We start from the raw sequence: 47,365 nt of genomic DNA, 5'->3' as shown, positions 1-47,365 counted from the left end.
GCATACTGATCTGAGACGGCCTTTCTTGTTTTCACCGGGTGCACTCCGCTGGCTACCTATACCGCGCTGCGGTTCTTGATGTCGCGAAGCGAATCGCTGAATGCCTCCCCGTACATCTCCCACACCGTCATGAAGAGCGCTGCAATGATGGGTCCGATTATGAAGCCGAACAGACCAAAGAGTCCGATGCCGCCGAGCGTTCCGAAAAAGATGAAGAGTTCATGCAGACGGGTATCGCGGCCAACGAGAATCGGGCGGAGGATGTTGTCGATCTGGCCGACGACAATGGCGCAGAAGAGTGCCACCCCGATGGCCTGCGGGACCCGCCCCGAGGCGGCAAGAGAGATGACGGCCGGCACCCATATAATGGGCGGACCGAGCACCGGCACGACAGAGAGAACGGTCATGAGGGTCCCCCAGAAGAGCGCACTTTCTATGCCGCCTATATGCAGAGCAAGGCCGGCAAGCCCGCCCTGCACGACACCGACGATCATCGTCCCCTTGATGGTTGCACGGGTCACCGACAGAAACTTGTCGAGCAGGCGCTGCTGATCTGCATCGGACATGGGCAGGTAATACAGAACCCTTTCCAGAAGCGGTTTGCCGTCACGCAGGAAAAAGAACATCGTATAGAGAAAGATCGTGAAGAGGAATAGATCGTTGACGGCCGAATACGTGAACGTAAAGAGCGTCTTGAAAAGCATTGATCCAGTATTCGAGACGATCTCGCCAACCCGCTGCAGAATATCCTCCCTGTACGCCACGAGTTCCGGGTAGTAGGGCAGGGTGCTGAGCTGATCGGCGAGGAATGCGGGTTCAAGGATCTGATTCAGCCATGGAACTGCCTGGCTGCTGATATGTACTGCCTGCAGTGCGACCACGCCGAGCAAAAGGGCAAGGGGAAGAAAACCGATGAGAACAAGAGCGAGCATGCTCAACCCCGCACTCAGCCCTTTGCGCCCGCCTGTCCACTGCAGGAAGCGGTTGTGCACGGGCATCGAGAGTGCTGAAAAAATGGCAGCGAGGAATATGGCCATCAGAAAATAGCGGATCATGGCGAAAAAGAGCGCCGAAATAAAGAGAACGATAAGGAGCAGGATGATCCGGTTGGCTTTGATGCTGTTCATGGTCGATCGTTCTGTTGGGGACGGTTGCCGCCCCATGTTAGAGCCATTCGTTCGGTGGTCCGCCAAGCAGTCGCGCGCGGACAAGCGCCACGGCGAAAATCCCTGCACTTTCCGCCCGGAGTATTGTGCGGCCGAAAGACATCTCCCCGAACCCTGCCTCTTTTGCGGCTTCAACTTCGCCAGGCGTGAAGCCACCCTCTCCACCTATCAGGAAAAGTACCTTTTTCCCCGGAAAGTCCAGCTCTGGAACAACCCCTGAGCCCTCATAGGGAATCAGTCGGAGGTCGTATCCTTTGAGCCCGAGAGCCTCCCTGAACGAGAGGGGCTCATGGAGCTTGGGAAGATGGAACCGCCCCGACTGGCGAGCGGCGGAGAGCAGGATGTTCCGCCACCGGTCCATCCTTCCGGCAAACCGCTCCCGCGAAGGCTGACTGACTGTGCGCTGGGTCATCATCGGAATGACGCCGGAAACGCCGAGCTCGGTGGCCTTTTCCAGGAAAAAGTCAAACCGGGCAGGTGCCTTGAGAAGGGAAATGGCCACCGTCACCCCTGTAGCAGGACGCTCGACAACCGAACGAGCAAGTATCTCTCCTTCAAGCGAACGCTTCCCGATGGAGGTGATGGCGATGTCAACAGAGAGTCCGCTGCCGTCGGTCACCTTGATGCGCTCACCCTCTTTTTTTCGAAGCACACGGCTGAGGTGGTGGAACTCGTCACCCTCGATCATAAGCGAGCGGGCCGATGCAGCGACGCTGCCTTCTGGAACGTAAAATAACTCCATAACGATCTCTTTCACTCTTTTGCCGCAAGGGCGACAGCTGCAAGGGATACCGATCCGGCGCCCCCCTCGATGAGGGCTTCGGCTGCTGCGGCCATGGTAGCGCCGGTTGTCACCACGTCATCGACGAGCAGCACACGTGCGCCGCCGGGAACCCCCGAGGCCCGGAACGCACCGGCTAGGTTTTTTCGCCGGTCAACGGCGGCCAGACCGGTCTGGGATGCCGTTTGGCGTGTACGGACAAGTAACGTTCCCATGACGGGCGTTGCCATAACGGCGCCGATGCCTTCAGCGATTTTTTCAGCCTGATTGTATGTCCGTTCCGTTTTCTTCATCCGGTGCAGGGGAACCGGCACGATGCAGTCAACCATCACCTCTCCGCCGCTGCCGATGAGCATCCACTCCCCGAGTTCACGGCCGAACACGCCACCGAGAGCATGCACGCCCCCGTACTTCATCGCATGCAGTGCTTCCTGAAGCGGGCTCCCCTTGTGAAACAGATAGCGGCACCATCCCTGGCGGAACACAAACCCGGAGCCGAACCGCCCCGAAATAGAGGCTCTGAGCATCGATTCGCTCTCCAGAGGGGAAGCAAAGGGGGAGAACTCCCTTCGGCAGGTGTTGCAGCATAGCGCCTCACCCTCAACAAGCAAAGACGAACATACCACGCAGACATCGGGAAAAAGCATATGGAACAGTTCGCCGCCGAAGCCGCCGCCCATCATTCAGCGCTGAAGCAGAGAGCAGCCGCTCCATGCATGCCGGCCCGGTTGCCGAGATCTGCTCTGACGACTGAAAGCCCATCGTGCATGGAAGGCAGGGTAGATTGCTGCAGTACGGCAAGAGCGGGTTTCAGCAGGAGATCGCCAGCGGCTGAAATACCACCGCCGACAACAAATTTCCTGATATCCATGAGCGCCGTAACGCTTGCGAGCCCTGTACCGAGAATGGAACCGACCCGGGTCCATACTTCCTGCGCTGCAAGGTCCCCTTCAAGCGCCGCAGCTTCAAGATGCCGCGGAGAAAGCGAGGCCCAGTCATTGCCGCAAAGAGCTCCGACTGAAGAGGGGGAATGGTGCTCGGCGATCATCCGCCGAGCCATCTCCACCAGACGATCCTTGCCGATGAGTCCTTCAAGGGTACCGCGAATGCCGGCATGGAGGGAGGAACCGTTGTAATCGACAATCATGAAGCCGACCTCCCCCGCCGTTCCGTTCGGACCCCGGTAGAGCTCATGGTTGAGAACGATGCCGCCACCGACACCAGTTCCGAGCGTCACCATAAGAAAGTCCGGAAACGCACGTCCTGCACCGTAGACAGCCTCGCCGTAAGCGGCAGCGTTTGCATCATTGTCGAGGAACACCTCGCAGTCGATGCCGGAACCGCCATTGAGTCGCTTCTGCAACTCGCGCCTCAGCTCGACAACCTCCCATCCGGGCAGGTTGGGCGGATGGCTGAGGGTGCCCCGGAGGCGGTCCACCGCACCCGGAGCACCGAGTCCGATGCCTCTGAATTCGCCAGGATCGAGCGTAACCGAGGCGCTCCTGTAGAGGTCTGACGCCGTTGCGGCAACCAGGTCAAGCACCCCGTTGGGTCCCCGCAGGGCTTCTGTGGGTACTGTGGTTTCAGTAATGATGCCGGCAGTCCGGCCCACAACGGCGGCCTTGACGGCTGTGCCCCCTAAATCTATGCCGATGGCCCATTGGGACATATGCCGCGGTTCCTGCTGTTAACTGTTGAAAGGCCTGATGAACTTCCTGCCATGGCTGCCGGAACTGAAGAAATCCAGGATTTCCATGACTTCAGGCTCTTCTGGAAACTCCTGACGCACCTTTTCAAGGCCGTTCGAGAGAAGAAGCCCGGACTGAAAAAGCACCCGGTAGACATCCCTGATTCGGGTTATTTTTTCCGGCGTGAACCCCCTGCGTTTCAGCCCGATAGCATTCAGCCCTTCATAGCGGAAGGCGGCGTGGCCGCCTGCCATGACGAAGGGCGGCACGTCAAGGGCAGCGCGCGAAATCCCGCCGACCATCGCGTAACGCCCGATGCGAACAAACTGGTGGATGCCGGCAAGACCGCCGACGACGGCGTAGTCGCCCACTTCGCAATGCCCGCCGAACTGCACCGAATTGGCGATCACCACATGGTTGCCGATCACACAATCGTGGCCGAAGTGCACATAAGACATGATCAGGTTGTCGGAACCGACCACGGTTTTGCCGCTGGCCATGGTGCCGCGGTTGATGGTAACACACTCCCTGATGACCGTTCGATCACCGATGAAGAGTTCTGTTTTTTCGCCACTAAACTTAAGATCCTGTGGCTCGGTTGCAAGCACCGCTCCGGCATGAATTCTGCAGCCGGCGCCGATGCGTGCTCCGGAAGCAATCTGGACATGGGGGGCAATGGTTGTGCCGGCGCCGATTGTGACATCGTCTTCAATGACCGTGTAAGGTCCAACTTTGACGCCTTCACCGAGAACTGCAGTCGGACTGATGACCGCTGTGGGATGGATGCTGCTCTGCATTGGGGATTATTCCTTCATTTGTTCAAACTCTTTAGAGAGCCCGGGCCGGTTCAAGACATGCGAAAGGGTGTCGATAACCCGGTTCGCCTCGTCGATCCTGCCAAGAACCCGATAGGCCTGGGCAAGCGTAAAAAACAAGCGAGGGTCGGAACCGGGCGATGACAGGCTGCCCAGTTTTTCAAGATACGAAATATACGCCGAAGCCCGATCTTTTTCACCAAGCCGGACATACAGGGATACGACGGAACCAGCCAGTTCAGGATTGAGCGGATAACGTTCAGGAGGCAGCATGGAGGCCACCCGGTCGAGAACCCGCAGCGCAAGCGCCGGCCGCTCGACAAAAGTCTCTCGGCCCGATGAATCCCTGACCGGGAGCGCAGCACCCTCTGAACCCGCCAATTCTATAGCCAGACGGATGAAGAGCGGTGAGTAGTTGGCCGAAAGCCGTCTTGCGGTTTCCTCGATATTGACAGAAGGGTCGCCGAGATTTCGGTACCGGTAGGTCTGCATCAAGTTCCGGTAAAGCAATGCAGGATCGGCGAAACTCATCGGGTCGGCGCTTTCGAGAGGCACGACCCGGTAAACGAGCCCGTCGAGGCGAAGGAACCGCTCTAGCCCTATCATGCCGTCGGGATCGACTGTCAGTGCGAAACAGACAGGACGACGCCCGAAGTTCTGGGTTACAATATCGTACACGGCAAGATCCTGGGGACGGAGATACCCCTGTCCTGCGTAGACCAGCCCAGGCTTCAGTTCCCACTGCATGGTGTCGAGGGGCTCGGAGGGCAGCGCGTATCGGTGCCGGGCTGCATCAGTCTTAAGAGCCTGGGCCGCATTTTTTGAAGGAATCGATACCGCGATCGGCTCTATAGGGACGTAGGTGATATTGCGGAGTTCCTCGTCCGTAAGTCCGAAAGAGACCGGTTCGGCTCCCCTCGGGGAGGTGTTTTTCAACTGCAGGAGATACCATCCCGTATTGGCAAGACTCAGGTTAACCACCCGGACGTCAGTGCGGATCCCTTCAACCTCCTGGAGGTACCAGAGGGGAAAGGTATCGTTATCACCGTTGGTGAAGAGGATGGCGTTCGGAGGGCAGCTTTCGAGAATATTCCACCCCCAGTCCCATGGCACATAATTGCCCGAACGGTCATGGCTATGGTAATTGGCCATGAGCATGCGCGCATCAACCAGTATGAGCGCCAGGCCGACCGTCACAAGGGCAGCCAGAATACGCGTAGATGCACCGGGCTTCTTCAGAAGAGAAACGATGCCGTACCAGAGGCTTTCAATGCCGATGCCGATCCAGAGTGCAAAGGCAAAAAAGCTCCCGACATAGCTGTAGTCCCGCTCACGCGGCTGCGGTTCCGTCTGGTTGAGATAAACCACCAGTGCAGCCCCCGTCAGGATGAAAAGCGCCGTTACAACAAGACCCATCTTCCACTGCCGCCGAAAATGGGCGAACGCGCCACCGAGGCCGAGCAGAAACGGCAGACCCCAGAGGACCGACCAGTCGACCCCGGCGCCTTCCATCTGATCCTGACGGCCGATGAACTGCCAACCAAGGTAACGGAGGTACATCCGGTCAAGCTGGTAGGAAAGAAAATAGTCAAGCTCGCTGCCGTACTGTCGGTAGTGATATTGGTGGATAGGTTCTGGCGACCACCGCCTCGGCCAGAGCGGCATCTGGCCGTACTGTTCGCGATTCAGGTATAAAAAAAACGCATCGGGAGTCGAAGGGTTGTTTTCGTTGATCGGCGGGCCGGCCTGCGCCCTGACGTAGATCAGGCCGTAAGAGGTGTAGCCGATGATGATGAGGAGCACCGACATCACAAGCGTGTTGGCCATCGCCATCCGGGCCCTCTGGGTCTGCCATGCGGCCCAGCCGAGAGCGGAGAGCAGAACGAGCAGGCCACCCCACGATGCAACCTGGAGCAGCACGGGGATACCCTTGATGATGAGGGTGTAGATAAGGAAAAAAAGCCCGGAGGACGCAAGGGCCAGTATGGCAAACGACTTAAGCGTGACCTCGAAACGGCGGAAGTAATAGGCCAGCGCGATGGCAAACAGGGCGAGCAGGCTCAACAAATGCACGCCGATGGAGAGGCCGATCATGTACATCGCCAGGAGAAGCCATCGTTCGTGTCCCTCCCGTGGGTATTCTTCATGCCAACGGAGGATCAGCCACACCACGACGGCCGTGAAGAGCGAAGAAGCGGCGTAGACTTCTGTTTCGACAGCGTTGAACCAGAAACTGTCAGAAAAGGCAAGCGCCAGTGCGCCAATGACTGCCCCGCCGTATGCGGCTGTTTTTTCCGCTCCGTCCCAGCCTGTTGGCGCAGTGCCACGGTAGAGGATGATGAGACGGACTATGATGAGATAGGTGAGCGAAATAGTTGCGGCCGAAGAGAGCACGCTGATAAGGTTGACACGGGCCCCGACGTCACCGAAAAAAGGAAGCATCGAAAACAGGCGGCCGGTGAGCAGAAAGAGTGGCGCGCCGGGAGGGTGCGGCACACCAAGGGTCCGGGCGGTGGCGATGAACTCCCCGCAGTCCCAGAATGAGAGGGTCGGAGCCATGGTCAGGAGGTAGACGGTGCCCGTCAGTACAAAAAGAAATGCGGCAATGGAGCGGTTGACTGCCCGGTGTGTCATGGATGCCTTGCTGGTTAACGGTCACGGAATGAACTCTTCGGCCATGAGATCGGCGAAAAGGAACCCCTCATCTGTCAGGTACAGCTTTCCCCCCTCTTCACGCATCCACCCTTTTGCCTTGAACTGCGCCACAGCCTCGGAAAGCCGATGCCCTAATTTATGCGCTTTTCGCAAAAACCCAACATCGAGTCCACGGTTTATGCGGAGCGTAAGAAAGACCTCTTCTATAAAGCGCTCGCGCTCCCCGAGCACCTCGCAGAACCCTTCGGCCGACTCCGGACGAAGCAGGTAGTCAGAAAGGCTCGGAGTGTTTGCCATGCGGACCTCGCCCGACGGGCTTCGCATGAAGCTGTGGGCAGAGGGACCGAACCCGATATATGGCTCTCGCTCCCAGCTCGCGAGGTTGTAGCGTGACTGGTGGGCTGGAAGTGCGAAGTTGGATATCTCGTACTGGGCAAACCCCGCAGCGGGCAGCACCTCCTGAGCGTAGCGGTAGCAGTCGGCCTGCAGCGCGTCCCCCGGCACCGATACCCTGCCGGACTGAACGTCCCGGTGCAGGATGGTTTTCGGCTCAACCGAGAGCATGTAGACGGAAATGTGATGAGGAGCCAGCGAGATGGCAGTATCAAGATCGCTTTGCCATGCAGGAAGATCTTCGCCCGGTACGCCGCAGATCAAGTCCACGCTAAGGGACTCGAACAGCCCAGCGGCCGCCCTGACGGCATCAGCACCATCTAAGGGCGAATGCTCACGGCCGAGGGCCCGGAGCTTTGGTGCGAAGAAAGACTGAACACCGAGGCTTAGCCGTGTAATGCCGGCCTGACGGAGTTCCCGAAGAGCAGCCGCGTCCTCAGGATTGGCCTCAAGGGCGATTTCGATGCCATCCTCAAACGAAGCAAGGCTGGAAACCTGCTCGAGCCACCGGCCGAGAAAACGCGCCGGCGCAAGCGAAGGGGTACCTCCCCCGAAATGGATAGCACCGATGCTCTGGCCCTTGAAATGGTCGGCCTTCGCCGCAGTCTCTTTTTCGAGCGCCAGAAAAAATGCCTCGAGGAGGCCGGTTCCCGAAACGAGGTAGAAGTCGCAGTACGGGCACCGTTTCCTGCAGAAAGGGATGTGCACATACAGGCTCAGCATGGCGGTCGGAGGAAATCCGCCGGCAGTGCGGCGGAGCGGTTCAGCGGAGGATGTGTGCGGTAACGGCCTCGTAAAGGTCGTCGGCCACGAACTCAGGTACGACGCCCAGACGGCGACATATCTCCTCCTCGTTATGGCCGGTACGAACCAGTATGGGGTGGAGCGATGCACGCAGTCCGCACTCGACGTCAATCAGCTTGTCGCCGATGAAAAACGAGGCATCGCGGTCGACAGTTAAGCCTTCGGCCTTGAAATCAGCGATCGCACGCTCGACCATGCCGGTCTCAGGCTTGCGGCAGCCGGCGAACCGGTCATATTCCGGATGGGGATGCTGCGGATGCGACGGGCAGTAGTAGCAGCGGTCGAAGGATCCGCCGGCTTCGGCCAGCAGTTCGTTGAGATACGTATTGACGTCCTCCACCTGCTCGACGGTAGCGATACCCCGGGCAATACCCGCCTGATTGGAGATGATGACGATGCGGAACCCGGCAGCTCTTGCTAAAGCCACTGCTTCGGCAGCCCGTGCTATCAGTTTAAGCTGAGGCCGTGTTGCCACGTAGGAGCCGGTATCTTCATTGATGGTGCCGTCCCGGTCGAGGAACAAAACTTTGACTGTTTCTGGCATGGTTCAGCTCCCCAACAGTTCGCGGTAAAGCCCTGCGTACTCTTCGGCAGCGCTCTTCCATGCAAAATCACGCGTCATCGCCCGCAGGACCAGTTCCGGCCACCGTTCGCTGTCATGGTAGCAGCCGATTGCCTCCTGCAGCTTTGAAACAAGCGCATCAGGGGTGTACTCACGGAAAATGAACCCGGTGCCCTCATCACCCTTAACCTCATCGATGGTCTCGACGATGCCGCCGCCGGCATAGGCGACAGGGATGGTGCCATAGCTCATGGCGAACATCTGGAGCATCCCGCACGACTCGATTTTTCCGCCCATCACAAGCATGTCGAGACCTGCAATGGCAAGATGGAGAAAACTTTCGGGACAGTCGGTACTGAGGCTCACCTGATCGGGGTGGGTATCGGCAAAGTCCCTGAATGATTTTTCATATTTCTTGTCCCCGGAGCCGCAGATGAGGAGGTTGATATCGAGTGCAACGAGCTTTTTCAGGCTCTTTTCAATGAGCGCCGCACCCTGAAAGTCGTCAAAGTTCATGATGACGCCAATCACGGGCCTGCCTTCTTCAAGCGGCATATGAACCTCTTCAGAGAGGGCTGCACGGTTCTCAAGCTTGCCCTCCATGCGATCGGTAGCGAAGCGCTTCTTGATCAGTTTATCCGTCGAGGGGTTCCACTGGCGGGTGTCGATACCGTTCACGATCCCGTGGAGACTTTCTTTCCGACCTTCAAGAACTTGTTTGAGCCCGCAGCCGGGAACCTCGTCGCGCACGATTTCATCAGCATGGAGTTTCGAGGTCGTCGTCAGCATATCGGCATTCTCGACGCCGGTATAGAGCATATTGACGTGCTCTCCGCTCTTGTGGAGCGCACCGGAGACTTCCTCCGGAAGGAGTTTCTCGAACACCTTGAAAGGAAGGATGCCCTGGCGGTATGCATTGTGTATGGTCAGCACGGTCTTGATGCCCCGGAAAAACTCATGGTCGCGATAAACCGTCTTGAGCAGCAGGGGAATGAGGGATGCGTACCAGTCGTGACAATGGATGATGTCAGGCCTCCACCCGAGACGCACGAGGGTCTCCAGGACACCGACGTTGAAAAAGATTACCTTCTCGGTATTGCCTTTCAGGTCGTTTCCCAGGTAGACATCGGTAAAGAGCCCGTTGCGCTTGAAGTACTTCTCGTTATAAAGGAAATAGGTCTGTATCTTGCTCGAAGGCAGGGCGGTTACCTTGACATTGAGCAGGTCGGTCTTCTCCCTGAGCGGAACCTCGATGTCGGACAGCCGCAGGACATCATGAAGGCGGAACTTCCGGTCGTTGATGGTCCCGTACTTCGGCATCATGATGCGGGCCTCAAAACCTTCCTCCTCAAGAGCCTGAGGAAACGATGCCATAAAATCAGCCAGGGCGCTGGTTCTTACAAATGGGGATACTTCGCCGGAGACATAAAGAACCTTATAGTTTCGTCTGGACATCTAAGGGACAATCGATCTATATTTTTTCACCAAAAACTTTCATAGAACTGCATTAGTTTTTAATTTACGAATTTTCATCGTCACATACAATTTAGCCGGTCTGAGGCGTCAACCGAACACCATGCACATGAAGGGCACCACGCACATCCTTAAAGCCCTCCTGATCCTTCTGGCTGTCGGCACTGCGGGTTGCGCATCAGACAAACCCCCAACCGGAGGCCTCCCCGACCCCACGCCGCGGCAAGTATTCTTCTCCGACCCCGACTCCGGTGCCGTAAACATCTCCCCCAAGAAAATCCGGTTCCTCTTCAGCCACCTGACCACCGCACGGGAGCTGCTCTACTCGTTGCATTTCTCCCCGATGGTAGACAACTACCATGTCACGGTAAACGGCATGGAAGGCGTGATAGACATCTTCAGCCCGCTCCGCCGGAACCAGACCTATATCGTAACCCTCAACAAGCGCCTCTTCGAGAGCTATACGCTTCCTTTTTCAACCGGTCCCGGGATCGATACATCCCTCGTACGGGGAACCGTCTTCAATGAAGACATGAGTCCATCCGCCTCGGCATTCGTCTTTGCCTACAGGCTTCCAGATGGATCAATAGCACCAATGGACATGCGCAAGACGAAGCCAGACTATCTGGCCCAGACAGACGGCTCGGGAAACTTCAGCTTCCGGCATCTCCAGAAAGGATCCTACAGCCTGCTTGCAGTGAATGACATCAACGGCGACATGCGGTGGGACCGGTACCGCGAAGGAATAGGCCTCACCACCGCGGCCGTCATCCATCCTGACACCACGCGCCACATCATCAGGATGGGCGGAATCGACAGTGAAACAAACGGCTTGTCGGCATGCCGTCCCCTTGAAAGGAACAGGCTCGAACTCACCTTTACACGCCCGCTCGACGTGGCGACATTCAACCCTGACGACGTCAACATCATAAACCCGCGTACTGGAAAAAACGTACCGGTTATTGACTGGTTCAGCAGCACCGGCAGTACCGAAAGCCGCCGCATCACGATTGTCACCGGACGGCTCGACACGGGAGGTCAGTACCTCATCAGCATCCGCGGAAGCGAAAAAGAGGCAATCAGCTTCTGGCCGACACGTCACACCGTAGAAAAGCTTCCCATCCGGGTGACCTTCCACCCCACCGATAAAAGCCGGCCCGGATATCAAGGCGCTGAAATTCCATGCGGCCCTGAAGCAGTCGTACTCCGCTTTTCCGAACCGGTACCCGAAACCATCGCCCGGAGTGCAGCAAGCCTTTCCATTGAAGGGGACGAATCTCCAGCTACGATTGAGAGCCTCTTGAAGAAAATCGACGCCAAGACCTTTACCCTCCGGCCGAGAGAAGGGTTCCGCCCGGGTACGACCTACCGGGCGTCGGTGGATTCGGCACTCGTCAACGGCATTGAAGTCCGGCCCGGAACAAAAAGGACAACGTTCTCGCGCTTCACTGCAGCCTCAGCCGACGACATGGGCAGCATCAAAGGCAGCTGCAGGGCCCCCCGCGGGCCGGTCATCGTCGAAGCGCGCGGGACTGCGACATGGCGGACTGAAGCAATCAGGGACGCATCCGGGCGATACGTCTATGCATTTCCGGCCCTGCCACCAGGCACTTACGCCCTCAGTGCATTCATTCCGTCCAGGCCGAAAAAGGGCGGCGCCTGCATGCAGCAGCCGTATCCCGGCACGCTCTTCCCGTTCACTCCGGCAGACCCCTCCGCAGTCCATGAAGGCAGTGTCAGGGTCCGGGCCCAGTGGACGGCAGAAAACATCGACATAACGTTCAAAAACGAAACAACGGACCGAAACCCTACACCATGAGCACATCTTTCCGCATTGGACCCAATTCCATCATACAGACTGTAGCCGCGCTTGAAGCATCCTTCGGCAAGAAACAAGCCGAGGAACTGCTGAAGAAAATCGATCATGGCCACCTGATCGGCAACCTCCCCTCGGAGATGGTCGAAGAGTCGAAATTCCACGCTCTCGTCACTGCGCTCGACAAGGAAATCGGCTCCCAGAAAACCGGTGCCATCCTTGAGGAGTCCGGAAGCCGGACGGCTCAGTACCTTCTGCGGGTCAGAATACCGGGACTCTTTCAGAAGTTCCTGAAGCTGCTCCCGGCCGGGCCTGCGTTCAGTCTCTTCCTCTTTGCCATCAGCAAGAACGCCTGGACGTTTGCCGGAAGTGGAGCATTCAGCTATAGCACAGGCAAAAAGCCCACCATCACTGTAGTAGTGACTCATCCCTCCGTCCCGGTGGTCGGCAGCTTCTACCTCGGCACCTTCACCTACCTGCTCGAGCAGCTCGTCAACCCGAACGTGAAGATCAAAGCCGACATCCGCGAAGAGGGCAACACCATCACCTGCCACTACGCCTGCAGAATCTGAAGAACACTCCGGCTCTACCGACATCACGGAAGAGTAAGCGGACTGAAGAATCGCCCTGAAAGCAAAAAACCCCGCAGCCGCGGGGTTTTTGCTTGTACTGAAAACGCTGCTCTTACTGCCAGCCGCCGACAATTTCGAAAATCTCGCGGTCGCCGATCGGAACCGGAACCGATGACTTCGGAGCCTCTGACAGAAGATCTTCGGCGATCTGCAGATAAGGCTGAAGGCACTCCTCCTTTCCCTCCTCGCTATCCTCCATGGCAAACAGGGTCTTGCCGGCAAAACGGCTCCTGCGAATGAGTTCGTGGTAGGGGACCTTGGCTAGGAGGCGGGTGCCGACCTTCTCTGCGAACTGGTCGAGCATGTTGGTGCCGCCGCCCTTGGCGTAGTCGACGCGGTTGGCAACAATACCGGCAAGCTTCACTTTGTAACGGACACTCTTCTGCTGGATGGCCATGCAGAGGCGATTGGCGGCGAAGATGCTGTCGAAATCATTGGTTGCGATGATGAGTGCGTAGTCGGCATAGTTCAGCGGTGCGCTGAATCCGCCGCAGACCACGTCGCCGAGCACGTCAAAAAGGATGACGTCGTATTTGTCGTAGAGACCGAGTTCCTGGAGCAGGGTGACCGATTCGCCGACCACATAGCCGCCGCAGCCGCTGCCGGCCGGGGGGCCGCCCGCCTCAAGACCGTCGATGCCTGCAAAACCGGTTTCAATGACATCCTCGGCGGTCAGCTCCTCATGGTGGAAATCGACCTCTTCAAGGGCCTCGATGACGGTTTTCTGCAACTTCCCGGTAATCGGGAAAGTGCTGTCGTGCTTGGGGTCGCATCCGATCTGCAGCACCTTGGCGCCCTTGAGGGCGAGAGCCGCAGATATGTTGGCGCTGGTGGTGCTTTTTCCGATACCGCCTTTGCCGTATACAGCCAGGACTAGACTCATAATGAAATCAGGGAATTGATTGATGAAATACCGTTCTATCCGCCGAGCGACTCTTTCGCCCGTCTGAACACTTCGACGCTGACCGTCGACTCGCCGTTTTCCTGCGCAAAGTTCTCTGTGTTCTTCCGCACTTTCTTGCGGACGAAGAAGGGAACCTTCTTCAACATGGTTTCAGCTTCATCGGTCCACATCATGCCACCCTCCTCGGGTGCCGCTGCCGGAGTTGCCGTACCGGCCGAGACCGGGATACTGCCATCTCCCGATGCAGCTGAGGACTCCTCATACTCAAGACCCGCATCACCGAAAAAGTCGATCAGGTGCTTCTCAAGGCCGAGCTTGCAGGAAATATACACCCTGTCTGCAATGACGTCGGCACCCTCAAACCCGAGGAACGGATAGTAGCCGAGCAGATGATTTTCGATATGGGTCGGGGGGCAGACAACCATGCAGGGCACGTCCAGCTTTCGGCAGCTATGCCGTTCCATCTGGGTGCCGCAGACGAGGTCGGGCATTTCATCCTCGATGAGCTTTGCCACGTCCTGAAAGCGTTCGGTGACCATAAGTGCACCGGGCAGGTATCCATCAAGTTCCTTGCGAACCCAGTCCGCATGACGCTCAAGATAGGTTCCAGCACCGATGATCTGCATGCCGAGCTCGTCGCGGAGGAACTTAACCATGGCGACCGTGGTGGTGGCGTCACCGAACACGAATGCCTTCTTGTTGCTGAAGCTCTCCATGTCAGCCGTCCGGGCAAACCATGGCACGCCTGAAGGAGCGCTCATCCCGTCCAGGGAGAAAGCATGCAGTTCGGGCATAGCAATGGGCTGAGCGCCCTCTTTGGCACCGATGGTGTTGAGTTTTTCAATGACGGAGCGCAGCCAGTGGAGCGTTGGTTCGACGCCGAGCGGCGTACCGTACTCGGTCGGAACGCCGAAGGTCTCTTCAAGGTATGCGGCAGCCGTCTGTCCGATTTCGCGGAAGGGTGCGATGGTGAGCCATGCCTCGGGAAGCCTTTTCAGGTCAGCGATGCCCGCACCCCAGGGAGCGACCACATTAACCTTTACACCAAGCGTTTTGAGCATCCTGCGGATGCTTGTGAGGTTCGCCTTCAGGTGGAAGCCGAGGGAGGTGAATCCCAGCAGATTGACGGTCGGTGCGGCCGTCTTCGGCCCTTCGACGGCATAGCGTTTCACCAGTGCTGTAAGAAGGCCGTCAGCCGCCTCGTTCTCGGTCACCCTGAACGGGTTGACCGCATAGACCATCAGCTTATCCTGCGGCACACCAGACTGTGCGGCGAGCTGGTGGAGGTCCTCCTGGAGCAACGCGGTGCTGCAGCTCGGAGCGATGACGGAAAGCTCCGGGTGGTAGTGCTCTTCAACCTGCTGCAGGGTCGCCGGAAGGCGCGACACGCCCTGGGCGAGGTCGCGGCCACGGACCACACTGATGGAGAGCGCCGGGAATTCAGGCGTCCTCTCGAGCATGGTATAGGTGGCCGTAATATAGTCGTCGCCCTGCGGGGCATGGTAGACCGTGTGAACCCCTTTCATGCTATTGGTGACACGGCTGATACCATGAAGGGCGGTACCCTCGTAGAGCCAGAAAGCTAAGCGCATACTCGGTAACTTTTGTTATTGCATTTCCTGCTGGATACTTATTCGGCGGCCGGCATGACGCCTTCAAGCCAGACCTCTTTTTCGAATGCCGGGAGCTTCGAGCGCCGGTCAAGCGGTGAAACGAAGAGGTTTGCGAGAGTAAAGACCCCTGACCACCCGTGGATGGGCATGAGCATGAACTCCATGCTCCACTTGACGATGAAACCATGCCCGACAAAAGGATTCGCCGTCATCAGCGAGGTGACGATCATGTCGGGGCGGTCCCGTTTGATGTCCTCGAGCTGGCGATGGAAGTTGGGCTGCTCTACAATGCGCACTCCCTCAAGTGCCTTGAGTTCCTTGGCAAGGAATTTCTTGTTGATGTAAGCACTGCTGCACTCCACGACTTCCGCGCCCGCGCTCCTGAGGAAACGGCCCAGCGGCAGTTCCATCATGGTATCGGCTGTCAGAAAGACTTTCTTCCCTTTCAGCATGGCCGTCTGGCGACTGATTTTTTCCCATGCAGCCTTTTCACGGTCACGAAGATCAACCTCAATGCCGAACTCGCGGGCGAGATCCTCCCAGAACACCCGGGTGCCGTCCGGACCGAACGGGAAGAGGGAGTGAAGGGTTTTGGCGCCGCGCTCGCGCTCAAGCTTAACGGCAACACGAGACAGGTAGGGCTGAACAGGTGCAAGTATGGTATCGGGTCCGATGGCGGGCATCCTGTCAAAACGGGATTCAGGCAGGAACCCCCCGACCTTTATGCCGAGTTCTTCGGCTTCCGCACGGAGGTCGTCGGCGGTGGCATCGTTTACCGAACCGAGGAAGACTACACTCTTCTCACCCGCCGGAGCCACCGGACAGTATGGAACGAGGGCGTGGAGGACCGAGTCTTCAGCCTGGGTGAAATTGTAGACAAGCCCGCTGGCGGGTACGAACAGCACCGGAGTCCGGGGAGTGCTGAGATGGTCGGCAAGGCCCTTGAAGTCGACCTTCATGACCTCAGGTGTACATGAAGAGAGCAGGAAGATGACCGACGGGTTATGGTCGGTCTTGATTTCAGCGATTACCTCATCGAGGGTCGGCTCGTTTTTGGAAAGGTCACCCTCTTCAATCAGCGCGATACCAAAACGCGGCTTTGCGAAGATCATCATACCGAGGGCATTCTGCAGGAAATGAGCACAGGTGTGGGTACCAAGGACAAGGAAGAAACTGTCCCTGATCTTCTGGTACATCCAGCCGACCGAAGCCAATCCGCAGAAGCTGTGCGTTACATTATCTTCCTTGAGTATCTGTACTTCACCGGGAACCTGCAGCATGGATTTTCCTCCTGATTATGACCGCCCTGGAGCGCCCTTGGCGGCTGAACTTATGAACTTGAAGATAAAATTTTTTAGCCAATCCCCCTACTCCGCGCGGGGGGCTATTTTCGCTTTGACGGAAGCGGTCTTGTCCCCGAGGCGGACCGCACGGTCCCGCCGGTCATCGATCTTCATGACAGTATAGACCCGCCTTCCTCCGCGGGTGAAGGAATACTCGTGGAGCTGTTCGGCCAGCCGGAACAGCATTGACGCCGGGCCCTCCACCGTCGTACCCATATCATGCAGGCGGTAGCTGCAGCCGCTGTCAGCGAGCAGTTCCTGCAGACCGGCAACAAATGCGCTGTGGCTGCCGTCCTTCTGGTCAAGCCGGATGACGGCAATATCCATGAGTGCCATGCTGCGCCTTCCTGTTTTAAAGGATTACCTGAACACGGTCTCTTCACGGCCGGGGCCGACGGAGATGAAAGTCACCGGCACCTCAAGTTCACGCTCAAGGAACTCCACGTAATCGCGGGCCTCGGGACGCATGTCCTCAAAGGTACGAGCAGAGGCGTTCGAAGCCATCCAGCCTTTTAGTGTGGTATAGACCGGCTGCACCGCTGAGAGGGTCTGGTGGTCAGTCGGAAAATCGCGGATCTCTTTACCGTTGAGCAGGTAAGAGTTGCAGACCTTGATCTCTTCGAACCCGTCAAGGACGTCAAGCTTGGTGAGGGCCAGTTCAGTGATGCCGTTGACGGCTACCGAATAGCGCATGGCGACCAGATCAATCCATCCGCATCGCCGCTTCCTGCCGGTCGTAGCGCCGAACTCATGGCCGACCCGGCCGAGCATTTCGCCGGTATCGTCATTCAGCTCAGTAGGGAATGCGCCGTTGCCGACTCTCGTCATGTAGGCCTTGCAGACACCGATGACCTTTCCGATATGGTTGGGGGCGATGCCGGAACCGGTACATGCGCCACCGGAGGTAGGGCTGGAGGATGTGACGTAGGGATAGGTTCCGTGGTCTACGTCGAGCAGACATCCCTGTGCCCCTTCGAGCAGCACCGTCTTACCCTGGCGGAGCTGGCGGTTCAAATAGAGCTGGGTATTTGTGATATAAGGATCCATGAGTTTATCAAACTCCTCATACTCGCGGACCATCGACTCGACATCAATCTCGTCACCCTCATAGATATTGCGGAACACCTTATTTTTTTCAGCCAGGTTCTCGCGGAGCTTCTCCTGCAGCAGACCCGGGCTGAGCAGGTCGACAACCCTGATTCCTTTCCGGGCGAATTTGTCTTCATAGCTCGGACCGATGCCTCGGCCGGTTGTACCAATCTTCTGACCGCCCTGTGCATTTTCATGCAGGGCATCGAGCCGCTTATGGTACGGCATGATCAGATGTGCGTTGTGGCTGATGAACAGCCTCCCCTTCACCGTGTAACCGAGCTCTTCGACCTTTGCAATCTCCTCAAGCAAAGCCACGGGATCAATCACCACCCCGTTTCCAATGACACAGACACACTTTTCGTTGAAAATGCCGGAGGGAATCAGGTGGAGGACGACGCTCTTGCCGTCGAAACAGATGGTGTGACCTGCATTGGCGCCGCCCTGATAGCGGACAACGATATCATACTGGTCTGAGAGATAATCGACAAGCTTGCCCTTGCCCTCGTCACCGAACTGGGTGCCGATGAGGACAGTTGCCGACTGCGAAGGAAGAGTGAATGGTTTTGATTCCACAACGATGGGTATTTACGGGATGTAGGGGCTCACTGGAACAACAACCTGTCAAGGTACCAAAATTATTGCTTTTTTTTGAAGCCTTCATTCCATGCACGCTTATGTTACCAAGTCCGCACCCTCAGAACCTGCTCCAGAACCGTCCTCTGAACGATAGCGGCCGAAATGGGCCAGCAGCTCCTTTCTCCCCTTGCCGGAAAGCGACGAATACATCACAATGAACTCTGCATCCAGAGCATAGCTTTCTGTCGACCGCTTCGCCTGCGCCCGCTCCTTCTGGGTAAGCTTATCATCCTTGGTAAGAACGATGCCGTAGGGACGGTCGTGATAGGCAAGAAACTTCATCATCTCACGGTCCGACTGCATGGCGGGATGGCGTGCATCGAGCAGAAGAACCACAAGCACAATGGCCCGGCGACCGCCCACATAGCCAGCAAGCAGTCGGCCCCATGCATCTTTTTCAGCATGGCTCACCGCCGCATACCCGTAGCCGGGAATGTCGACGAAGTAGAGATCGTCGTTGATGAGGAAATAGTTGATCAGGCGGGTCTTCCCCGGTGTGGAACTGGTTTTTGCCAGCCCCTTGCGCCCCGTCAGCGAATTAAGCAGTGAGGATTTGCCGACATTGGAACGTCCGGCGAATACAATTTCAGGAAAACTCTCTTCAGGCAGGTCTGAGAGCGAGGAAACGCTTCGAAAGAATGCAGCGTTGATAATCTTCATAAAGCAAGTGGGAAGCAGGGAACAGGCGGGAAGTCCCGGTTAAAAAAGAAGCTAAAAACCTTGGGATAAAAACCCAAATGTTTAACTTTCACGAGGTTTTTGCCCTCGTACAGTCATCTTCAGGGCGCCCGCAAGCCACTTAACCACAACACTCTATGCCGCTCGTCATATACAACTCCCTCGGACGGGAGAAACAGCTGTTCGAACCCCTGCGCCCCGGTGTAGTCGGCATCTACGTCTGTGGCCCCACAGTATACGGCCATGCCCACCTCGGCCATGCAAAGAGCTACGTCTCCTTCGACGTGGTCGTCCGCTGGTTGCGGGAGAGCGGCTACAGGGTGAAGTATGTGCAGAACATCACCGATGTCGGCCATCTATCGGACGATGCGGATGAGGGAGAAGACAAGATCGCCAGACAGGCACGCATCGAGAAAACCGATCCGATGGAGATCGCCCAGTTCTACACCAGGAGCTTTCTTGATGACATGGACCGGCTCGGCGTACTCCGCCCGAACATCTCTCCGCTGGCGACCGGACACATCCCTGAACAGATCGCTCTCGTCGATAAACTCCTGAAGCTCGGTCATGCCTATGAGGTCAACGGTAATGTCTACTTCTCCGTTGAGAGTTTCCCGGGATACGGCAAGCTGTCCGGGCGCACCGACCTTGAGGCGGTCCAGTCGGGGGGCCGTATCGGAGTGCGCAGCGAAAAACATAACCCATCCGACTTCGCGCTCTGGAAAAAGGCCGAGGATGGACACCTCATGCAGTGGGACTCCCCCTGGGGCATGGGCTATCCCGGATGGCACCTCGAGTGCTCTGCGATGTCGATGAAATACCTGGGCGACACCATAGACATCCACGGCGGCGGCATGGAAAACCGATTCCCCCACCATGAATGTGAAATCGCCCAGTCTGAGGCTGCAAACGCAAAGCCCTACGTCCGGTACTGGATGCACAACAACATGGTGACGGTTAACGGGACGAAAATGGGAAAATCGCTGAAGAATGCCGTCAACCTGAAAGAAATCTTCAAAACCGTCGATCCGCTGGCCGTTCGCTTCTTCATTCTCCAGTCACACTACCGATCGCCGCTGGACTATTCCGATACGGCAGTCGCAGGCTCAACAGCCGGACTCCAGAAGCTTCGGGAAACCCGCCAACGCATCCTTGAGGCAACGCCCGGCACAGGAACCCTTGATGCCGCACCTTTCAGCCAGCGGTTCGGCGAAGCGATGGATGATGACTTCAACACGCCGGTGGCCATCGCCGCGCTGTTCGAGTTCTCAAAGGCCCTGAACACGGCACTCGACCGGCCTGACGGCCTCGATGCCTCGTCGCTGGAAGCGGCACGGAAACTAATCAGCACAGCAGCTGTCACCGTGCTCGGCATCATGACGGAAGACAATGAAAGTGCACTGCACGATGGAGGCCGGAGCGCAGAAACCCTTGAAGAGGTGATGGGGGTTCTTTTGGAGCTACGCAGTGAAGCAAGGAAAAACAAGGATTTTGCGACAAGCGACCTGATCCGCGACCGCCTGCTTGCAGCCGGCATAGAGATCAAGGACACCCGTGAAGGAGCATCCTGGTCGAAAACCCGATCCTGAGGAGCTCCGCTCTACTGGCGCTCCTCGAACCCCTGCCGCCGTAACAGATCAAGAGCCTCCCCGACCCGGTGCGATTCCCCCCGACTGCACACCAGAAGTGCGTCGGGGGTATCGATGATGATGAGATCACTCGCCCCGACAACAGCAACAACCTTGCCTCCGGGCTTTTGTATAAAATTATTCTCGGCCTCAATGGCAACAACACCCGGCACACCCTCATCTCCTGAAAACACGGTCCGCTCTTTGGTGATCGCCGAAACTTCGTCCCAACTCCCGGGATCATGCCATCCGAACTCCCCCGTCAGAAGCACGATATCTCCATGTTTTTCCATGATGGCTGTGTCGATGGAAGCCGGATGAATCCATGAGTAAAGTCCGGAGACCACCCGATCCTCTTTTCTTGTTCCAATGGCATCGTGGACGCTGAGCATGTCGCGATACAGGTCGGGGAGGTAGCGGCGGTAAGCGTTGAAAAGTGTTTCGACATCGGCGGCAAAGATGCCGCTGTTCCAATAGAAATCACGGCTCTCAAGAAATCGGATGGCGGTTGCCAGGTCCGGTTTTTCGGCAAACGTCCTTACATGATGCAGTATGATGCCTTTATCGAGGTCTGCATGCGGTCGTTCCAGAACCTCACCGGCCTGAATGTAGCCGTAGACAATCTCGGGGGATCTCGGGATGATACCAATGGTGACAAGCGAGTCCTTCCTCCTCGCTTCTCCTAGCGCCACATACAGTGTAGCCTGAAACGCATCTTCATCAAGGATGACATGATCGGATGGCATGACGACCAGCACCCCATCCGGATCGCGTTTTCTGACATGGGCAGCCCCGAGGGCAATACAGGTTGCCGTACCCCTCGCATACGGCTCCACAATGATGTTTTCCCTGGCAATGGGGACTCCAGACTCAATGAGCAGTTCACTGCCGTGCCGGTCGGTAACGATAAGGACATGATCCTTTCTGGTAAAACGGGCAGCGCGGCGGAAGGTGTTCTCGATGAGGGACCCATCGCCGAACAGGTCAAGAAAGGGTTTTGGCTTTCCTGCCCGGCACATCGGCCAAAGCTCCCGTTCAGAACCCCCGGCCATGATGAGCACGTAAACACCGGGTTCTATCGATTTGTCCATAGTGACGAGCCTTATGCTTTTAAGGTTGCACGGTGCGGCCGGGGGGAACGACCCTTACATCAAGGTACAAGCATTACTGGCTGAAGGCAAAAAAACAGATATCCGTTCCTGCATAGAGTTATACTGCCGCTACTTGTACCGGGGGAGGAGTCAGCGGGTGCGTGAAAGTCCGAAGAGTACCCGGGGAAGGCGGAAACAGGTTGAAAAATCAGCGCAAACCCTTACTTTACATTGAAAGCAGAGGCTTTCCGTGCAGTCCGTTCACCTTCAACACCCCGATCATGGATCAAGATTCCGAGGCCAGGCAAATGCTTGAATCACTGTGTCTCGCACAAGGCATAGCACTGGACCAAACACAGCTTTCGAAGTTGGTGCGTTACGGGGAGCTGCTCGGAGAGTGGAATATAAAGATCAACCTCATCAGCAGGAAGGAGGACGCCCCGGTTATCCTCAAGCATGTCTTTCATTCGCTCCTCATAAGCCTGCATCACCCATTCTCCGAAGGGGAAAAGGTGCTTGACCTTGGAACAGGCGGCGGACTACCGGGAATACCGCTGGCCATTGCCTTCCCGAAAACCGATTTTCTGCTGGTTGACGCAACGGGGAAAAAAATAACCGCATGCAAGGCGATGATCACCGCACTCGGGCTCGAGAACGCTACGGCCGTTCATTCGCGAGTCGAGGAACTAAAAGGTCTTGCATTTGACACCGTACTCAGCAGACAGGTAGCGCCGCTCGCCGACCTTGCGCGATATGCCCGTCCTCTCTTGAAAAAGGGCGGCATACTGGCATGCCTGAAAGGGGGAAACCTGAAAAAAGAGATTGCTGATGCACTGAAGGAAGGAGCAGAAACCGACGGATTCCCTTCGAACGTGGAACTGCACCCCATTGACGACATCAGTCCCTTTTTCTCAGAAAAGCAGATAGTCATTGCCGCCAGACAGTAATCTGTCAGGCAACAATGACCATCAATACGATTCTACTGCTGCAACAGGGCCGTGCCCTGCCGCTTACTCTGCGGACTCGGGAGCCTTCGCCTCTTCACCGGCTTCTGGCTGAGCCGGAGCTTCAGCTAACGGAGCCGATACAGGTGCAGCTTCACCTGCAACCTTCTTCGATCCCTTGACACGCTTTGCACGATCCTGCTTGGTTGCTTTCGCTGCGGCGACGGGTGCCTCAGCAAAGTCTACGAGCTCGATCACAGCCATCTTGGCTGCATCACCGAAACGGGGGCAGAGCTTTATGATGCGGGTATAGCCGCCCGGACGCTCACCGACCTTGGCAACAACTTCACCAAAAAGGGTCTTGATGGCCTCTTTATCGCGGATGTCTTTGAAGATTTCACGCTGTGCGTGCACGGTACCCTTAAGGGCCTTGGTGATAATCTTCTCTACGACCTTACGGGTCTCCTTGGCCTTAGCCTCCGTGGTCTCGATGCGCTTGTGGAGGATCAGCTGAGTCGACAGGCTGCTGAGCGTCGCTCTCCTGTGGGCAGCGGTTCTTCCGAGTTTTCTTGCCGGCTTGACTTTACGCATGACTGGTTCCTGATCTCAAAAATTCTTAAAAACGGTTAACTGTATTATCCCTTCATCTGGTAGCGGGTGATGTCCATGCCGAACTTGAGTTCGAACTTCTCCAGCTGCTCCTTCAATTCTGTCAGCGACTTCTTGCCGAAGTTCTTGTAGTTGAGCAGCTCATCCTCCTTACGAGAAACCAGGTCACCGATGGTGTCGATCTCTGCAAGGCGGAGGCAGTTGTGCGACCGGACGGAAAGGTCGAGATCCTCGATCTTGGTATTCAGCAGACGGCGCATGGTCTCGAACTCGTCATCCTGCTGTTTGTATTCCTCTTCAGTGAACTCCTCTTCAGTCGGCGAAAAGTTGGCGAAGAAGGTCACATGCTCATTGATGATCCGGCCAGCAAGGCTGATGGAGTCATCAGGGGTGATTGAGCCGTCTGTCTCAACGTCAAGCACCATTTTCTCATAATCGGTCCGCTGTCCCACACGCGTGTTCTCAACTGCGAACTTCACGTTGCGGATCGGGGTATAGATCGCATCAATTGCAATGTATCCGATCGGCATGCTGTCGGGACGGCTCTCCTCGGCAGGGGTGTAGCCTCGGCCGCGACCGATATAGACATCGATGTTCAGGGTTGAGCCTTCGTTCACGGTAGCGATGTGGAGGTCCTTGTTCAGCACCTCGAACTCGCCTTCCATGGCAACGATATCACCTGCAGTGAAGTCCTTCGGACCGACAATGCTGAGGGTGGTCTTGCAGCTTCTTTTGCAGGTAGACTTGAAACGGACTTTCTTCAGGTTGAGCACGATTTCCGGGACATCCTCACGGACGCCTTCGATAGCTGAAAACTCATGGAATACACCATCCACCTTGATTCCGGTGATCGCAGTCCCGGGCAGGGAGGCAAGAAGCACACGTCTCATCATGTTGCCGAGCGTCACCCCGTAACCGCGCTCAAGCGGCTGGGCGATGAATCGGCCGTATTGGTCAGTATGGGTAGCCTCGTCAACCTCTATTTTAGCAGGCATCTGCATCTGGTATATCATAGTCTTTATACCTTAGAATTCATTAAAGTCACTTCGAATACAACTCAACGACCAACTGCTCGTTATAGGGTTCCTGAATATCAACACGCTCAGGCACGCTGAGGAATACCGCTTTCTGATTAGCCTTGTCGACCTGGATCCATGCTGGAATCCTTGCATCGGGGGCCTTGTTCAGGGCATCGGTCACCGCATCCATATTTTTGCTCTTCTGACGGAACTCGATGAGGTCACCGGGAGTCATCAGGAATGAAGGGATGTTGACCTTCTTCCCGTTGACAAGAAGATGACCGTGCGAAACCAGCTGGCGTGCTCCGGCACGCGACGGGGCAAAACCTGCGCGGAAAACGACGTTGTCCAACCGGCGCTCAAGCAGCCTCACCAGGTTGTCACCGGTGACGCCCCTCTGGGAAACGGCTTTCTTGTAGTAGTTCCTGAACTGCTTTTCGAGGATGCCGTAGATAAACTTCATCTTCTGCTTCTCACGAAGCTGCAGTGCATATTCGGAGATTTTTCCCCTGCGGCCCTGGCCATGCTGGCCGGGAGCGAACGGGCGTCTTTCAAGGTATTTTTCGGCTTTCGGAGAAAGCGCGACGCCGAGCCTGCGGGATACTTTAGTTATTGAACCTCTGAATCGTGCCATATCAATTGCTTCATTGAAATTCTATGAATGTGAAAAATCAGACCCTTCTGCGCTTCGGGGGGCGGCAGCCGTTATGCGGCAGCGGAGTGATGTCCTTGATCGAACGGACCTCGAGTCCTGCACCCTGCAGTGCACGGATGGCCGCATCACGGCCGGCGCCGGGTCCCTTGATAAAGACGTCGACATGGCGCATGCCGAGGTCATAGGCTTCCTTGGCGGCACCTTCGGAGGTAACCTGTGAGGCGTAAGGGGTGTTTTTCTTCGATCCCCTGAAGCCGTTCTTGCCGGCGCTCGACCAGGAGACGGTGTTGCCCTGCACGTCGGTGATGGTCACCATGATGTTGTTGAACGACGCCTTGATGTGCACGACGCCCTCTGGAGTGACCTTAACCTTCTTCTTTTTCCTGCTGACTGTAGCCATGGGTTATAAACGCTTTAATCTCGAAGTTTGTAGTTCCTTGTTTCCTGTTACTTCCTGGCCGCCTTCTTTTTGCCGGCAACCGTCTTGCGCTTACCTTTCCTGGTTCTGGCGTTGGTCTGCGTATTCTGTCCACGGACAGGCAGTGAACGGCGATGGCGGAGGCCACGATAGCAGCCGATATCCATCAGGCGCTTAATGGCAAGCTGCTGCTCGCCGCGGGCCTGACCCTCGACCTTGTACTCTTCGGCAACAAGTTCCCTGATCGAATGCGCCTCGGCATCGTTCAGGTCCGAAATCTTTCTGTCGGGTGCAATGCCTGCTCTTTTCAGAATGGTCTTTGCAGTTGTGTTCCCAATGCCATAGACATGAGTCAGTGCAATGACCGCATGCTTGTTTAACGGCAGATTTACCCCAGCTATCCTCATATTATCTTGTAAAGTTCTATTGATTGTACGCAGAAGATCAACCCTGGCGCTGCTTATGGCTCGGGTTCACTTTGCAGATGACGAACCTTTTGCCTTTGCGCTTGATGATGCGGCAGTGCTCACAGCGTTTTTTGATAGACGAATATACTTTCATAGTAGACCCCACATGCAAGAATTAAATCAACGAAAATGCAAAATCTGAAAAGGCATGTAATGTAACAAATAAAGATCGAATAATCAACAAGACCCTGTCCAAATAATGCATTTATTTGTACCGGTAGGTGATGCGCCCTTTACTGATATCGTAGGGCGAAATCTGTACCTTTACCTTGTCTCCGGGCAGGATCCTGATATAGTGCATCCTGATTTTGCCCGATACGTGCGCGAGCACTTCAAGGCTGTTTTCAAGCTTGACCTTGAACTGCGCATTCGGCAGCGCCTCAAGAATCACGCCTTCAATCTCAATTGCTTCTTCCTTGGCCACAGTAATCGCTCCTTTGTGCTCTATTGTATAGTCGTGTCGCAGTTACGGCAGAAACGAACCAGTCAGAATCTCTGCTGCTCCCTTCCGCACCACGATCGTGTGTTCAAAATGTGCCGATGGCCTGCCGTCTTCGGTGACCGCAACCCATCCGCCACGCCTGGAAACCGCACGACGCGATCGACCAAGGGCAATCATGGGCTCGATGGCAAGCGTCATCCCTTCACGGAGCGTGACGCCAGTGTGTGGGCGGCCGTAATTGGGAACAGCGGGATCTTCATGCAGTTCGCTACCAATGCCGTGACCAACCATATTTTCAATAACGCTGTATCCGAATGAGCGGGCATGCTGCTCGACAGCAGCGGAAATATCGTGCAGGCGGTTACCAGCAACCGCCATCTGGATACCGCGCATAAGCGACTCCCGCGTTTCGACGACGAGCTGACGAACCTCGTCAGAAACATCTCCAATGATGAAGGTACGTGCGGAGTCTCCATGGTAGCCGCCCTTCAAGGCGCCGCAGTCGACGGAGACGATGTCGCCCTCTTTGATAACGCGTTTGGGACTCGGAATTCCGTGTACAACCTCTTCATTGATTGAGACGCAGAGCGTCGCAGGATAGGGAGTGGCGTCTGGGTCCCCTTTGGGGGCATAGTTCAGAAAGCTCGGAACCGCATCCTGGCTCCGAATGAACTCCTCAGCCATTTCATCCAGCATCTTGGTGGTCATCCCCGACCGGATCTCGGTCTCAAGCATGTCAAGCGTCCTTGCGACAATTGCGCCGGACTCCCGCATCAAATCAATTTCCCGTTCGCTCTTTATGGTGATCATGCCTGCTTCATCCTTTAGCGCGCCTGGCGGCCGCGGGTCTTGCCGGCTTTCATGAATCCATCATAGTGTCGCATGAGCAGATGGCTTTCAACCTGCTGCAGGGTATCCAGACCGACACCGACAATGATGAGAAGGCTTGTTCCGCCGAAGAACTGTGCAAATCCGGGAGTGACATTGGCAAACTTCGTAAGGAATGTCGGAAGTACCGCAATCAGCGCTAGCGATACCGCTCCGGGAAGGGTGATGCGTGTCAGAATGTTGTCGATGAATTCAGCCGTGCTCTTTCCGGGCCGGACACCGGGAATGAAACCACCCTGGCGACGCATGGTATCAGCAACCTCCTTGGGGTTGAAGGCGATGGCGGTATAGAAATAGGTAAAGAAGACGATCATGGTGCCAAACATGAGGGCATACCACCATGAATCATATGCAAAGATGGAGGCAACAGACTGCATGGCCTCGCTGTCCGGAAAGAACGAGAGGAAGGTGCTCGGGAGGAACATGATGGACTGTGCGAAAATGATGGGCATAACGCCTGCGGTATTGATGCGCATCGGGATGTACTGGGTGCCGCCCCCGTATACCTTGCGGCCGACCACCCTCTTGGCATGCTGGACGGGGACACGGCGTGTGCCGACCGTCAGGAGGACGACGAATGCGACGATAGCAACCATCATGGCGAGAATGATGATCTCAATTATCCAGTTCTTGCTGCCGAGCGACAGGGATTGGTATTCATTGACGAGGGAAGCCGGGAATCCTGCCAGGATACCGATCATAATAATAAGCGATATACCGTTGCCTATCCCCTGCTCGGTAATGCGCTCGCCAAGCCACATCACAAAAACAGTGGAGGCGGTCAGAATGATGACTGCGCTGAGAGAAAAAAAGAAACCGGGATCAGGCACAACGGAATGGCCGAAGGATGATGGACTTGAGAGACTCACGCTCACGCCCCAGGCCTGAAGCGCTGCGATGAAGATGGTCCCGAGGCGGGTCATCTGATTAATCTTCTGCCGGCCCTCTTCTCCCTCCTGCTGGAGTTTCTGGAAATAAGGGGTAACGGCTCCAAGCAGCTGGATGATGATCGATGCAGAAATGTAGGGCATGATGCCGAGCGAAAAGATCGAAGCTCTGGCAAATGCGCCGCCGACGAAAAGATCGAACAGGCCGAACAGATCGTTGGCATGGGACGACGATGCGCCCGCAACGGCGGACGCATCGACACCCGGTATGGTGATATGGGAACCAAGCCTGTAGATGAACAGCAGGAGAAGCGTATAAAGGATCCTCTGACGGAGTTCAGGGATTTTGTTGATGTTCCTTATGCTTTCAGTAAGCTTCATAAGAGTCCTTTAATGCTGTCAGGGCTTTTGGTTTTTCTTGACTCTCTTGACCAATTTGGTTTTCGGTTTCAGGAGGGCCTCTTCGACCGTAAGATCCCTAACGCGAGCCGCCTCCTCAAGGGTGCGGACAGCACTTACAGCCTCGCCGCCGGCAGCAGTAATTTTCGCTTCAGCCGACTTGCTGAACCCGTGCGCAGTGATTTTCACTGCAGCCGTGATTTCACCGTTGCCGAGAACCTTGAAATACTCAGCATTGGAAGCATGGCAGAGCACCTTGAGTTCGATGACACCGAGTTCCTTTTCGATAAGACCCTGTTCGATCCAGCGGCTGATCTGGGAAAGGTTCACCGTTGTGACCGACTTTCTGTCGATAGGTGTGAAGCCGAACTTAGGAAGCCTGCGGTAGACAGGGATCTGACCACCCTCATTGATTGGCTTCTTGTAACCGCTTCTTGCCTGCTGGCCCTTGTTGCCTTTACCGGCAGTGGTGCCGTTTCCGGAACCCTGGCCGCGGCCGACCCTCTTCTTGTTTTTTACCGCGCCTTTTGCAGGACGAAGTGAACTTAAATCCATGGTTTCAATTCCCAACTTTCTATTAGTAAAAATCTCAGACTTCCTCGACCTTCACGAGGTGCTGGACGACACGAATCTGCCCTCTGGTGCAGGGATTGTCCTTGCGCTCGACCGAGTAGTTCGGCCGGCCGAGACCAAGCGCCTGAATAGTGGCCTTCTGTTTTTTCGTTCCACCAATGATGCTACGCACCTGGGTGATTTTCAATTTTTTCTCGCTCATGATCGCATTCACAGATTTTAGCTTTCAAATACCTCTTTGAGGCTCTTGGACCGTCTTTCGGCAACATCGTTGGCATCGGAAATGCTCTTAAGTCCGAGGATTGCAGCCTTAACCACATTGTGGGGATTGGATGATCCGAGTGACTTTGTGAGCACATCACGTACACCGGCCATTTCAAGCACGGCCCTGACGGCGCCGCCTGCAATAAGTCCGGTACCGGGAGTGGCCGGCTTCATGAGTACTTTTGCCGAACCGTATTTTGCGACGATCTGGTGAGGAATGGTTCCCTTGATGATCGGCACCTTGACGACGTTCTTCTTGCCGTCTTCTACGCCTTTTGCAATGGCGTCCTGAACTTCATTCGCCTTGCCGAGGCCATAACCGACATGACCTTCTTTATCGCCGACAACGACAATCGCATTGAAGCCGAACCTCTTGCCACCCTTCACGACCTTGGCGGTCCTGTTGATGTGGACCAGTTTCTCCTTCAGATTCAATTCGCCCGGCCTGATACCTTTAGCTGTTTTCGCCATTTATCGTTCTCATTGAGATGTTTAAAAGATCAGTCCTGCTTCCCGCGCACCATCAGCGAGTGCCTTGACCCTACCATGATAGCGGAACCCGTTCCTGTCAAAAACTACGTTGGTGATTCCCTTGGCAAGAGCCTTTTCAGCAAGCTGCTTTCCAACCGTGTGGCAGACTTCCGTCTTGGAGCCTTTCAGCTCCTTGTTCTCTTTCGACATGCTGGAGACCGCAATGATGGTCATCTTTCCGCTGTCGTCGATCAGCTGGGCGTAAATCTGGGAAAGGCTCCTGTAAACGCAAAGTCTGGGCTTTTCCTGTGTCCCGGCAACCGAGAACCTGCTTCTGTCCTTGATTTTCTGCCTCCGTGAGGCCTTGTCGATCTTGCTCATGCTCTTGAACCGTTGTATATGTTAATTCGCTGTTTAGCCAGCAGGACTTACTTGCCTGCAGCCTTGCCTTCCTTGCGGCGGATGATCTCGCCTTCGTACTTGATGCCCTTTCCACGGTATGGCTCAGGCTTGCGGAACGAGCGGATCTTTGCGGCAACCTGTCCGACAAGTGCCTTGTCGATGCCACTGATGAGCACCGTGACCTGATCGGGGGTCTCCATCTTAATACCTTCCGGAGCCTTGAAATAGATCATGTGTGAGTAACCGAGCGTGAGGGCGAGCAGGTCGCTCTTCATCTCAGCGCGGAAACCAACACCGGCGATCTCCAGTTTTCTGGTGAATCCGGTGGTGACGCCCTGGATCATATTGCTGACCAGCATACGGTACAGTCCATGCATGGCGCGGGCCCGCTTGCTGTCATTGATGCGCTGGACCAGCACCTTGCCGTTCTCTTCGACAATCGTAACCTCTTCGACGATCGGCTGGTCAAGAACGCCTTTGGGGCCCGTGACCGTAATGATGCCGCCCTTAACCTCAATCTTCGCCTCGTTGCCGAGGGCAATGGGCATTTTTCCTATTCTTGACATGATATTCTCTTGCTTTCCGGCTTGTGGATTAATAGATACGGAACAGGATCTCACCTCCGACGCCCTGCTCTCTGGCCTCTTTGTCGGTAATCACACCCTTCGATGAGGAGAGGATGTAGAGACCAAGGCCGCCGAGATACTTCTTAATATCCTTGCCCTCATAGGTACGCCGGCCAGGACGGCTCACCCTGGTGATCTCCTTGATGGACGGATCGCCTGAAGCGGTATACTTCAGCTCAATGCGGATGAAGGGGAACTTCTCGGTGTTGATGACCGTAAAGTTTTTGATGTACCCTTTATCCTGGAGCAATTGCGAGATATTCTCCCTGAGCTTAGAATACGGGATATCGGTCGTTTTGTTTTTTGCTCGTCCCGCATTTCTGATACGGGTGATATAATCTGCAATGGAGTCCGTTACAGGCATGGCAAAGTTGGTTACTTTCGAAAGTGGACAAATACCTTTTTTTTATGGTAAGCCGCCGGGATTACCAGCTGGCTTTCTTGACACCGGGGATCTTCCCCTCAAGCGCGAGCTTGCGGAACATGTGACGGCAGAGCCCGAATTTCTCGTAGACACCGCGGCCACGGCCGGTCAGCACGCAACGGCTGCGAACCCTGGTGGCTGAGCTGTCGCGCGGAAGCTTGCGAAGAGCCTCATAGTCGCCGGCTTTCAGCAATTCCTCACGCTTGGCTGCATACTGTTCCACCAGCCTCTTTCTTTTCTCGTTTCGTGCAATTACGCTTTTCTTGGCCATCTCTCTTCCCTGGTTGTATGGTTAGTTCTTCTTTTTAAACGGCATGCCAAGCTCAGCGAGCAGCACATATGCCTCCTCATCGGTCTTCGCCGAAGTGACGAAGCTGATATCCATGCCGCATACCTTCGGAATCTTGTCTATGTCGATTTCCGGGAAGATGATCTGCTCGCGGACACCGATGGTGTAATTGCCGCGGCCATCGAAGCTGGTGTCGTTAAGACCGCGGAAATCGCGGATCCTCGGTACTGCCAGGGTGACGAAGCGGTCAAAGAATTCGTACATGGCCTTGCGACGGAGGGTAACGCGGCATCCGATGGCCTGACCTTCACGCAGCTTGAAGTTTGAAATAGCTTTCTTCGACTTGCGGATCTGGGGCTTCTGACCGGAGATCTGTGCAAGTTCCTGTATCGCAGTCTCAAGAAGTTTCGGCTCGGATGCAGCTTCGCCGACACCGATGTTGATGGAGATCTTCTGGAGTCTGGGAATGTTCATGACATTCTTGTAGCCGAAACGCTCTGTGAGCGCCTTGGTGACTTTTTCCCTGTAGAGGGTTTCGAAGCGTGCCTTCGAGTTTGAAGGAGCAGCCGTGTCTGTTTTCTGGGCCATTTACTGGTGTTGTTTTACCGGGATGGTCTTGGTCATCCCGTCTTTGGTTGATATACTCAGCTCTTCTTTACATTGGATGCATGGATCGGGAACTCGCGCTCGATGATCGATCCCTGAGGATTGCTCTGGGTCGGGCGCATGTGGCGCTTGCGGATATTCACACCCTCCACGATCACACGGTTTTTCACAGGATATACCCGCAGGACCTTGCCGCTTTTGCCCCTGTCATTGCCACTGAGGACGACGACTGTGTCGTTCTTCTTAACGTGCAGCTTGACTCTCTTCAGACCTGTTTTCATTGTATGCTAGTATGGTAATTATTCATGAATCCTGAGCGGGAGACGAGACTCGAACTCGCGACCAACAGCTTGGAAGGCTGTGACTCTACCAACTGAGTTACTCCCGCCTGCTACGCCCTAAAGTACTTCTGGCGCAAGTGAAACAATTTTCATATACCGTCTGTCGCGAAGCTCTCTGGCGACGGGTCCGAAAATACGGGTTCCCCTAGGCTCGCCCTGTGCATTGAGAAGGACAACGGCGTTCTCGTCGAAGCGGATGTAGGATCCATCCTTGCGGCGCTGCTCTTTGACGCAACGAACGACGACGGCCTTACAAACCTCTTTCTTCTTGACAACTCCGCCAGGAACTGCGGCCTTCACCGACACGATGACCTGGTCACCGAGGGAAGCATACCTTCTTCCTGTTCCGCCGAACACATGAATGCAACGTACCTTTTTCGCTCCGCTGTTATCTGCTACAACCAGATTGGTTTCTTTCTGGATCATCCTGTATCAAACTTTAATAAGTGTATGGAAAAAGACTCTTACTTCGCCTTTTCGACGATTTCAACCAGACGGCAGCTCTTACGCTTGCTCAGCGGACGGCACTCTACAACTTTAACGAGATCGCCAATGCCGGCCTCATTCTTCTCATCGTGGGCCATGAGCCTGGTGGTCTTCTTGAAATACTTTTTGTAAACAGGATGCTGCACCCTGCGCTCTACGGCAACGATGATGGCCTTGTCCATCCTGTCGCTGACGACCTTACCGGTCCAGCTCTTCTTCCTGCCTCTTGCTTCTGCCTGCCCTTCAGTCGAGCTGGTGGCCATGTTCTTCTCTTCCATGTAAGTAAACTGTTATTTTTATGTTGCCTTGCTCAACCCTTCAGCGGCTCTGCAGCCTGCAGCTGGTGAAGACGGGTTTTCATACGGGCAATCTCCCTGCGGGAGTTGCGGAAAACCATGGGATTCTGCGGCTGTTCGATAACCTTGTAGAAATTGATGTCGGCGAGTCGATCCTCAAGCTCGGCAATCCGCTCCACAAGCTCTTTCTCGTTCATTGCCGCTATTTCGTGCTTTTTCATAGTATTGGCGCTCTTGCTTGATGATTCTCTTTATGCTTCGTAGTCAGGACGGACGATGAAGCGGGTCTTGATCGGAAGCTTCTTGGCTGCAAGGCGGAATGCCTCGGTGGCTACCTCCATCGGTACACCGTCTGCCTCGAACATGATTCGGCCCGGCTTGACAACTGCCACCCAGAATTCGGGCGAACCTTTACCGGAACCCATGCGGGTTTCAGCTGCTTTCTTGGAAACCGGTTTGTCAGGGAAAATCCTGATCCAGATCTTTCCGTCTCTCTTCATGTACCGGTTCATTGCCACACGGGCAGCCTCAATCTGGCGGCTGGTTATCCATGCAGGCTCAATGGCTTTCAGACCAAACGAACCGAAAGCAACGGAAGTGCCTCGTCCGGCATTGCCCTTCATCCGGCCGCGCTGCGTCTTTCTGTATTTAACTCTCTTTGGCATTAACATACCGGCAACTCCATCTGTTTTCTAATTGTGTTGTACTGGTTCGTTCAGCCCCTGTCATTGGGACGGCGGCGGCGCTTCTGGCTACGATCTGCGCGTGAACGCGGACCTGAATCACTACGACGCTCCTTGATCCTCTTCATCTCTTCCTCTTCAATGGCATCGATGCGCTGGTTCAGGACTTCGCCTTTATAGACCCAGACCTTGATGCCGATAGTGCCGGCGATGGTGTGGGCTGTAACACTTGCATAGTCTACGTTGGCACGAATCGTATGAAGCGGGATCTTCCCCTCTTTGTACTGCTCGGCACGTGCGATTTCAGCACCGCCGAGGCGGCCTGCACAGCGGATCCTCACACCCTCTGCGCCTGCGCGCATGGCCTGCTGGATCGCCATCTTCATGGCACGACGGAACGATACGCGATTCTCAAGCTGGTAGGCGATGTTCTCGCCGATCAGCTGCGATTCAATTTCAGGCTTCACAACCTCGACGACGTCGATCTTCACCTCTTTGCCGGTGATGCGGCCGAGTTCCTGCGAAAGATTGTTGATCTCCTCACCCTTGCGACCGACAACGGCACCTGGGCGGGCTGCGTAGATATTGATCTTGATGTGCTTGGTCGTACGCTCGATGATAATGCGGGCAATGCCGGCTTTCTCACGCTTCAGACGGGTCTGCACATAGTTGCGGATGACATGATCCTGCTTGATCTTCTCAGAGATAACAGGACTGTCATCATACCAGCGCGAACTCCAGTCCTTGATGATGCCGAGCCTGAATCCAGTAGGATTGACTTTCTGACCCAATGTTCTCTCCTTCTAAGTTATTTAGTTTCTGGATTCTTGACCTTGTCCACAATAATGGTCAAGTGGTTCGACCGTTTGCGGACCCTATATGCGCGTCCCATCGGTGCGGGAAGCATTCTCTTCAGCGTGGCGCCTTCATCGACGAACACCGACTTGACAAAAAGCTCCTGGTCGCCGACGCGTTCGTCGGGATTGAGCTGCGCGTAGTTGGCTACTGCAGACTTCAGGGTCTGAAGCGCATTGCGCGATGCTGCCTTCGTCGAGTTCAGCAGGATGGCCTTTGCCTGATCGACGGCCTTGCCGCGGACGAGGCCCGCCACCAGGCGCATTTTCCGGGGCGATGTCGGCGTATGCCGTAAAATTGCTTTAGCTTGCATGATGGTGTCTTTACCCTTTCGCGTTATTGCTGTTTATTTTCTCTTCGGAGCCGAACCGCCCTTTTCAGCCTTGCCACCTGCATGGCCGCGAAAGGTCCTTGTCGGGGCAAACTCTCCAAGCTTGTGACCGACCATGTTGTCGCTGACATAGACAGGGACATGGGTTTTGCCGTTATGGACTGCAATCGTGTGGCCGACGAAGTCAGGGGAGATCATCGTGCTCCTCGACCAGGTCTTCAGGACCTTCTTTTCACTCCTGCTGTTCATATCAAGGATCCGCTTTTCCAGCTTTATATCGATGAACGGGCCCTTCTTAAGTGATCTTGGCATTGTTTCTCTGCTTGAAGTTTTTATCCTCTATCGTTTATTTCGCGTTCCTGCCGCGCACGATCAGTTTCTGTGATGCTTTCTTCTTATTCCTGGTCTTCAGACCCTTGGCAAGCTGGCCCCACGGGGACTTCGGATGCTTGCGTCCACCGCCGGACTTCGACTTACCCTCACCGCCGCCCATCGGATGGTCAACCGGGTTCATAGCCATACCTCTGGTCTGGGGACGGATGCCGAGCCAGCGACTTCTACCTGCCTTGCCGAGAACAAGATTCTCATGGTCAGCATTGCCGACGACACCGATGGTCGCACGGCACTCGACACGGACCTTACGGATTTCACCGGAAGGCAGCTTCAAGGTAACGTAGTCGCCTTCACGGGCAGCAAGGACTGCAAAAGCGCCTGCCGAACGAACGATCTGTCCACCTTTCCCCGCACGCATTTCGATATTGTGGATGTCGGTGCCGAGAGGAATATTCTTCAGGGGCATGGTGTTACCGGCCCTGATTTCCACCCTATCTCCGCTCTCGAGAACATCACCGACCGTGACACCCTTCGGGGCGAGAATATAACGCTTTTCTCCGTCTTTGTAATGCAATAATGCAATACGCGATGAACGGTTCGGATCATATTCGATCGCTGCAACAGTGGCGGGAATACCGTCCTTGTTGCGCTTGAAATCGATGATACGGTAATGGCGCTTGTGTCCACCGCCCCGGTGGCGCGAGGTTTTCCGGCCTGCCGCGTTGCGTCCACCCGATTTCTTGAGGGGGACAAGCAGGCTTTTCTCCGGCTCGCTCTTGGTGATTTCATCGAATGCCGGGTACGACATGAAGCGTGACCCAGGTGTGACCGGCGCTAATTTCCTAATAGCCATTGTGAATTATGATCTATCCTTTAAAAGTAAATTCTATCCTTCGCCCTTCGGAGCCGCTCCGGAGTAATAATCAATCGACTGACCCTCACGAAGGGTTACAATCGCCTTCTTCCAGTCGTTTTTCTTGCCGGCAATCAGGCCCTTGCGGGTATACTGGCGACGGGATTTTCCGAGGCAGTTGACTGTGCGGACGCTTTTGACCTCCACACCGAACTTCTCCTCTACGGCCATCCTGATATCAATTTTATCGGCATCCAGCTTGACCTGGAACACATACTGCCCTTTCTGCTCGGTGAGCCCGGTGCTTTTCTCGGTCAACCAGGGGCGCAACAACGGGTTTTTCATTCTCTTCACTCCTTTTTGCTGGAAACAGCGGTTACCCTAAAGTCTCTTCTAATTTCTTCAATGCAGTCTTCTGGAACAGCACGGTATGGCTGTTGAGAATGTCGTAGGTCGAAGCCTTCTCTGCAGTCATGATGTTGAGGGCCTCGATGTTGCGGCCAGAACGGGCAATGACCATGTTGTAGTCCGGGGTCAGCATCAGGGTCTTCTTTGCATCGAGCCCGAGGTTCTTCAGCATGTCTGCAACCGGCTTCGTCTTGATTTCGGCAAGAGCGAAGTCCTCGACTACGAGAATCCTGCCTTCCAGCGCTTTGGCACTGAAAGCTGAACGGCGTGCAAGCTGCTTGACTTTGCGGTTGACCTTCTGGTCGTAGCCATGGGGGGTGGGGCCGAAAATAGTGCCGCCGCCGACCATAAGAGGAGAACGGGTGGATCCCTGACGGGCGTTGCCGGTTCCCTTCTGACGATAGGGCTTGCGTCCGCCGCCCCGCACTTCCGCACGGGTCTTCGCTTTGTGCGTCCCCTGCCTTTTGTTTGCGAGGATCGACTTTACGTCGAGCCAGATCGCATGCTCGGATACTTCAGCGCCGAATATATCGTCACGGAGCGTAACCACTTCCCCGGTTTCAGCACCGGCAGTATTTAAGACTTTAAGTTCCATAGCTTCGCGCTCTCAGCATTTACTTTTTTATAGATACAATCTTGACATAGGAGTTTTTCGGTCCGGGGACGGAGCCCTTCACCATGATCAGGTTCGACTCTGCCATGATCTTCACGACCTGGAGGTTCCTTACGGTAACGTTGTCGCTGCCCATACGGCCACCCATCCTGGTACCCTTGAAGGTGCGCGAGGGATCGCTTGATCCACCGACCGAACCCGGGGCGCGAAGCCTGTCGGACTGACCGTGTGTCCGTGATCCACCGCCAAAGTTATGGCGCTTGACGACACCGGCGAATCCCTTACCCTTCGAGACGCCGAGAACGTTGACGATCTCGCCCTCCTTGAAGGACTCGACACTGACGGGGCTGCCTGCGGCAAGTTCGACATCGAACATGGATGCATCAAACTCTGCCATCATGTAACCGGGAGTAACGCCCGCTTTCTTGTAATGGCCGAGCATCGGCTTAGTCACTTTGTGCTCTTTCCTCTCTCCGATACCAATCTGAACCGCATCGTAGCCATCCTTCTCCGCATTCTTGACCTGAGTCACGAAGCACGGGCCTGCCTGGATGATTGTGCAGGGCACAGCTTCGCGTTTATCATTATATAAACGGGTCATGCCGATTTTCTTTCCAAGAATCGCACCCATATCAATAGCTTTTCTAATTCTTTAAGACTTGATTTCTACATCTACACCGCTCGGAAGCTCAAGCTTCATAAGCATATCAATGGTTCTTGAAGTCGGGTTGATGATCTCGATCAGCCTCTTGTGGGATGCGAACGAGAACTGCTCCCGGGACTTTTTGTCGACATGGGGAGACCGGTTCACGGTATACACATGCGATTTCGTCGGCAGCGGTATGGGACCAAAGATGATGGCATCAGTCTGTTTGACCACATCAATAATCCTTAAAGCCCACTTGTCAACCAGGCTATGGTCGTAGGACTTGAGCTTTATCCTTATCTTTTGCTGTACAGCCACTTGTCAACCCTGTTTCGTGTTATCAATAAAAAAGGGGCGGGATTATTTTCATCCCGCCCCGGGACGCCATACAAACTGCCTTATTCGCTGATCTTGGTTACCGAACCTGCGCCGACCGTACGGCCGCCTTCGCGGATTGCGAAGCGGAGGCCTTCGTCCATGGCGATAGGAGCGATGAGCTCGACATCAACGGAGAGGTTGTCGCCGGGCATAACCATCTCAACACCCTCAGGAAGGGTAACCGCACCGGTAACATCTGTGGTACGGAAGTAGAACTGCGGGCGGTAGTTGGTGAAGAACGGGGTGTGACGGCCGCCTTCCTCTTTTTTCAGGATGTAGACCTCAGCCTTGAACTTGGTGTGCGGCTTGATGGTGCCGGGCTTGGCAATGACCATACCGCGCTCGAGTTCAGTCTTATCAACGCCGCGGAGCAGAAGACCTGCGTTGTCGCCAGCCTGACCTTCGTCAAGCAGCTTCTGGAACATCTCGATACCAGTGACAACCGACTTGCGGGTATCTCTGATGCCGACGATTTCGACCTCTTCGTTGATCTTGATGCGGCCGCGCTCAATCCTGCCGGTACCGACGGTACCACGGCCGGAGATGGAGAACACATCTTCAACAGGCATCAGGAACGGCTTGTCGACGTCGCGAACAGGCTCGGGAATGTAGTTGTCGACAGCATCCATGAGCTCAAGGATGGCCTTCTCACCTTCCGGGTCTCCATCAAGTGCCTTCAAAGCTGAACCCTTGATGATCGGGATGTCGTCACCCGGGAAGCCGTACTCGGTCAGGAGCTCACGAAGCTCCATCTCGACGAGCTCGAGGAGCTCTGGATCTGCGATATCGACCTTGTTGAGGAACACAACAAGTGCAGGCACGTTCACCTGACGGGCAAGCAGGATGTGCTCACGGGTCTGAGGCATCGGGCCGTCGGTACCGGCAACCACGAGGATAGCGCCGTCCATCTGGGCAGCACCGGTGATCATGTTCTTGATGTAGTCAGCGTGGCCGGGGCAGTCGATGTGCGCATAGTGGCGCTTCTCGGTCTGGTACTCGACGTGGGCGGTGGAAATGGTGATACCGCGCTCGCGCTCTTCAGGAGCCTTGTCGATATCGCCGAATGCGCGCGACTCTGCAAAGCCTTTCTTTGAGAGAACTAAGGTGATTGCTGCCGTCAGCGTGGTCTTGCCATGGTCAACGTGGCCAATGGTACCGATATTGACATGGGGTTTATCCCTCTTGTAGGACTCTTTTGCCATAACGTATCTCCGGTCTGTGTCTGTTTGTTGGTTGTAATGATTAAATACTGATTGCCGTCAATTAATACTCATCCTTGGTAACCTTCTTCTCCTGCAGCGCATCGGCGATGTTCTTCGGCACCTCACGGTAGCTCTCGAACTCCATCGAGTAGTTGGCCCGACCCTGGGTCATCGAACGCAGGTCGGTCGAGTAACCGAACATCGCAGAAAGCGGAACCTTAGCATGGACAAACTGCGCACCGGCCCTCTGACCCATGCCCTCGATATGGCCGCGACGGCTTGAAAGATCACCCATCACGTCACCAAGATACTCTTCAGGGGTAATGACCTCTACCTTCATGATCGGCTCAAGCAGGACTGGTGAAGCTTTCCTTGCACCGCCCTTGAAACCGATCGAACCGGCGATTTTGAAGGCCATTTCCGATGAGTCGACATCGTGATACTTTCCATCGTACAGGGTAACCTTGATATCCTGCATCGGATAGCCGGCAACGACACCGTCTTTCATCGCCTGCTGGATACCGGCGTTTACCGCAGGGATGTACTCGCGGGGAATCACGCCGCCCTTGACGGCATCGACAAATTCATATCCCTTACCCTCTTCAAGCGGCTCTACAGTAAGGTTGACAAGACCGAACTGACCCTTACCACCCGACTGGCGAACGAATTTTCCCTCAAAGTCCACCTTGGCTCGGATAGTCTCGCGGTAGGCGACCTGCGGCTGTCCGACATTGGCCTCAACCTTAAATTCACGCTTCAGCCTGTCGACCAGAATCTCGAGGTGGAGTTCACCCATACCTGCAATCAGCGTCTGACCAGTTTCATCATCGGTCTTGACGCGGAAGGTGGGATCCTCCTCGGCAAGTTTTGCGAGCGACATGCCAAGCTTGTCAGAGTCGGCCTTTGTCTTCGGCTCGATGGCAATCTGGATCACCGGCTCGGGGAAAACCATCTTTTCAAGGACGACCGGGTTATTTTCATCGCAGAGCGTGTCACCGGTGCGGACCTCTTTAAGGCCTACAGCCGCGGCGATGTCGCCTGCGTATACACAATCGATATCCTCACGCTTGTTGGAGTGCATCTGCAGCACGCGGCCAATGCGCTCTTTCTTTCCTGTAATTGAGTTCAGGACATAGCTTCCTGCCTTCAGGGTGCCGGAATAGACTCGGAAGAATGTCAACTTGCCGACGAACGGGTCAGTTGCGATCTTGAAGGCAAGACCGGCAAACGGCTCTTCGTCACTAGGGTGACGCACAACCGGCTCTTCGGTACGCGGATGGTGCCCTTCGACCTCGCCATCATCAAGCGGAGACGCAAGGTAGTCGACCACGGCATCAAGCATGAACTGCACACCCTTGTTCTTGAAGGACGAGCCGCAGAGGACAGGAATAATGGAGACGTTGAGGGTCGCCTGGCGGAGCACCTTGCGGATTTCCGTTTCGGTGATGTCTTCGCCGTTCAGATATTTTTCAAGCAGGCTCTCATCAACCTCGGACACAGCCTCAAGCATATTGATGCGCCAAGTGCGGGCTTCGTTCTCGAGGTCATGAGGAATCGCAACCTCTTCATAGGTGCTGCCATCTTCTTTATCGTAGATGATGCCCTTCATACGGATAAGATCGACGAATCCGGCAAAGATCTCGCCTTCACCAATCGGGATCTGGATCGGCACAGGGTTGGCGCTGAGACGCTCCTTGATGGATTTTACGGTATCAAAGAAGTCGGCGCCGGTGCGATCCATCTTGTTGACATAGGCAATTCTCGGCACTCCGTACTTGTTTGCCTGACGCCAGACCGTCTCCGACTGGGGCTCGACACCGCCGACAGCGCAGAACAGCGCAACCGCGCCGTCAAGAACTCGAAGCGAACGCTCGACCTCAACAGTGAAATCCACATGGCCCGGAGTATCAATGATATTGATGCGGTGCTTCTCGCCCTCGTAGTTACCAAACTTAGGTGACCAGAAACAGGTTGTGGCAGCCGAAGTGATGGTGATGCCACGCTCCTTCTCCTGATCCATCCAGTCCATCGTCGCTCCGCCGTCATGCACCTCACCCATACGATGCAGACGCCCTGTATAATACAGGATACGCTCGGTGGTCGTAGTCTTGCCGGCATCGATGTGAGCCATGATGCCGATATTGCGAACCTTATCTAATGCAACCTGCCTGGTCATAACAAAAATTTAGTCTATTGATACCTGTCGTAAGAACTATCCTCAGAACCTGAAATGCGCAAATGCCTTGTTGGCGTCGGCCATACGGTGGACCTCGTCACGCTTCTTAACCGATGCACCCTGCTCGGAAGCAGCGTCCATGAGCTCTGCTGCAAGCTTCTCGGCCATCGAGCGGCCGCCGCGCTTGGTAGCATACTGCTTCAACCAGCGGAACGCGAGGGCTCCCCTGCGTGAAGGCTTGACTTCCATCGGGATCTGGTATGTCGCGCCGCCGACCCGCTTGCTGCGAACCTCGACGACAGGAGCGATATTGGACATCGCACGGCGGTAGACCTCAAGCGGACTCTCGTCAACCATCTTCTCGCCGATGATTGCGAACGCATCATAAACAATCTTGGTCGCAACATCCTTCTTACCGTCAAGCATCACCGCATTAATGAAACGCGCGACACTCTCGTCATTGTAACGGTGATCAACCTGTACACCTTTATAGCCACCTTTTTTCGACATGATTCCTAACTGGATTTAGATTCGATTGTATCCCTTACTTCTTCGCTGCGCCAGCTTTCGGCTGCTTGGCACCATACTTCGAACGGCTCTGCTTCCTGTCCGAGACACCCGAGGTGTCAAGGGTACCGCGAACGATATGATAGCGGACACCAGGAAGATCCTTCACCCTGCCACCGCGGATCAGGACAATGGAATGCTCCTGAAGGTTATGACCCTCGCCGGGGATATAGGCTGTAACTTCAATTTTATTCGAGAGCCTTACACGGGCAACCTTGCGAAGCGCCGAGTTAGGCTTTTTCGGCGTCGTCGTGTACACGCGGGTGCACACTCCCCGCTTCTGCGGGCATTTCTCAAGCGCCGGTGAGGCTGTTTTTGACGCTTTCACACTTCTTCCGCGCCTGATGAGCTGCTGAATCGTCGGCATACTATGACTCTCTTTCTATTTAAAAACCGCTAATGATACTGTTGCCTGGCATAAAAATCCATAAGGACCACCAATGTAAGCGAATTACAAAAAAAACAAAACGGAAAACATCATTTTTCATGATGAAAAATATTTACCCTAACGATTTCTCAAATCCACCCAAGACGCTATCCCACTGGGCTTCCAAAGGATTTAAACGAAACAGGCTCGGAGGGTATGCCATCCGGGATATGACAGGAAAACTGAACATTCTTGCGGAATCCTCGAAAGTTCACTACTCAAAGTGGCAGCAAAAGGGCAATTGCCTTCACCATCTCGGAGAGCACCTCACTCTCGGAGTGGCGGGCAATCAGTTCGACAGAAGGGGCTGGCGGAACACCGCCGTCAACAGCGCATGAAAGACTGCAGAGCATGTCCCTAAGGGCCACAGGGTTGTCTGGAGAAGCCTGGAACCCTCCAGCGTTTTCAGTAAAACGGGTGGCGACTCCCGCCGGAGCGACAGCAAAAACCGGCCTCCCGATAAGTGCTGCGTCAATGAGTCGATCCGGCAGCCAGAGCTCGTTCTCTTCATAGCTTCCGCTCACAACCCCGACCGTTGATGCACTGCGGCAGAGTTCGAGCTCCTGGTCTTCCGAAAACGTGCAGCAGAGCGCAAGATCACCCTCGAGGCCAACCTTGCGGAGCAGCTTCGGCACCATTCCACCGGATGCATCCACAATCGTACTGCCACTGAATGCCGAGCCGCCGGGACACTCCCTCATGACGGTCGCGAGCGCCTGAAAAAAAACCTTCGCCCCTTTTTCATCGGCCCTCTCGATGATGAAAAGCGGTCGCCCGTGGGCAGAAATAGATGGTGGGGCTGCGGTCGGGACAACGGGGCCGCAGTCGGTAATGATGGTGATGTCATCATGTGCGACCTTCCCGAAATGCCTCTTCAGGAAATGCTCTTTCAGTGCCCGGGTCGGTGTGATGACACCGTACCCGGAGCAGAGCACTTTCTGCTCGAGCTTAAACAGTTCATCAGAGCGCAGGTCACCAAGAGGAGACCAGGGGCGGGGCGCGTCGAGGGGTGCTGTGAGATCAAACATGACCGGCACGCCGTGACGGAGTGAAAGCTCCATGCCCAGACGGATTGGAGCCGAGGGCGGTCCCTGTGCGTAGATGGCCTCGATGTCAGGATGCTCCTTCATCACCTTTTGGGCAACTACCTCAGCCTGTTTTTCCCATACCGCACATGGGTGGACTTCCCGGAAGATCGAGGGAAGCATCCCCGAGAGAAGACCGCCCTGCACAATCCGCTCTCCACGGGCAAACGCTGCGAGCGTGCATTCATCAACATCGCCGAGCGCGACAGCCTCACCCGACCTGTAGACACGAATGGGATCCGGCTCCTTCAGGGGCTCCGGCCTGGCAGTTTCTCCACCTGTCCTGTTGAACAGTGGAGGGGCGACTACCACGGGCTCCCACCCGTAGCCGGGAAGGCGCGATGCCATCCGGAAAGCCCGCGAAGCGCCGTCGGTCATGTACGGGGGGTAGTTGGCAGCAAGGAACAGGATCTTTTTCACGTCTCTCTCATCGTTGGCGGCACCCTTTCGGCATGGATCCAGAGGCGCCTGTTACAGAGTAACATTTCCTTCAATATACCACATCGTCCATTACGACCTCCTCGCGAACCGGGATGGCACGCCGGAGAGCGCCATGAGGAAAGCGAGTCCGAATGCAGCGTAAGACACATTCCGGGCCGTATCGAACCCTGTACGGTCGTAATGGAACCTGACCATGCTGGTGCCGCCTTGAAGCACGACTCCGCGAAGCAGTCCGTTGAGGGTCTCGATCTCAACAGGCTTTCCATCAACCTCCGCCTTCCAGCGAAGCGGATAGTTTATTTCACTTAAGACAAGGAGCGCTTCCCCTTCAGCCGACACCTCGATGAGGGCGGACTCGGCAGTGCGGTCGAGGATTTTCACCTCGGCAGGTGCGAATGTGCGTCCGGCGATGGGGGACGAAGGGCTCACAAACACCGTACCCGGAGTGATGGCTGGAGACTCAAGCCCGGCGATAACCGAATCAAGGCCGTCCGCACTTTCAGCCCGCAATGCGCCCCAAGCCCTCGGAAGGGAGCCCTGAAGGCGGTAAACATGGACTCTGACCGGACCGGATGCAAGCCGAAGTTCCCCCTCCATTGCCGGCTCGAGCAGAGGATGGAGGACCGGCTGCAGACTGAGGACAAAACGGACATTGAGCATTCTCAGGACTTCAGGACTCGCAAGATTGCCTGTTTTTGCAAGCAGTTCCTCATACCGGCTGAACTTTGCCGGGTGGTAACCCCCGACCGACTCGATACCGAACACCGCAAACTTGTTTTCCCCGAAAAGGCTGCCAGCGGGATAGATGCGGAAAGGACCCTGTTGGCGTGAAAGCCAGAGTGTGACTTCATCGGGAGCGAACGCCGGACGAACGGCATCCTGCGGAACGAGAGATGCAGGGCGGAACGAGGATGGCGAAGGATACACAACCTGCACGCTGCACCAAAGGAGATCGCCAAGCGCAAGAGCGCCAAGAAGCAGCAATGCGGTCCTGAACGGGATGAAACGCTTCAGGCCCAGCCAGAGAAGCAGAAGCCCGGCACCGACAATGAGGGCGAGGAGAAGAGCACCGTTCTCGACCCCCTGGATACGGGCCCGATTGACCAGCAATGCGAAATCAAAGTTCGAGACAGCGGGAACAGGAAACATCGAACGAAGCCATCCCTCGAGCGCGCTGCCGGCAGCGAGTGCAATAAGAAGCATTGCGGCAAATGCAAGGGATGCATAGCGCAGGGGCCTGTGGAGGCGTTCAGGGCGAGACCTTAAAAGTGCCCCCAGACCCGAAGCGGCCAGACCCGCCAGCGAAAGATAGAGCATGAGAAGAGCCATGGACGGAACCCTGAACCGGCTGAAGAGCGGCGCTACATAATAGAAAAGCTCGAACACCGGGGAAAAGAACCGGCCGAAAGAGAGGAAGAGGGAGAGGAGTGCAGCGGTGATAAAAAAGCGAACCACAGGCTCCCTCCTGCCGGCATACGCACCGACGAATGCAAAAAGCAGGACAAGAATGCCCGCATAATTCGGGAAGTCGGTGAAGGGCATGAAGCCCCAGTAGGTGATCCCCCCGAACCCGAACATGCCGGGAACGATAAAGGTCAACAGCTCTATGGGGTGCATCGACCAGAGTGTGGCATACTCCATTGCCGAACCCCCTCCTCCACCGGCCATGCCCCGAACCGAGAATGGTGCATAGGCTGATGCCGGCAGGTAGATTGCCGCAGACATGGCCACACCACAGGCAAGCCCGAGGGAAACGAGCCCGAAAAGACGGAACTTCTCCCGGAACTGAGCCTTCATGCTCACAAACAGGAAAAGAGCGAGGATGGCAAGGAGCAGCCAGGAATACCAGGCTATCTGGACATGGGCGCGCTGGAGCTGGAAGCCCGCGATAAGGGCAAGAATACCCGCATCCTCAAGTTTCGAATGCTGCACCACCCGCATGAGCGCCCAGAGTAGCCAGGGCATGTATGCCGCCGTCATCAGCTGGCTGCCGTGGCCATGGACCAGCATGGCCGAAAAATAAGGATTCAGCATGAACGCCGAGCCGCCGAAAAACGCCGCCGGCGACTCCAGACCCGCCCTCCGGAGAAACACGAATGTTCCGAGCGCAGCAAAAACAAGATGGAGAAGCTGCAGCTGCATACCCTCCAGACTGAAAAGAGATAACAGCACATTGGGGAAATAAAGACCGCTGAGATAGCTGAATGCACCGACCGTCGGCATCCCGGAAAAAACCCACGGTTGCCAGAGCGGATACTGGCCCGTAGCCTCCTGCAGTTTACTGAGCGCAAGGGCAGTGGCGCCAGGCACCAGGCTGTCGGGGACCGCAGGGACATAGGAAAACAGTGCCACCGGCCAATACATGGCGATAGCAAGAAAAGTGTAGCCGAAGGTAACGGCAAGTAATAAAAAGATCCTGTTCTTCAAGCCTCTTGGGTATCTAAAAAGCGTTGCGGCGGTCAGCGTCCCCGCCCGATGATGAAACCTGCACGTAAAATAATCTCCCGGTCTTCCTCTTCCAACCCGAGAATCAGCAAAACCCCGATATAGACTGCGATGGCGGCACCGGCTGCAATGGCAAGAAAGGCGGGAAGGGGCAGCATCAGAAGCCACCCGCGGAATATGAACAGTAGCAGCGCCGCAGCTGAGCCCGCGACAAACGGCTTCAAAAGAGAACGGGAAAACGGGTGCATACCAAGGAGCCGGCGTACCTCGATGAGCCTCGTCAGAGCCAGCACACCAAATACCACAAGGCCGGCAACGGCTGCACCCTCTATCCCCATCCGGGGAATCAGGAGAAGGTTCAGCGAGGCCTGCATGATAAGGGCGGAAAGTGCATTCAGAAGGCTGAGGCGGGAGTGCCCGGCCATGGCGAGCAACGTAGCGGAGATACCGAACAGAGCCTGCAGGAAGGCCCCCGCCGTCAGCAGCCCGAGCACGAATGCCGCCTTGGTGAAATGGACTCCGAACACGGAGAGCACCGGAGCGGGAAACAGCAGGAACAGAAGAACCGGCGGCACGACAACCGTCACCATCCAGCGGGTGACGAGCCTGTACATACGCTCCAGCTCCACTCTGCTTCCGGCCGCAT

57 protein-coding genes and 1 tRNA gene (1 of these 58 only partly in view) are annotated in these 47,365 nt (G+C 55.6%); 4 read left to right on the top strand and 54 right to left on the bottom strand.

Annotated features, from left to right (window positions below):
* Positions 1 to 56: 56 nt before the first annotated feature.
* The 9 genes from A3K90_RS08770 to A3K90_RS08730 are packed head-to-tail and all read right to left on the bottom strand — an operon-like array spanning position 57 to position 10,319.
* The gene (locus tag A3K90_RS08770; protein WP_303682230.1) at positions 57 to 1,127 is read right to left on the bottom strand and encodes an AI-2E family transporter; all 1,071 of its coding nucleotides are present in this window, start codon (positions 1,125 to 1,127) and stop codon (positions 57 to 59) included.
* A gap of 37 nt (positions 1,128 to 1,164) precedes the next feature.
* Positions 1,165 to 1,908: a 16S rRNA (uracil(1498)-N(3))-methyltransferase gene (locus A3K90_RS08765; protein WP_303682229.1), complete on the bottom strand. Its 744-nt coding sequence runs from the start codon at positions 1,906 to 1,908 to the stop codon at positions 1,165 to 1,167.
* 11 nt (positions 1,909 to 1,919) lie between these two features.
* A complete protein-coding gene (locus A3K90_RS08760) occupies positions 1,920 to 2,630 on the bottom strand; it encodes a ComF family protein (RefSeq protein ID WP_303682228.1) in 711 nt (236 codons plus the stop codon).
* Positions 2,627 to 3,616, bottom strand: a complete 990-nt coding sequence (locus A3K90_RS08755; RefSeq protein ID WP_303682227.1) for an ROK family protein — start codon at positions 3,614 to 3,616, stop codon at positions 2,627 to 2,629. Before A3K90_RS08755 ends, A3K90_RS08760 begins: the two co-directional genes overlap by 4 nt.
* An 18-nt stretch (positions 3,617 to 3,634) precedes the next feature.
* Positions 3,635 to 4,432, bottom strand: coding sequence for an acyl-ACP--UDP-N-acetylglucosamine O-acyltransferase (lpxA, locus tag A3K90_RS08750; protein ID WP_303682226.1), 798 nt, complete (start codon positions 4,430 to 4,432; stop codon positions 3,635 to 3,637).
* Positions 4,433 to 4,438: 6 nt separating this feature from the next.
* Positions 4,439 to 7,084, bottom strand: a complete 2,646-nt coding sequence (locus tag A3K90_RS08745) for a DUF2723 domain-containing protein (protein WP_303682225.1) — start codon at positions 7,082 to 7,084, stop codon at positions 4,439 to 4,441.
* A gap of 21 nt (positions 7,085 to 7,105) precedes the next feature.
* Positions 7,106 to 8,221, bottom strand: coding sequence for a radical SAM family heme chaperone HemW (gene hemW, locus A3K90_RS08740; protein ID WP_303682223.1), 1,116 nt, complete (start codon positions 8,219 to 8,221; stop codon positions 7,106 to 7,108).
* A 40-nt stretch (positions 8,222 to 8,261) separates the two neighbouring features.
* Positions 8,262 to 8,846, bottom strand: a complete 585-nt coding sequence (locus A3K90_RS08735) for an HAD-IIIA family hydrolase (protein ID WP_303682221.1) — start codon at positions 8,844 to 8,846, stop codon at positions 8,262 to 8,264.
* Between the two features lie 3 nt (positions 8,847 to 8,849).
* The gene (locus A3K90_RS08730; RefSeq protein ID WP_303682220.1) at positions 8,850 to 10,319 is read right to left on the bottom strand and encodes a starch synthase; all 1,470 of its coding nucleotides are present in this window, start codon (positions 10,317 to 10,319) and stop codon (positions 8,850 to 8,852) included.
* A gap of 127 nt (positions 10,320 to 10,446) precedes the next feature.
* On the opposite strand from A3K90_RS08730, the gene A3K90_RS08725 reads away from it, so the two are divergent.
* Together A3K90_RS08725 and bchJ are read left to right on the top strand one after the other, a co-directional pair.
* Entirely contained in the window at positions 10,447 to 12,156 is a 1,710-nt protein-coding gene (locus A3K90_RS08725; RefSeq protein WP_303682219.1) for an Ig-like domain-containing protein, read from the top strand.
* Positions 12,153 to 12,725, top strand: a complete 573-nt coding sequence (gene bchJ / locus A3K90_RS08720; protein ID WP_303682218.1) for a bacteriochlorophyll 4-vinyl reductase — start codon at positions 12,153 to 12,155, stop codon at positions 12,723 to 12,725. The genes A3K90_RS08725 and bchJ overlap by 4 nt, the downstream gene beginning before the upstream one ends.
* Before the next feature lie 112 nt (positions 12,726 to 12,837).
* Here the strand turns inward: bchJ and bchL are convergent, their stop codons facing one another.
* The 6 genes from bchL to yihA form a co-directional block, all read right to left on the bottom strand.
* Positions 12,838 to 13,668 carry a ferredoxin:protochlorophyllide reductase (ATP-dependent) iron-sulfur ATP-binding protein gene (bchL, locus tag A3K90_RS08715; RefSeq protein WP_303682217.1) on the bottom strand — a complete coding sequence of 277 codons (831 nt, stop codon included), beginning with the start codon at positions 13,666 to 13,668 and terminating at the stop codon, positions 12,838 to 12,840.
* 35 nt (positions 13,669 to 13,703) lie between these two features.
* Complete coding sequence (locus tag A3K90_RS08710) at positions 13,704 to 15,281, bottom strand: ferredoxin:protochlorophyllide reductase (ATP-dependent) subunit B (RefSeq protein ID WP_303682216.1); 1,578 nt, start codon at positions 15,279 to 15,281, stop codon at positions 13,704 to 13,706.
* A gap of 38 nt (positions 15,282 to 15,319) precedes the next feature.
* Entirely contained in the window at positions 15,320 to 16,582 is a 1,263-nt protein-coding gene (gene bchN / locus A3K90_RS08705; protein WP_303682215.1) for a ferredoxin:protochlorophyllide reductase (ATP-dependent) subunit N, read from the bottom strand.
* 87 nt (positions 16,583 to 16,669) lie between these two features.
* Positions 16,670 to 16,981, bottom strand: coding sequence for an MTH1187 family thiamine-binding protein (locus A3K90_RS08700; RefSeq protein ID WP_303682214.1), 312 nt, complete (start codon positions 16,979 to 16,981; stop codon positions 16,670 to 16,672).
* Positions 16,982 to 17,005: 24 nt separating this feature from the next.
* Positions 17,006 to 18,310, bottom strand: coding sequence for an adenylosuccinate synthase (locus tag A3K90_RS08695; RefSeq protein ID WP_303682213.1), 1,305 nt, complete (start codon positions 18,308 to 18,310; stop codon positions 17,006 to 17,008).
* Positions 18,311 to 18,409: 99 nt separating this feature from the next.
* Positions 18,410 to 19,033: a ribosome biogenesis GTP-binding protein YihA/YsxC gene (gene yihA, locus A3K90_RS08690; protein ID WP_303682212.1), complete on the bottom strand. Its 624-nt coding sequence runs from the start codon at positions 19,031 to 19,033 to the stop codon at positions 18,410 to 18,412.
* Between the two features lie 155 nt (positions 19,034 to 19,188).
* Here yihA and cysS point away from each other — a divergent pair, with 155 nt between their 5' ends.
* Positions 19,189 to 20,640: a cysteine--tRNA ligase gene (gene cysS / locus A3K90_RS08685; RefSeq protein ID WP_303682211.1), complete on the top strand. Its 1,452-nt coding sequence runs from the start codon at positions 19,189 to 19,191 to the stop codon at positions 20,638 to 20,640.
* Positions 20,641 to 20,651: 11 nt separating this feature from the next.
* Here cysS and A3K90_RS08680 read toward each other — a convergent pair whose 3' ends face one another.
* Positions 20,652 to 21,770 carry a mannose-1-phosphate guanylyltransferase gene (locus tag A3K90_RS08680; RefSeq protein ID WP_303682210.1) on the bottom strand — a complete coding sequence of 373 codons (1,119 nt, stop codon included), beginning with the start codon at positions 21,768 to 21,770 and terminating at the stop codon, positions 20,652 to 20,654.
* Between the two features lie 281 nt (positions 21,771 to 22,051).
* Between A3K90_RS08680 and rsmG the strand changes: the two genes are divergently transcribed.
* Positions 22,052 to 22,717 (top strand): 16S rRNA (guanine(527)-N(7))-methyltransferase RsmG, encoded by a 666-nt coding sequence (gene rsmG / locus A3K90_RS08675; RefSeq protein WP_303682209.1) that lies wholly within the window; start codon positions 22,052 to 22,054, stop codon positions 22,715 to 22,717.
* Positions 22,718 to 22,780: 63 nt separating this feature from the next.
* Here rsmG and rplQ read toward each other — a convergent pair whose 3' ends face one another.
* The 38 genes from rplQ to A3K90_RS08485 form a co-directional block, all read right to left on the bottom strand.
* The gene (rplQ, locus tag A3K90_RS08670) at positions 22,781 to 23,305 is read right to left on the bottom strand and encodes a 50S ribosomal protein L17 (protein ID WP_303682208.1); all 525 of its coding nucleotides are present in this window, start codon (positions 23,303 to 23,305) and stop codon (positions 22,781 to 22,783) included.
* Between the two features lie 44 nt (positions 23,306 to 23,349).
* Positions 23,350 to 24,336, bottom strand: coding sequence for a DNA-directed RNA polymerase subunit alpha (locus A3K90_RS08665; RefSeq protein WP_303682207.1), 987 nt, complete (start codon positions 24,334 to 24,336; stop codon positions 23,350 to 23,352).
* 28 nt (positions 24,337 to 24,364) lie between these two features.
* Entirely contained in the window at positions 24,365 to 24,976 is a 612-nt protein-coding gene (gene rpsD / locus A3K90_RS08660; RefSeq protein WP_303682206.1) for a 30S ribosomal protein S4, read from the bottom strand.
* Positions 24,977 to 25,013: 37 nt separating this feature from the next.
* Entirely contained in the window at positions 25,014 to 25,397 is a 384-nt protein-coding gene (rpsK, locus tag A3K90_RS08655) for a 30S ribosomal protein S11 (protein WP_011356968.1), read from the bottom strand.
* Positions 25,398 to 25,444: 47 nt separating this feature from the next.
* A complete protein-coding gene (rpsM, locus tag A3K90_RS08650; protein WP_303682205.1) occupies positions 25,445 to 25,822 on the bottom strand; it encodes a 30S ribosomal protein S13 in 378 nt (125 codons plus the stop codon).
* A 37-nt stretch (positions 25,823 to 25,859) separates the two neighbouring features.
* On the bottom strand, positions 25,860 to 25,976 hold the full coding sequence (gene rpmJ, locus A3K90_RS08645) for a 50S ribosomal protein L36 (RefSeq protein ID WP_011889520.1): 117 nt from the start codon (positions 25,974 to 25,976) through the stop codon (positions 25,860 to 25,862).
* A 111-nt stretch (positions 25,977 to 26,087) separates the two neighbouring features.
* On the bottom strand, positions 26,088 to 26,306 hold the full coding sequence (gene infA / locus A3K90_RS08640; protein ID WP_006366573.1) for a translation initiation factor IF-1: 219 nt from the start codon (positions 26,304 to 26,306) through the stop codon (positions 26,088 to 26,090).
* 42 nt (positions 26,307 to 26,348) lie between these two features.
* A complete protein-coding gene (gene map / locus A3K90_RS08635) occupies positions 26,349 to 27,134 on the bottom strand; it encodes a type I methionyl aminopeptidase (protein WP_303682203.1) in 786 nt (261 codons plus the stop codon).
* A 14-nt stretch (positions 27,135 to 27,148) separates the two neighbouring features.
* Entirely contained in the window at positions 27,149 to 28,480 is a 1,332-nt protein-coding gene (gene secY, locus A3K90_RS08630) for a preprotein translocase subunit SecY (RefSeq protein WP_303682202.1), read from the bottom strand.
* Positions 28,481 to 28,498: 18 nt separating this feature from the next.
* On the bottom strand, positions 28,499 to 29,053 hold the full coding sequence (gene rplO, locus A3K90_RS08625; RefSeq protein ID WP_303682201.1) for a 50S ribosomal protein L15: 555 nt from the start codon (positions 29,051 to 29,053) through the stop codon (positions 28,499 to 28,501).
* A gap of 34 nt (positions 29,054 to 29,087) precedes the next feature.
* Positions 29,088 to 29,273, bottom strand: a complete 186-nt coding sequence (gene rpmD, locus A3K90_RS08620) for a 50S ribosomal protein L30 (RefSeq protein WP_303682200.1) — start codon at positions 29,271 to 29,273, stop codon at positions 29,088 to 29,090.
* 17 nt (positions 29,274 to 29,290) lie between these two features.
* The gene (gene rpsE / locus A3K90_RS08615; protein ID WP_011356962.1) at positions 29,291 to 29,806 is read right to left on the bottom strand and encodes a 30S ribosomal protein S5; all 516 of its coding nucleotides are present in this window, start codon (positions 29,804 to 29,806) and stop codon (positions 29,291 to 29,293) included.
* Between the two features lie 21 nt (positions 29,807 to 29,827).
* Positions 29,828 to 30,187, bottom strand: coding sequence for a 50S ribosomal protein L18 (rplR, locus tag A3K90_RS08610; RefSeq protein ID WP_303682199.1), 360 nt, complete (start codon positions 30,185 to 30,187; stop codon positions 29,828 to 29,830).
* 47 nt (positions 30,188 to 30,234) lie between these two features.
* Positions 30,235 to 30,774, bottom strand: a complete 540-nt coding sequence (gene rplF, locus A3K90_RS08605; RefSeq protein WP_303682198.1) for a 50S ribosomal protein L6 — start codon at positions 30,772 to 30,774, stop codon at positions 30,235 to 30,237.
* 28 nt (positions 30,775 to 30,802) lie between these two features.
* Positions 30,803 to 31,198, bottom strand: a complete 396-nt coding sequence (gene rpsH, locus A3K90_RS08600; protein ID WP_303682197.1) for a 30S ribosomal protein S8 — start codon at positions 31,196 to 31,198, stop codon at positions 30,803 to 30,805.
* A 61-nt stretch (positions 31,199 to 31,259) separates the two neighbouring features.
* A complete protein-coding gene (gene rpsN / locus A3K90_RS08595) occupies positions 31,260 to 31,529 on the bottom strand; it encodes a 30S ribosomal protein S14 (RefSeq protein ID WP_303682196.1) in 270 nt (89 codons plus the stop codon).
* 21 nt (positions 31,530 to 31,550) lie between these two features.
* Complete coding sequence (gene rplE, locus A3K90_RS08590) at positions 31,551 to 32,135, bottom strand: 50S ribosomal protein L5 (protein ID WP_303682195.1); 585 nt, start codon at positions 32,133 to 32,135, stop codon at positions 31,551 to 31,553.
* 56 nt (positions 32,136 to 32,191) lie between these two features.
* Entirely contained in the window at positions 32,192 to 32,434 is a 243-nt protein-coding gene (gene rplX / locus A3K90_RS08585; RefSeq protein ID WP_303682194.1) for a 50S ribosomal protein L24, read from the bottom strand.
* 34 nt (positions 32,435 to 32,468) lie between these two features.
* Positions 32,469 to 32,541: transfer RNA gene (locus A3K90_RS08580), tRNA-Gly, on the bottom strand.
* Between the two features lie 10 nt (positions 32,542 to 32,551).
* Positions 32,552 to 32,920, bottom strand: coding sequence for a 50S ribosomal protein L14 (gene rplN / locus A3K90_RS08575; RefSeq protein ID WP_011356955.1), 369 nt, complete (start codon positions 32,918 to 32,920; stop codon positions 32,552 to 32,554).
* 38 nt (positions 32,921 to 32,958) lie between these two features.
* The gene (gene rpsQ / locus A3K90_RS08570; protein WP_303682233.1) at positions 32,959 to 33,243 is read right to left on the bottom strand and encodes a 30S ribosomal protein S17; all 285 of its coding nucleotides are present in this window, start codon (positions 33,241 to 33,243) and stop codon (positions 32,959 to 32,961) included.
* A 47-nt stretch (positions 33,244 to 33,290) separates the two neighbouring features.
* Positions 33,291 to 33,497: a 50S ribosomal protein L29 gene (gene rpmC, locus A3K90_RS08565; RefSeq protein ID WP_011356953.1), complete on the bottom strand. Its 207-nt coding sequence runs from the start codon at positions 33,495 to 33,497 to the stop codon at positions 33,291 to 33,293.
* A 30-nt stretch (positions 33,498 to 33,527) separates the two neighbouring features.
* Positions 33,528 to 33,947: a 50S ribosomal protein L16 gene (gene rplP, locus A3K90_RS08560; protein WP_011356952.1), complete on the bottom strand. Its 420-nt coding sequence runs from the start codon at positions 33,945 to 33,947 to the stop codon at positions 33,528 to 33,530.
* Between the two features lie 44 nt (positions 33,948 to 33,991).
* A complete protein-coding gene (gene rpsC / locus A3K90_RS08555) occupies positions 33,992 to 34,750 on the bottom strand; it encodes a 30S ribosomal protein S3 (protein ID WP_303682193.1) in 759 nt (252 codons plus the stop codon).
* A gap of 17 nt (positions 34,751 to 34,767) precedes the next feature.
* A complete protein-coding gene (gene rplV / locus A3K90_RS08550) occupies positions 34,768 to 35,127 on the bottom strand; it encodes a 50S ribosomal protein L22 (protein WP_011356950.1) in 360 nt (119 codons plus the stop codon).
* A 33-nt stretch (positions 35,128 to 35,160) separates the two neighbouring features.
* Positions 35,161 to 35,457, bottom strand: coding sequence for a 30S ribosomal protein S19 (gene rpsS, locus A3K90_RS08545; protein WP_011356949.1), 297 nt, complete (start codon positions 35,455 to 35,457; stop codon positions 35,161 to 35,163).
* Positions 35,458 to 35,491: 34 nt separating this feature from the next.
* Entirely contained in the window at positions 35,492 to 36,331 is an 840-nt protein-coding gene (rplB, locus tag A3K90_RS08540) for a 50S ribosomal protein L2 (protein ID WP_303682192.1), read from the bottom strand.
* Positions 36,332 to 36,364: 33 nt separating this feature from the next.
* Positions 36,365 to 36,676, bottom strand: a complete 312-nt coding sequence (gene rplW / locus A3K90_RS08535; RefSeq protein ID WP_011356948.1) for a 50S ribosomal protein L23 — start codon at positions 36,674 to 36,676, stop codon at positions 36,365 to 36,367.
* 31 nt (positions 36,677 to 36,707) lie between these two features.
* The gene (gene rplD / locus A3K90_RS08530; RefSeq protein ID WP_303682191.1) at positions 36,708 to 37,334 is read right to left on the bottom strand and encodes a 50S ribosomal protein L4; all 627 of its coding nucleotides are present in this window, start codon (positions 37,332 to 37,334) and stop codon (positions 36,708 to 36,710) included.
* Between the two features lie 19 nt (positions 37,335 to 37,353).
* Positions 37,354 to 37,983 (bottom strand): 50S ribosomal protein L3, encoded by a 630-nt coding sequence (rplC, locus tag A3K90_RS08525; RefSeq protein WP_011356946.1) that lies wholly within the window; start codon positions 37,981 to 37,983, stop codon positions 37,354 to 37,356.
* A gap of 21 nt (positions 37,984 to 38,004) precedes the next feature.
* Positions 38,005 to 38,316 carry a 30S ribosomal protein S10 gene (gene rpsJ / locus A3K90_RS08520; protein ID WP_011356945.1) on the bottom strand — a complete coding sequence of 104 codons (312 nt, stop codon included), beginning with the start codon at positions 38,314 to 38,316 and terminating at the stop codon, positions 38,005 to 38,007.
* An 80-nt stretch (positions 38,317 to 38,396) separates the two neighbouring features.
* On the bottom strand, positions 38,397 to 39,578 hold the full coding sequence (gene tuf, locus A3K90_RS08515; protein ID WP_303682190.1) for an elongation factor Tu: 1,182 nt from the start codon (positions 39,576 to 39,578) through the stop codon (positions 38,397 to 38,399).
* Between the two features lie 61 nt (positions 39,579 to 39,639).
* Positions 39,640 to 41,754, bottom strand: coding sequence for an elongation factor G (gene fusA, locus A3K90_RS08510; protein WP_303682189.1), 2,115 nt, complete (start codon positions 41,752 to 41,754; stop codon positions 39,640 to 39,642).
* Between the two features lie 42 nt (positions 41,755 to 41,796).
* Entirely contained in the window at positions 41,797 to 42,264 is a 468-nt protein-coding gene (gene rpsG / locus A3K90_RS08505) for a 30S ribosomal protein S7 (protein ID WP_303682188.1), read from the bottom strand.
* Positions 42,265 to 42,298: 34 nt separating this feature from the next.
* Positions 42,299 to 42,688 (bottom strand): 30S ribosomal protein S12, encoded by a 390-nt coding sequence (rpsL, locus tag A3K90_RS08500; RefSeq protein ID WP_303682187.1) that lies wholly within the window; start codon positions 42,686 to 42,688, stop codon positions 42,299 to 42,301.
* Positions 42,689 to 42,966: 278 nt separating this feature from the next.
* Positions 42,967 to 44,253, bottom strand: coding sequence for a hypothetical protein (locus A3K90_RS08495; RefSeq protein WP_303682186.1), 1,287 nt, complete (start codon positions 44,251 to 44,253; stop codon positions 42,967 to 42,969).
* A gap of 90 nt (positions 44,254 to 44,343) precedes the next feature.
* The gene (locus tag A3K90_RS08490) at positions 44,344 to 46,701 is read right to left on the bottom strand and encodes a hypothetical protein (RefSeq protein WP_303682185.1); all 2,358 of its coding nucleotides are present in this window, start codon (positions 46,699 to 46,701) and stop codon (positions 44,344 to 44,346) included.
* A gap of 32 nt (positions 46,702 to 46,733) precedes the next feature.
* A protein-coding gene (locus A3K90_RS08485) for an oligosaccharide flippase family protein (RefSeq protein ID WP_303682184.1) crosses the window boundary here: on the bottom strand, positions 46,734 to 47,365 show its final stretch. 856 nt of this gene lie beyond the right edge of the window; only the last 632 of its 1,488 coding nucleotides appear in the window; its start codon lies beyond the right edge, outside the window; it ends in the stop codon at positions 46,734 to 46,736.

Source organism: Pelodictyon luteolum (genome assembly GCF_001622165.1).
Classification (GTDB): domain Bacteria; phylum Bacteroidota; class Chlorobiia; order Chlorobiales; family Chlorobiaceae; genus Chlorobium; species Chlorobium luteolum_B.
The sequence above is the reverse complement of the archived record's forward strand: the minus strand, read 5'-3'. Positions and strand labels throughout refer to the sequence as shown.

Bases quoted from the DNA above. Each gene is read 5' to 3' on its own strand.
- A3K90_RS08725 (WP_303682219.1), top strand. From the start codon at position 10,447: ATGAAGGGCACCACGCACATCCTTAAAGCCCTCCTGATCCTTCTGGCT.
- bchL (WP_303682217.1), bottom strand. From the start codon at position 13,668: ATGAGTCTAGTCCTGGCTGTATACGGCAAAGGCGGTATCGGAAAAAGC.
- rsmG (WP_303682209.1), top strand. From the start codon at position 22,052: ATGGATCAAGATTCCGAGGCCAGGCAAATGCTTGAATCACTGTGTCTC.
- rplW (WP_011356948.1), bottom strand. From the start codon at position 36,676: ATGAAAAACCCGTTGTTGCGCCCCTGGTTGACCGAGAAAAGCACCGGG.
- rpsD (WP_303682206.1), bottom strand. From the start codon at position 24,976: ATGGCACGATTCAGAGGTTCAATAACTAAAGTATCCCGCAGGCTCGGC.
- yihA (WP_303682212.1), bottom strand. From the start codon at position 19,033: ATGAAGATTATCAACGCTGCATTCTTTCGAAGCGTTTCCTCGCTCTCA.
- hemW (WP_303682223.1), bottom strand. From the start codon at position 8,221: ATGCTGAGCCTGTATGTGCACATCCCTTTCTGCAGGAAACGGTGCCCG.
- rpsN (WP_303682196.1), bottom strand. From the start codon at position 31,529: ATGGCCAAGAAAAGCGTAATTGCACGAAACGAGAAAAGAAAGAGGCTG.
- rpsS (WP_011356949.1), bottom strand. From the start codon at position 35,457: ATGCCAAGATCACTTAAGAAGGGCCCGTTCATCGATATAAAGCTGGAA.
- rpsE (WP_011356962.1), bottom strand. From the start codon at position 29,806: ATGGCGAAAACAGCTAAAGGTATCAGGCCGGGCGAATTGAATCTGAAG.
- bchJ (WP_303682218.1), top strand. From the start codon at position 12,153: ATGAGCACATCTTTCCGCATTGGACCCAATTCCATCATACAGACTGTA.
- A3K90_RS08665 (WP_303682207.1), bottom strand. From the start codon at position 24,336: ATGATATACCAGATGCAGATGCCTGCTAAAATAGAGGTTGACGAGGCT.
- rpsH (WP_303682197.1), bottom strand. From the start codon at position 31,198: ATGCCTGTAACGGACTCCATTGCAGATTATATCACCCGTATCAGAAAT.
- cysS (WP_303682211.1), top strand. From the start codon at position 19,189: ATGCCGCTCGTCATATACAACTCCCTCGGACGGGAGAAACAGCTGTTC.
- rpsG (WP_303682188.1), bottom strand. From the start codon at position 42,264: ATGTCGAAAAAAGGTGGCTATAAAGGTGTACAGGTTGATCACCGTTAC.
- rplQ (WP_303682208.1), bottom strand. From the start codon at position 23,305: ATGCGTAAAGTCAAGCCGGCAAGAAAACTCGGAAGAACCGCTGCCCAC.
- A3K90_RS08730 (WP_303682220.1), bottom strand. From the start codon at position 10,319: ATGTCCAGACGAAACTATAAGGTTCTTTATGTCTCCGGCGAAGTATCC.
- A3K90_RS08760 (WP_303682228.1), bottom strand. From the start codon at position 2,630: ATGATGGGCGGCGGCTTCGGCGGCGAACTGTTCCATATGCTTTTTCCC.
- rplV (WP_011356950.1), bottom strand. From the start codon at position 35,127: ATGCAAGCTAAAGCAATTTTACGGCATACGCCGACATCGCCCCGGAAA.
- tuf (WP_303682190.1), bottom strand. From the start codon at position 39,578: ATGGCAAAAGAGTCCTACAAGAGGGATAAACCCCATGTCAATATCGGT.
- rpmJ (WP_011889520.1), bottom strand. From the start codon at position 25,976: ATGAAAGTATATTCGTCTATCAAAAAACGCTGTGAGCACTGCCGCATC.
- rpmD (WP_303682200.1), bottom strand. From the start codon at position 29,273: ATGAGCGAGAAAAAATTGAAAATCACCCAGGTGCGTAGCATCATTGGT.
- rpmC (WP_011356953.1), bottom strand. From the start codon at position 33,497: ATGAAAAAGCACGAAATAGCGGCAATGAACGAGAAAGAGCTTGTGGAG.
- lpxA (WP_303682226.1), bottom strand. From the start codon at position 4,432: ATGCAGAGCAGCATCCATCCCACAGCGGTCATCAGTCCGACTGCAGTT.
- rplC (WP_011356946.1), bottom strand. From the start codon at position 37,983: ATGGGTGCGATTCTTGGAAAGAAAATCGGCATGACCCGTTTATATAAT.
- A3K90_RS08770 (WP_303682230.1), bottom strand. From the start codon at position 1,127: ATGAACAGCATCAAAGCCAACCGGATCATCCTGCTCCTTATCGTTCTC.
- rplE (WP_303682195.1), bottom strand. From the start codon at position 32,135: ATGGCCCAGAAAACAGACACGGCTGCTCCTTCAAACTCGAAGGCACGC.
- rpsQ (WP_303682233.1), bottom strand. From the start codon at position 33,243: ATGGCCACCAGCTCGACTGAAGGGCAGGCAGAAGCAAGAGGCAGGAAG.
- A3K90_RS08735 (WP_303682221.1), bottom strand. From the start codon at position 8,846: ATGCCAGAAACAGTCAAAGTTTTGTTCCTCGACCGGGACGGCACCATC.
- rplR (WP_303682199.1), bottom strand. From the start codon at position 30,187: ATGAGCAAGATCGACAAGGCCTCACGGAGGCAGAAAATCAAGGACAGA.
- secY (WP_303682202.1), bottom strand. From the start codon at position 28,480: ATGAAGCTTACTGAAAGCATAAGGAACATCAACAAAATCCCTGAACTC.
- rplB (WP_303682192.1), bottom strand. From the start codon at position 36,331: ATGGCTATTAGGAAATTAGCGCCGGTCACACCTGGGTCACGCTTCATG.
- A3K90_RS08745 (WP_303682225.1), bottom strand. From the start codon at position 7,084: ATGACACACCGGGCAGTCAACCGCTCCATTGCCGCATTTCTTTTTGTA.
- rplN (WP_011356955.1), bottom strand. From the start codon at position 32,920: ATGATCCAGAAAGAAACCAATCTGGTTGTAGCAGATAACAGCGGAGCG.
- A3K90_RS08700 (WP_303682214.1), bottom strand. From the start codon at position 16,981: ATGGCACTCATGGATATTGCCGTCATCCGGCTTGACCAGAAGGACGGC.
- rpsL (WP_303682187.1), bottom strand. From the start codon at position 42,688: ATGCCGACGATTCAGCAGCTCATCAGGCGCGGAAGAAGTGTGAAAGCG.
- A3K90_RS08710 (WP_303682216.1), bottom strand. From the start codon at position 15,281: ATGCGCTTAGCTTTCTGGCTCTACGAGGGTACCGCCCTTCATGGTATC.
- A3K90_RS08755 (WP_303682227.1), bottom strand. From the start codon at position 3,616: ATGTCCCAATGGGCCATCGGCATAGATTTAGGGGGCACAGCCGTCAAG.
- rplX (WP_303682194.1), bottom strand. From the start codon at position 32,434: ATGAAAACAGGTCTGAAGAGAGTCAAGCTGCACGTTAAGAAGAACGAC.
- bchN (WP_303682215.1), bottom strand. From the start codon at position 16,582: ATGCTGCAGGTTCCCGGTGAAGTACAGATACTCAAGGAAGATAATGTA.
- A3K90_RS08680 (WP_303682210.1), bottom strand. From the start codon at position 21,770: ATGGACAAATCGATAGAACCCGGTGTTTACGTGCTCATCATGGCCGGG.
- rplF (WP_303682198.1), bottom strand. From the start codon at position 30,774: ATGTCAAGAATAGGAAAAATGCCCATTGCCCTCGGCAACGAGGCGAAG.
- rplO (WP_303682201.1), bottom strand. From the start codon at position 29,053: ATGGATTTAAGTTCACTTCGTCCTGCAAAAGGCGCGGTAAAAAACAAG.
- rpsM (WP_303682205.1), bottom strand. From the start codon at position 25,822: ATGAGGATAGCTGGGGTAAATCTGCCGTTAAACAAGCATGCGGTCATT.
- map (WP_303682203.1), bottom strand. From the start codon at position 27,134: ATGATCACCATAAAGAGCGAACGGGAAATTGATTTGATGCGGGAGTCC.
- rplD (WP_303682191.1), bottom strand. From the start codon at position 37,334: ATGGAACTTAAAGTCTTAAATACTGCCGGTGCTGAAACCGGGGAAGTG.
- rplP (WP_011356952.1), bottom strand. From the start codon at position 33,947: ATGTTAATGCCAAAGAGAGTTAAATACAGAAAGACGCAGCGCGGCCGG.
- fusA (WP_303682189.1), bottom strand. From the start codon at position 41,754: ATGACCAGGCAGGTTGCATTAGATAAGGTTCGCAATATCGGCATCATG.
- rpsK (WP_011356968.1), bottom strand. From the start codon at position 25,397: ATGGCTACAGTCAGCAGGAAAAAGAAGAAGGTTAAGGTCACTCCAGAG.
- A3K90_RS08765 (WP_303682229.1), bottom strand. From the start codon at position 1,908: ATGGAGTTATTTTACGTTCCAGAAGGCAGCGTCGCTGCATCGGCCCGC.